Here is a 57,671-nt window from a genome sequence, read left to right on the forward strand (position 1 = left end):
GGCGCGCAGCAGGGCCGAGGTGGCGGCGGGTGGACGGTGGGACATGATCCGGGCAGCGTAGGCGGTCAGGAGATGTCGCGGTGTCAGATCCCGGCGCGGGGAGCACGGATCGGTGCAAGACGTGACCGGGGGAGGGCAGGGACGATCACGCCATGACGACGACCCCCCATCCGGCAGCACCGACCGTGCCGCCGCAGCCCGAGCTGGTCGAGCGCGCGATCGAGCTCGCCGCCCGCTGGACCGCCGCCACCGAGGCCGATGCCACCCCCGCCGAGCGGCGCGCCACCGAACGACTGGCCGCCCTGGTCGCCGACCCGGCCGGCCTGGAGCTGGCCGTCCGGTTCGTGGACCGGGTGGCCCGGCCCGAGGACGTCCGGGTGGCCGCGCAGGAGCTGGTGGAGCTCGGCGACCGGGCCGCGGACGCCCGCGGGTTCCTCGGCACCGCCGACCGCGGGCTGCTCGCCCTGGGCTCCCGGATGGCGCCGCTGCTGCCCCAGGTCGTGGTGCCCGCCGCCCGGATCCGGCTGCGGCAGCTGGTCGGGCACCTGGTCGCCGACGCCGGACCCGGCCTGACCGGTCACATCGCCCGCGCCCGCCGGGACGGCTTCCGGCTCAACCTCAACCTGCTCGGCGAGGCGGTGCTGGGCGAGGACGAGGCACAGCGCCGGCTGCGCCGGGTGCAGGACCTGGTGGTGCGCGAGGATGTCGACTACGTGTCGGTCAAGGTGTCCGCGGTGGCCAGCCAGCTGTCGACCTGGGACACCGCCGGGTCGGTGCACCGGGTGGTCGAGCGGTTGCGCCCGCTGTACCGGGTGGCCGCCGCCCACGGCACCTTCCTCAACCTGGACATGGAGGAGTACCGCGACCTGGAGATGACGATCCGGGTCTTCGACGAGCTGCTGTCCGACCCCGAACTGCGGGACTACCGGGCCGGCATCGTGCTGCAGGCCTACCTGCCGGACACCTCGGCCGCCCTGGAGGAGCTGACCGAGATCGCCCGGCGCCGCACCGCCGACGGCGGTGCTCCGCTCAAGGTCCGCCTGGTCAAGGGCGCGAACCTGGCGATGGAGCGGGTCGAGGCCGAGCTGCACGACTGGCCGCAGGCGCCGTACACCGGCAAGCCCGCGGTGGACGCGCACTACCTGCGCCTGGTGCACACCGCCCTGGACCCGGCCCGGATCGGCGCGCTGCGGGTCGGCATCGCCAGCCACAACCTGTTCCACGTCGCCTACGCCCACCTGCTCGCCGAGCAGCGCGGCGTCACCGACGGGGTCGACATCGAGATGTTGCAGGGCATGGCCCCGGCCCAGTCCCGGGCGGTGCAGCGGGACACCGGGCAGGTGCTGCTCTACACCCCGGTGGTGGCCAAGGACGACTTCGACGTGGCGATCTCCTACCTGGTGCGCCGGCTGGAGGAGAACGCCGCGCCGGAGAACTTCCTGCACGCCCTGTTCGCGGGGGAGGACGCCACGCCCGCGGCCCCCACCGGCACCGGCCTGGACGCCCAGCTCGCCGCCTTCCGCGCCGCGGTCGCCGAGGCCGCCACCGTGAGCACCGAGCCGCGCCGGATCCCGCGCCCGCCGGTCGACCTCACCGCCGACCCGGGGCCGTTCCACAACGCCTCGGACACCGACCCCGCGGTCGCCGCCTCCCGGGACTGGGCCGCCGCCCTGGTCGCCCGGGACGTGCCCGCGCCTGACGGCGCGCAGGAGCTGACCAGCCCGGAGCAGGTGGACCGGGTGATCGACCGGGCCCGGGCCGCCGCCCCCGCCTGGTCCGCCCGCACCCCCGCCGAGCGCGCCGCGGTGCTGCGCCGGGCCGCCGCCGAGCTGGAGGCGGTCCGCGGCGACCTGGTCGCCACCATGGTGCACGAGGGCGGCAAGACCGTCGCCGAGGCCGACCCGGAGGTCAGCGAGGCGATCGACTTCGCCCGGTACTACGCCGACCGGGCGCTGGACCTGGCCGACGGTGCGGTGCCGGGCGCCCGGTTCCGGCCGGAGGGCGTCACCCTGGTCACACCGCCGTGGAACTTCCCGGTGGCGATCCCGACCGGCTCGGTGCTGGCGGCGCTCGCGGCCGGGTCGCCGGTGGTGATCAAGCCCGCGCCGCAGACCCCGCGCTGTGTCCGGGTGGCGATGGCCGCGGTGCAGCGCGCGCTGGACGCCCACCAGGTCACCGAGGACGCGGTGCAGGTGGTGCTCACCGACGAGGGCGAGACCGGCCGGCACCTGATCACCCACTCCGGGGTGGACCGGCTGCTGCTCACCGGCGCCCTGGAGACCGCCCGGCTGTTCACCGGGTGGCGCCCCGAGCTGGAGGTGATGGCCGAGACCTCCGGCAAGAACGCGCTGGTCATCACGCCGTCGGCGGATGTCGACCTGGCGGTGGCCGACCTGGTGCGCTCCGCCTTCGGCCACGCCGGTCAGAAGTGCTCGGCCGCCTCGCTGGCGATCCTGGTCGGGTCGGCCGGCCGCTCGGACCGGCTGCGCCGCCAGCTCGCCGACGCGGTGACCTCGCTGCGGGTCGGTCCGGCCGACGACCTCGGCACCACGATGGGCCCGCTGATCGAGCCGGCCCAGGGCAAGCTGCTGCGGGCGCTCACCACGCTGGACGAGGGGGAGAGCTGGCTGGTCCGGCCCCGGCAGCTGGATCAGGCGGGCCGGTCCTGGACTCCGGGCGTCAAGCTCACCCACCCCGGCTCGTGGTTCCACCAGACCGAGTGCTTCGGCCCGGTGCTCGGGATCATCCGGGTGGACACCCTGGACGAGGCGCTCGCGGTGCAGAACGACGTCGCACTCGGCCTGACCGGCGGCCTGCACTCCCTCGACCCGGCGGAGATCGACTACTGGCTGGACCGGGTGCAGGTCGGCAACGCCTACCTCAACCGGCACATCACCGGCGCGGTGGTGCAGCGCCAGCCCTTCGGCGGCTGGAAGGCGTCCGTGGTCGGACCCGGCGCCAAGGCCGGTGGCCCGCACTACGTGGCCCAGCTCGGCCGCTGGCAGGACGACCCGGAGGTCGCCGGGCTGGACGACGACGCCTGGTTGGCCTGGGCGGTGCGGGACGACGCCCGGGTGTGGGCCGAGCAGTACGGCATCGACCAGGACCCGACCGGCCTGGCCGCGGAGGAGAACACCCTCCGGCACCGCCCGGTGCCGCAGCTGACCGTCCGGGTCGGCGCCGACGCCCGGGAGCGGGACCTGCGCCGGGTGCTGGCCGCCGCCCGCACCGCCGGGGTGCCGGTGATCGTGTCCCGGGTCGACCAGGACGGCGACTTCGACCGCCGGGTCGCCGAGGGCGCGGTCTCCGGCCGGATCCGGGTGGTCGGCACCGCCCCCGGGCTGCGCGCCGCCGCGGCCGCCCGGGCCGGTGAGGTCACGATCCTGGACGGCCCGGTGCTGGCCTCGGGTGAGCGCGAGCTGCTCACCGTGCTGCGCGAGCAGGCGGTTAGCCGGACCCGGCACCGGTTCGGGCACATCGACCCCACCCGCTGAGCCGCACGACGAAGGGCCGGACCCCACGCGCGGGGTCCGGCCCTTCGTCACGGGCGGGGCAGCTCAGGCCGAGTCGCGCACCACCAGCTCCGGCTCGAAGATCATCGGCACCGTACGGGCCGGCTCGCCACGCAGCTGGGCGATCAGTTCGGCGCCCGCCGCCCGGGCCATCGCCACCACCGGCTGGGTGATCGTGGTCAGCGTCGGCTTGGTGGTGACCGCCATCCCGCTGTTGTCGTAGCCGACCACCCCCAGGTCGTCCGGGATGCTGCGCCCGGCGGCGGTCAGCACCGGCACCGCACCGGCGGCCATCAGGTCCGAGGCGATGAACACCCCGTCGGCGTCCGGGAACCGCTCCACCAGCTCGCGGGCGGCGGTGGCACCCCCATCCAGCGTGAAGTCGCCGATCACCACCGCGTCGTCCGCCAGCCCGGCGGCGTGCAGTGCCTGCCGCCAGCCCTCCAGCCGGTCGATGCCCGCGCTCATGTCGGCCGGGCCGGTGATGGTGGCGATCCGGCGGCGACCGGTGCGGACCAGGTGCTCGGTGGCCAGCCGCGCGCCGCCGACGTTGTCGGTGTCGATCAGCGAGAGCTGGCGGCGGGTGGTGAACGGGCGGCCCATGAACACGGTCGGCAGGCCGGAGTCCTCCAGTGCCCGGTCGATGGCGTCGTCCCGGTGGTGGGAGACGATGATCGCGCCGTCCACGTGCCCGGCCCGCAGGTAGCGCACCGTGCGGGCGGCGTCGTCCGGCCGCGCGATCAGCAGCAGCAGCTGCAGGTCGGAGTCGGACAGCGCCAGGCTCACACCGTTGAGCACCCCGGCGAAGAACGGGTCGGAGAGCACCCGCTCGTCCGGCTCGGGCACCACGAGCGCCACCGAGTCGGTGCGCCGGGTGACCAGCGACCGGGCGGCCCGGTTCGGGGTGTAGCCCAGCGCGGCCACCGCGTCCGCCACCGAGGCCATCGCCTCGGGCGAGACCCGGTCGCCGCCGTTGATCGCGCGGGACGCGGTGGACCGGGACACCCCGGCACGCTCGGCGACCTGTTCCAGCGTCGGCGCGGTGTGCAGCGGCGTCATTGCCTGGTCGACCACAGTGGTCCCCCTCTGCTGGTGGTGCTCACGTCGTCGACGGCGACGCAGCAGTGGAATACGCGGGCCCCCGCGCGGGGCCGGGGAGGTACATCCGGCCCCGCGCGAAGCCTAGCGTCAGCCCTTGACGGCCCCCGCCATGATTCCGGCGACCAGCTGGCGGCCGGCGATCACGAACAGCACCAGCAGCGGGATCACCGAGATCACGACACCGGCCATGATCAGCGACATGTCCTTGAAGAAGGACGCCTGCAGCAGCTGCAACGCCACCGGCAGGGTCGGGTTCTGGGTGCCCAGCACGATGGACGGCCAGAAGAAGTTGGTCCAGGACCCGATGAAGGTGAACAGCGCCAGCATCGCGGCGGCCGGGCGCGCGGCGGGCAGGGCCACGTGCCAGAACGTCCGGATCATCGACGCGCCGTCCACCCGGGCGGCCTCGATCAGCTCGTAGGGCAGCGCCGACTCCAGATACTGGGTCATCCAGAACACTCCGAAGGCGGTCACCAGGCCCGGCAGGATCACCGCGAGCAGGTTCCCGACCAGGCCGAGTTCGCGCATCACGATGAACAGCGGGACCACACCGAGCTGGGTCGGCACCGCCATGGTGGCGATCACGAACACCAGCAGCGGGCCCCGGCCGCGGAACCGCAGCTTGGCGAAGGAGAACCCTGCCAGGGTGGAGAACAGCACCACCGAGGCGGAGGTGACCACGGCGACGATCACCGAGTTCACGAACGCCTTGGGCAGGTTGATGTTGGCGTCCATCACCCGCTGCAGGTTCTCCAGCAGGTTGCCGCCCAGGCCGATGCCCGGGATCGGGTTCTGCGCGATCTCGCTGGCGGTGGAGCTGGCCAGCTGCAGGGCGTAGTACAGCGGGTATGCCGAACCCAGCACCACGATGGTGAGGATCGCGTAGGTCACCCAACCGGCGCGGCGGCCCTCGGAGGTCTGGGTCTGCTTGCGCTTGCGGGCCGCGGCCCGGGCGGCGCCCCGCCCGGCGCTCTGCTCGAGCATGGGGATCGAGGTGCTCATCGCGCGGTCCTTCCGCTGGTGCCGTCGGTGTCGGAGCCGGACCCGGGTTCGAGCACGGGGTCGGCCACCGGGGTGGTCGCCGGGCTCGGTGCCGCGGGGATCGCGGCGGGCGTGCCGCCGGCCGGGACCTTCGGCTTCTTCTTCTTGTTCGTCCCGCTGGACGAAATCAACCGGGTCAGCGTGAAGTTGAGGATCGCGAACACGATGATCACCAGGAACAGCAGCCAGGCGACCGCGGCCGCGCGGCCCAGGTTGTTGGTCCGCCAGCCCAGGTCACGCAGGTAGAGGGTCAGGGTCAGCCACTGGCCGCTGGATCCGCCCTTGCCGGCCTGGTCGAACATCCGGGGCTCGTCGTAGATCTGCAGGCCACCGATGGTCGAGGTGATCACCACGAAGATGACCGTGGGGCGCAGCATCGGGATCGTGATCGACCGGAACTGACGCCAGCGGGCGGCACCGTCGATGGTGGCCGCCTCGTAGAGGTCGCGCGGGACGGCCTGCATCGCAGCCAGGAAGATCAGCGCGTTGTAGCCGGTCCAGCGGAAGTTGACCATGGTCGCGATCGCGATGTGCGAGGGCAGCGACTGCGAGTGCCAGCCGATCGGGTCGATGCCGATCTGGCCGAGCAGGGTGTTGATCACGCCGGAGCCGTCCGCGAACAGCTTGGAGAAGATCAGCGCGACGGCCACCGGGGCCACCACGTAGGGGAGCAGAACGCCCATCCGCCAGAACGTCTTGGCGCGCAGGTTCGCGTCCAGCATCGCCGCGATGATCAGGGCCGCGATCATCTGGGGCACGGTCGACAGCACGAAGATGCTGAAGGTGTTGCCCAGGGCCTTCCAGAAGTTGGGCTGGCCCAGGATGAACTGGAAGTTCTCCAGCCCGATGAACTCGCCCTGGCCGCCCAGCAGGCTCCACTCGTGCACCGACACCCACGCGGTATACAGCAGCGGGAACAGGCCGACGACGGCGAACAGGATGAAGAACGGGGAGATGTACAGGTAGGGGGAGAGCTTGACGTCCCACTTGCCGAGCTGCTGCCGGAAGCCGATCTTCCGCGGCGGGCGGGGGTCGTCGACGCTGCCGGGTGTCACCGGCTGCGCAGCGGTCGAGGTGGCCATGAAGGGTCCTTCGCGGAACGAGTGGGAACGACGGGGAGGAGGAGTGGCCCGCCGGCGGTCGGCCGGCGGGCCACTCCGATCGGGCCGGATCAGCCCAGAGCGTTCACCGCGTCCTCGAACTGCTTCCAGGAGGAGGCAGCGTCGTCGGTCTTGTCGACGGTCACGCGGTTGATCGCGTCGGCCATCGCGGAGTTGATCGCGAAGTAGTTCGGGCCCTTGTAGGGGTTCACCGAGATGCGGTCGGCCTGCTCGGCGAAGATCTCACCGATCGGGGCGTCGTTGAAGAACTCGTTGGTGGTGTTCTTCAGCTCGTCGGAGTTCTGCGCCTCGACCTGGCTCGGGTAGTTACCGGTGGTCTGGAACGCCTTGATCTGCTGCTCCGGGGCGGTCAGCCAGTCGGCCAGCGCCTTGGCCTCCTCCGGGTGCTCCGACTGCGCCGGGACGGTCAGGAAGGACCCGCCCCAGTTGCCGCCGCCGCCGGGGAAGACGTTGGCGATGTCCCAGCCCTCGACACCGGCGGCGTTGCCCTCGATCACACCGAGCATCCAGGACGGCGCCAGCATCACGGCGAAGCCGTCGTTCTGGAACGCGGCGACCCAGTCCTCGGACCACTGGCTCAGGCCGGCGGACAGGTCGGAGTGCGCCAGGACGCCCTCGTAGATGTCCTTCACCTCGGGGTTGTCCAGGGCGATGATGTCGTTGGTCTCGGGGTCCTCGTAGGACTCCTCGACCTGGTTGATCTGGCCCTGGTAGATGGTGGACGACGCGTCGTAGAACGGCACGCCCGTGCCCGCGGCGGTGAACTGCTCACCCACGGAGTAGAAGTCGTCCCAGCTGGAGTCCTCGCCGCCGAACAGCTCGGCCACCGACTCCGGGTCGCTGGGCAGGCCGGCCGCCTCGAACAGGTCGGCGCGGTAGGCGATGGCCTCCGGGCCGATGTCGGTGCCGTAGCCGAGCAGCTTGCCGTCCTGGGTGGTGGCCTGGGCGACCTTCCAGTCCTGCCAGCGGCCCTCGACCGAGTCGGAGGTCAGGTCGGTGAACTGGTCCGCGTACTGCATGATCTCGGGCATCCAGTCGACCTCGACGCCGGCGACGTCGGCCAGACCGGAGCCGGAGGCCATCCCGGTGTTGAACTTCTCCCGGGCCTCGTCCGAGGTCGCGGCCTTGTCGTGCACGACCGTGATGTCGGGGTTGAGCTCCATGTACTCGTCGAGCAGGTCGTCGTAACCCCACTCGTTGAAGGTGGAGACGGTCAGCGTGATCTTGCCATCGCTGCTCTCGCCGTCGCCGGACCCGCCGGAGGAGCAGGCGGTGGCGAGCAGGGCGACGGAGGTGGCTCCGGCGATGGCCATCCAGGTGGTTCTCGTGCTTCGGCGCACTGGGACTCCCTTGTCGGTCGAACGGCGTCATCGCCGTTGAAGTACGACGCCCGAGGAGGCGTCGATGCCCGGTCGTGGAAGCGTTCCCAAGAAACTGCGGGAGCGTTCCCACGGCGTGTCGCCGACTCTCGTCCGAACGGCGGGACAGTGTCAAGCCGCGCGGGTGGCAACGGGGTGATGGAAGCGGTCCCACCGCGTAGAAGTGCTGGTCAGAGAGTTGTGAATCGATGTCGTGTTACGGAATCGTTATGGGTGGCTGACCGGTCAGGCGCCGGCCTGGCGGACCCACTCGGCGGCCACGGCCTCCTCGGCCTGCAGCGCACTGCGGACCGCCTTCGCGGCGGCCTCCTCGACCATCGCGCCGAACAGCGGGACGCTCGCCTTGAGGTCGCCGTCGTAGACCACCCGGGAGCGCTCGCCCTCCGGGATCAGCGCCACCGTGCCGGTCAGCCGCACCGGCGCTCCGGCGATCTCCACCGCCACCGTGCCGCGGCGGCCACCGTCGTCGTCCGGGCCCTCCCAGGCCTCCGCCTGGCGGACCTCCAGCCGGTCGCCGATGAACGCGCGGGCCTGGCTCGGGATCAGGTCGGTGGGCAGTGCCCGGCGGGTGGTGACCGTGAACGCGCCGTTCTCCCCGGGGGTGACATCCACGTGCAGCACCTCGCCGCCACCGGCCAGCACCTTGGCACGGACGTACACCGGGTCGGCCAGCATCCGGCCGGCGGTGACGGCGTCGGTGTCGAGCGCGAGCGGGACCTGCAGGTGCACGGCAAAGGCTCCTCATGACGGCGGTGCGCGATGTGACCGACTCTAGCCCGGGGGACGGACAGCACGCCCGGCACCGGCCGCGCGCCGCCTACCCTGGTGCGGTGTCCACCCTCAGCGAGATCGTCCAGCGGCACAGCGACCTCGAGGCCGCCGACCTGGAGTGGCTGCACCTGCTGGTCGGCGACTGGCAGGTCATCTCCGACCTGGCCTTCGCCGACCTGGTGCTGTGGCTGCCGACCCGGGACGGCGACTTCGTCGCGATCGCCCAGTGCCGGCCCAGCACCGGCGCCACCGTGCACTACGACGACGTGGTGGGCTCCCACCCGCCGGAGGGCCAGCGCGGCCAGCTGCACCGCTCGCTGACCGAGATGCGCGCCCAGCGCTCCCGCGAGCCGCGCTGGTTCGGCTCCTACGCCGTGCGCGAGGAGGCGGTGCCGGTGGTCCGGGACGGCCGGGCGATCGCCGTAATCGCGCGCCAGACCAACCTCGGCGGCGTGCGCACCCCCAGCCGGCTGGAGCTGAACTACGTCGAGGCCGCCGACGACCTGATGGGCATGATCGTGCGGGGCGAATTCCCGCTGCCGGACGCCGCCACCGGTCCGCGCCGCGGCGCCCCCCGGGTCGGCGACGGACTGATCCGGCTCAACTCCGAGGGCGAGGTGCTCTACGCCAGCCCGAACGCCCTGAGCTGCTTCCACCGGCTCGGCGCGATGGACGACCTGGTCGGCCGGGCGCTGGTCGAGGTGGTCGCCGACCTGGTCGAACAGCAACACTCCCAGGTTGACGAGTCCATGCCGCTGGTGCTCACCGGCCGCGCGCCCTGGCGCACCGACATCGAGGCGCACGGCGTGGCCCTCTCGCTGCGGGCGGTGCCGCTGTCCGAGGGCAAGGAGCGGATCGGTGCGGTGCTGCTCTGCCGCGACGTCTCCGAACTGCGCCGCCGCGAGCGGGAGCTGATCACCAAGGACGCGACCATCCGGGAGATCCACCACCGGGTGAAGAACAACCTGCAGACCGTCGCCGCGCTGCTCCGGCTGCAGGCCCGCCGGATGGACGTCCCCGAGGCGCGCGCCGCCCTGGAGGAGGCCATGCGCCGGGTCGCCACGATCGCCCTGGTGCACGAGACGCTGTCCCAGACCCTGGACGAGACCGTGCAGTTCGACGACCTGGTCGGCCGGAGCCTGCGCCTGGCCGCCGACGTCGCCTCCGCCGGGGCCAGTGTCCGCACCGTGGTGCAGGGCTCGTTCGGCGCGGTCTCCGCCGAGGATGCGACCGCGCTGGCCCTGGTCCTCACCGAGCTGGTCACCAACGCCGTCGAACACGGACTGGCCGGCCGGGAGTCCGGCACGGTCGAGATCAGCGCCGACCGCCGGGCCGACGAGCTGGTGGTCACGGTCGCCGACGACGGTGCCGGCATCCCCGCCGGAGCCGGGGCGGGCACCGGACTGGGCACCACCATCGTGTCCACCCTGGTCACCAACGAGCTGCGCGGCGCCATCGACTGGGCCCCGCGCGAGGGCGGCGGCACCGAGGTGACCCTCCGCGCGGTGCTCCGCGCCCCCGGCCGCGAGGCGAACACGGTCGCCTGATCCCGCGCGGGCGGTCGCCTGCGGGCCTCGAGCCCGCCCGCCGCCTGCCCGCCGCGCGCCCGGCGCCCAGCCACGCGCTCGGCGCCCGTCCGCTGCCCGCCCGGCGCCCGTGTTCGCCGGTCCTCGGCGGATTCCCGGCCCTCGGAACGCCCGGCCCTCGGAGCGCCCCGGCCCTCCGCCCGTCGTCCCTCCCTTGGCGAGTTCGTCAGTCCTGCGCCGAGTTCGTCGGCCCGGTAGCCGCAGTCGCAGCGGGAGTGCCGAACTGGCGCGGCGGGCGCGGGGATGGGCCCAAGGGCACCGCCGCTCCGGGTGCCAGCGCTGACTCCGCGCGAGATCGGCGCCTCTGCGCCGAGTTCGTCGGCAGTGCGCCCGTGCCACCGCGCGCGGGTCTCACGGCGAGTTCGTCAGTTCCGCGCCGAGTTCGTGAGCCCGGCTGCCGCAGTCGGTGCCGGAGTGTCGAGTTCGGCGGCGGGTAGTCGTCCGGGGCGGGCGCGGACGGCCCAACTCTCTCCTCGAGGTTGCACGAATGCACGCTTCCGGGGCCGGGAGGCGTGCATACGTGCACTCTCGGCGCGACGGGGACGGGTGGCGGGCCGGGGCGGAGGCCTGGCCGGGTGGGGAAGGCTCGGCCGGGCACGGCACGGGGCGGTCCGTCCGGGCGTGGCCCGGCGGCCCGGGGGGACAGCGACGCCTGCCGCCCGGGAGGAGGCCGGATGGCGCGGTGCCTGCCACCCGGGAGGGGCCTGGTCGGCGCGATGCCTGCCACCCGGGAGGGGCCTGGTCGGCGCGGTGCCTGCCACCCGGGAGGGGTCTGGACAGTGCGATGCCTGCCACCCGGGAGGCGCCCGGACAGCGCGATGCCCGCCACCCCGGGGGGATGGCGGGCATCGGATCCGCGTGAGCGGGGAAGTCAGCTGGCGCGGCGCTGGCGGGCGGTGCGGCGCTTCAGCGCACGGCGCTCGTCCTCGGACAGCCCGCCCCAGACACCGGCGTCCTGGCCGGACTCCAGCGCCCACTTCAGGCAGGTGTCGACCACGTCGCAACGGCGGCAGACGGCCTTCGCCTCCTCGATCTGCAGCAGGGCGGGGCCGGTGTTACCGATCGGGAAGAACAGCTCCGGGTCCTCGGTCAGACACGCGGCACGGTGGCGCCAATCCATCTTCGAACTCTCCTCAGGACAGGGGGAGCCGCCTCTAGGGGGCGGGCGGCTGGCACCAACGAACACGACCGACTCACGACTCGAATGCGTGGGGGGCGTGAGCGTCGGTGCTCGGGATTACTGCTGCAACAAGAGTCACATGGGAGATATGCAGCGCACAAGGGGTTACGCGGATGTTTCTGGCGCGTAACCATTGAGGCGTCGGTCACAGCTGTGTGACTCAACAACGCCTTGACAGGAACGCTACCCCGCGATGACCGGTCGACACCAATCCGGATCCGTGATGTCCGAGGGGTGGGACTTTGGTCCTGATTGGCCGACGGCTGCGGCATCCCGGGCGGGCACTCACCCGGGACCCCGGTCCCGGTCGCGGCGTAGGGTCGCCCCCGTGACCGATCAGCCCGCGGCCGCTCCCGCCACCCGCCCCACCGCCGTCGTCGTGCTCTGCGCCCTGCTGCTGGTGGAGGTGGCCGCTCTCGCGGTGGCCGCGGTCGCCTCGGTGGTGTTCCTGGTGCGGGGCAGTGAGCTGCCGGGGCCGCTGGCGTTCATGGCGGTGATGGCCGCGCTGGTCGCCGTGGTGCTGGTTGCCGCCGCCCGGAGTCTGTGGCGCGGGGGAGCGCGGTGGGCCCGCTCGCCGGTGATGTTCTGGCAGATCCTGCTGATCGTGCTCGCGCTGGGCTGGATGGGGGTGGAGGCCAGCGGCTGGACCGTGCTGGTGCTGCTGCTCGCCGCCGGTTCCGCGGTGGCCCTGCTGCTCAAGCCCGTGGTCGCCTGGACGCTGCCCGCCACGTCCTGACGGTCCGGGGCGCCGGACAGCCGGACGCCCCGGCCGGACGGGTGTCCGACCGGGGCGTCCGGTGTGCGATCAGGCCTCGGCCAGCGCCGCCACCGGGGGCGTGCGGGCGGCGGACCGGGACGGCACCACCGAGGCGAGCACCCCGGCGGCCAGGGCGATCCCGAGCACCAGGCCCAGATCGGACCACGGCACCGCGAGGTTGACCGTCCCGACCACCGACAGCACCGAGGCGACCCCGGCCCAGCCGTAGACCAGGCCGAGCAGCGTGCCGACCACCGCACCGACCCCGGCGATCAAGGCACCCTCGATCGCGAGCGAGGCCCGCAGCTGGCGCCGGGTCAGCCCCAGGGCCCGCAGGGTGGCGGACTCCCGCCGGCGCTCGATCACCGACAGCGACAGCGTGTTCGTCACGCCGACCAGGGCGATCACCACCGCCACCGCCAGTAGGCCGATCACCACCGCGAGCACGGTGTCGATCGCACGCTGGTACGTCGCCCGCTCCACCGCCGCACCGGTGACCGGCAGGGCGCTGTCGGGGTACAGGCTCTGGATGTCCTGCACGGCGTCGCCGGAGTTGTAGACGTCGTCCAGTCCGATCCAGGCCACCGCGGGCTCGGTGCTGAAGCCGAGCTCTCCGGCGGTCGAGGGCGTGATCAGCATGGTCCAGTCGTCCAGCGGCAGGACCTTGGCGGTGCGCTGCACGCTGGTGCCGCCGGAGCCGAGGGTGACCGTGTCGCCGTCCTCGACCATGTTCTGGGCCAGCGCCTGCGGGATCACGACCGTGTCGTCGGCGATCGCCGCGGCGAGGTCCGGGTCGCGGACCAGGTCGGCGGCCTGCTCGGTGGACAGGGCCAGCGTCTGGTACATCAGCTCGTCGGTGCTGCCGGACGGGGTGAGGGTCAGATCCTGCGAGGGCAGCCCGGCGACGGTGCGCACGCCGTCGACCGCCGCGATCCGGTCCACCGCGCCGGCGGGCAGGGCGGTGTACTCGGTCTCGCCCTGCTCCGTGAAGGACACCGCGCCACCGACCGTCAGGTCCACCGGGTACCGGTTGTCCAGCTCGTGATCCAGGGTGGTCCGGGCGGTGACCGCTCCGGTGCTCATCATCGCCACCAGGGTGACGCCGATCAGCAGGGCGGTGCTGGTCGCCGCGGTCCGGGCCGGGTTGCGGCCGGTGTTGGCGGCGGCGAGCCGGGCGGGCATCCCCAGGCGCCCGACCAGGTTGCCCACTCCGGCGACCACCTTCGGCATCCAGAACGTGGCGCTGACCAGCAGTCCGATGAAGGACACCGCACCGCCCAGGATCGACAGCCCCAGGCCGGCCAGCTGTTGGGTGATCACCACGATCGCCACGCCACCGCCCAGCATCGCCACGCCGCCGATGATCAGCAGCAAGGCCAGTACCAGGCGGACCCGCCCGGCCCGGCTGCGCACCGCCGGGGCGTCCACCGGGCGCAGGGCCGCGATCGGCGCCACCCGGGTCGCCACCCGGGCCGGGGTGAGCGCGGCCAGCACGGTGACCAGTACCCCGACCACCAGCGGCACCAGCAGGCTGAGTGCGGTCAGGTGCACCGAGGAGGGCACCGGGAACGGCAGGTCGGTCCGGCCGAGCACCCAGAGCGTGATCTGGACCAGGCCGGTGCCGACCAGCAGGCCGGCCACCGACGACACCAGCCCGAGGATTGCCGCCTCCAGCAGCACCGAGCGCCGGATCTGGCTCCGGACCGCGCCGACGCAGCGCAGCAGGGCGAGGGTGCGGGTGCGCTGGGCGACCAGCACCTGGAAGGTGTTCGCGATCACCAGTCCGGCGACCACCAGGGCGATCGCGGCGAAGGACAGCACCACCGCCATGATCGGGCCCACCCCGCCGTCACTGCCCAGGCTGAGCTCGGCGGCCTCCTCGCGGGTGTACACCCCGGAGTTCGGCGAGGTGCCCGCGGCCAGATCGCCCTCCTCCAGGATGCGGAGCACGTCCTCGCGGACCTGGGCCTGGTCGGCGTCGTCCCGCAGCGCGAGGGTCAGCCAGGTGGTCGAGGACTCGGCCAGTACCGGCGCACCGTCCTCGGCGTACTCGGTGGAGCTGCCCCAGACCAGGGTGTCGTGCAGGGTCGCCTCGGCGGCGCCACCCACCGAGGCCCAGGCGGAGTTCGGGTCGTCGGTCAGGGCGACCACGGTGGCCTCGGCCTCCCGGGGCACGCTCAGCACCTCCGGGACGGAGCTCGCGTCGTCATCCTCGGTCGCGCCGTCGCCGGCGCCGGCGGTGGCCTCGGTCCCCGCGGCGGGGTCCGTTCCCTCGGTCGCGTCCGCGGCGGCGGTGCTCCACCCCCAGTAGTGCACGGTGACCGTGTCGCCCACGCCGACCCCGAGCCGGTCCGCGGTCTCCTCGGGCAGCGAGATCTGGCCGTCCGTGGTCGGCAGCGCGCCGTCGGTGACCACCTGGGACTGCAGCTGGGTCGAGCTCGGCACCGGGATGACCACCTGGCTGACGCCGGTGTCGCCCTTGCGGAGCTCGATGCCGTACGCCTGGACCATCGGGTCGACCGCCGCGACGCCGGGCACCGCGCGCAGGTCGTGCAGTTGGTCGTCGGTCAGCGGGACACCGGCCTTCGCGACCAGGTCCGCCTGCCCGAAGGACGCGGTGATCGAGTCGGTGCTGATCGCCCGGATCGCGTCGCCGGCCAGCAGGGTGGCGGCCACGAACGCGGTGCCGATCAGCACCGCGATACCGGCCGCGGTCAGGCGGCCGATGCTGCGGCGCATCTGCGCCAGGGTGAGCCGGAACATCAGGCACCCGCCCCGGGGGTCGTGGTCTCCAGCTGGCGCAGGGCGTCCAGGCCGGTCAGCACCGCCTCGGGGGTCGGGTCCTGGATGTCCCCGGCGATCCGGCCGTCGGCCAGCAGCACCACCCGGTCGGCGTAGGCCGCGGCGGCCGGGTCGTGGGTGACCATGATGATCGTGCGGCCGAGCTCGCGGACCGAGCGGCGCAGGAAGGACAGCACCTCGGCGCCGGACCGGGAGTCCAGGTTGCCGGTCGGCTCGTCGGCGAAGATCACCTCGGGCTTGGCGATCAGGGCGCGGGCGATCGCGACCCGCTGCTGCTGCCCGCCCGACAGCTCGGAGGGCCGGTGGCTGAGCCGCTCACCGAGTCCGAGGGTCTGCACCAGGGTGTCGAACCACTGCCGGTCGGCTTTGGCACCGGCCAGTTCCAGCGGCAGCAGGATGTTCTGCTCGGCGGTGAACATCGGCAGCAGGTTGAAGGACTGGAAGACGAAGCCGACCCGGTCGCGGCGCAGCCGGGTGAGCGCGTCGTCGTCGAGCGTGGTGACGTCGGTCTCGCCGAGGTAGGCGGCACCCGAGCTCGCGGCGTCCAGCCCGGCCAGCACGTGCATCAGGGTCGACTTGCCCGACCCCGACGGGCCCATGATCGCCGTGAACTCTCCGGCGGCGAAGTCGACGTCCACCCCGGCCAGCGCGTGCACCTGGGCGGCGCCGGTGCCGTAGACCTTGGTGAGCGCACGGGCCCGCACGGCGGGACGCGGGTCGGTCTGCGGGACCGGTGGGGCGATGGCGGTGGTGTCCACGGAAGTGCTCCTGGTGACGAAGGTCGAACTGTCGTCACCGACGCTACGGAGCGGCCGGCCCCGCGGTCGTCAGCCCCCGGTCCGGAACCGATGTCATCCCGGGGTCTGACCCGGCCCTCGTCGCGGCCCGACCGGGGTGGGGGATCAGCTGCCGGGGACGATCAGGCCGGTCTCGTAGGCGACCACCACCGCCTGGACCCGGTCCCGGGCACCGAGCTTGGCCAGCACCCGGCCGACGTGGGTCTTCACGGTGGCCTCGGCGACGTACAGCTCGGCGCCGATCTCGGTGTTGGACCGGCCCCGGGCCATCAGCACCAGGACCTCGCGCTCGCGGTCGGTCAGCGTCGCCAGGGCCTCGTGGGCGGCGCCCGCCTCGGGCTGCTCGGGCGGCAGGGCGGTCACCAGGTGCTCCAGCAGCCGGCGGGTGGAGCTGGGCGCGATCACCGCGTCCCCGGAGTGCACGGTGCGGATCGCCTGCAGCATGTCCTCCGGCGGGGCGTCCTTCAGCAGGAACCCGCTGGCCCCGGCCCGGATCGCGCTCATCACGTACTCGTCCAGGTCGAAGGTGGTCAGCACGATGATCTTGGGCGCGGGCTGCTCGGGGGTGGCGGACTCGATGATCCGGGCGGTGGCGCTCAGCCCGTCCAACTGCGGCATCCGGACATCCATCAGGACCACGTCCACCGGGCCGATGCTGCGCGACTGGGGGGTGCCGGGCACCAGGGCGCGCACCGCCTGGTCGCCGTCGCCGGCCTCCAGCACCACCTCCAGGTCGGGCTGGGAGTCGATCACCAGCCGGAACCCGGCGCGCACCAGCTGCTGGTCGTCCACCAGACCGACCCGGATCGTCTCGCTCATGTCGCCCAGCCTAGGCGGCGGGCTCGCTGGTCACCGCGCCGCCGGTGCCGCCGGGCAGCGGAAGTTCCGCGCGGACCCGGAAACCGCCACCCGGACGCGGCCCGGTGCTGACCGTGCCGCCGAACATCGCCGCCCGCTCCCGCATCCCGAGCAGCCCGTGGCCCAGGCCGTCGGAGTCGGCGGCCGCACCCCGCCCGTCGTCGGCGATCTCCACCACCAGCGACCGCGGCCCCCACTGCACCAGCACGGTGACGGTGGGGGAGGGGCCGGCGTGCTTGAGCACGTTGGTCAACGCCTCCTGGCAGATCCGGTACACCGTCAGGCCCATCCCGGGCGGCAGCCGCCGGGCGGTGCCCATCCGGACCATCGAGGCCCGGACGCCGCTGGCGCGCACCTGCTCGACCAGGTGTTCCAGGTCGTGTTCGGCCGGCTGCGGGGTGGACGGCGCCAGGGTCGGGGTCTCCGCGGACGCGCCGACCACCGGGACGGCGCCGGTGCGGGGCTCCGGGGGCTCGCGCAGCACCCCGAGCAGCCGGCGCATGTCGGCCAGGGCGGCCCGGCCGGTCTCGGCGATGGTGGTCAGCGACCGTACGGCGGCGTCCGGGTCCGCGGCGGCGGCGTAGCGGCCCCCGTCGGCCTGGGCGACCACCACGGACAGCGAGTGGGCGACGATGTCGTGCATCTCCCGGGCGATCCGGGTGCGCTCGGCGGCCGCGGCGATGGTGGCCTGCTGGTCGCGTTCGATCTCCAGCCGCTCGGCCCGGTCGCGCAGGGTGGCGATCAACTCCCGCCGGGACCGCCGGGTCAGGGCGAACGCCCAGGTGGCGACGCACAGCGCACCACTGAAGCCGGCCATCAGCACCACGACGCCGGCCGCCTGTTCCAGGCTGCCCCAGCCGGCACCCAGCACGCTGACGCCATTGCCCAGGCCGAACAGCACGCAGCCGACCACGCTGGAGATGATCGCGGTGCGGTGCGCCCACACCGGCCCGAAGACGGTGACCGAGTACAGCGCGATCAGCACCGCGGGGGTTCCGGGGAAGAACACCGGTCCGTTCAGCGGCAGGCAGAGCAGGCCGGCGGTGAACACCAGCACCACCGAGATCACCGGGGCGCGGCGCCGCCAGCCCAGTGGCAGCCACAGCCCGGCGGCCAGCGCGGCGTCGGCCCAGCTCCCCCGGAACGCCCCGCCCAGCGCGATCACCATGGGCGCGGTCACGCCCACCAGCACCAGGTCGATGGCGAATCCGTGGCGCTCCTGCCACTGCGTCACGCGCTCCCACCAGCTCACGCCGACCAGCCTAGGCAGCGGCCGCCGACCGGCGCGTGCACCCGTGGTCGGACCCCTGCTGCGACCGCCGTCGGACCGCGATCGGAGCCGTTCACCGGGATTCGACCGAATCCATGCCCGATCCCGCCGTGTCCTCGACCCTTCCGTGACCTAACATGGCGGAATGACCCAGGTGCTGCTGGCTGAGGACGATCCCGCGATTGCCGAGCCTTTGGCGCGTGCGCTGACCCGCGAGGGCTACGACGTGCGCGTCCAGGGCACCGGACAGGGTGCCATCGACCGGGCGTCCGAGGCCGATCTGGTCGTGCTGGACCTCGGCCTGCCCGACATGGACGGCCTGGACGTGGCCCGCGCGATCCGGAACCAGGGGCTGACCACCCCGGTGCTGGTGCTCACCGCCCGGGCGGACGAGGTCGACCTGGTGGTCGGCCTGGACGCGGGCGCCGACGACTACGTGACCAAGCCGTTCCGGCTGGCCGAGCTGCTGGCCCGGGTCCGGGCGCTGCTGCGGCGCACCGGGCAGGACCCGGCCGAGGAGGAGGAACTCCGCGGCCAGGACGTCCGGGTGGATGTCGCCGCGCACCGGGCCTTCCAGGGCGAGCGCGAGCTGCACCTGACCGCCAAGGAGTTCGACCTGCTCCGGGTGCTGGTCGGCTCGGTGGGCACCGTGGTGGCCCGCGAGACCCTGATGCGCGAGGTGTGGGGCTCCGACCCGACCGGGTCGACCAAGACCCTGGACATGCACGTGTCCTGGCTGCGCCGCAAGCTCGGCGACGACGCCAGCTCGCCGCGCTACATCAGCACCGTGCGCGGGATGGGCTTCCGGTTCGAGACCGGAGAGGGCCAGCGGGGCTGACCCGTGCGTCGCCGCGTCCTCCAGGCCACCATCGCGGCCGTGACCGTGGCGGTGGTGCTGCTCGGCTTCCCGCTGGCGTTCATCGGCGCGCAGTACATCCGGGAGACCGAGGTCTCGCAGCTGCAGACCCGGGCCAGTGATGTCGCGCGGATGATCGACAGCCGGCTCGCGGAGGGCACCCCGCTGTCCGACGCGATGCTGGAGCCCTACGTCGAACGCGACGGCACCGCCGTGTCCATCTACGTGGTCACCGAGGAGGGCGCGCGGTTCCAGGCCGGCCCGGAGGTGCCCTCACGCCCGGAGACGGTGACCGAGACCTCGGCCAGCGGGGCCCGGGTCACCCTGTACGCCGAGTGGTGGGACCTGTTCCTGCTCAGCGGCCGGGTGGTCGGGCTGGTGGTGGCGGCCGCCCTGGTGGCCTTCGCCGCCGGGATCGCGATGGCGATCTGGCAGGCGAACCGGCTGGCCGCGCCGCTGGTGTACCTGGCCGCCTCCGCCGAGCAACTGGGCTCCGGCCAGGTCCGGCCCCAGCTCAAGCCCTCAGGCGTGGAGGAGATCGACCTGGTCGCCGCCGAGCTCGCCCGCTCGGCGGACCGGATGGCCGGCCGGCTGGCCGCGGAACGGCAGTTCGCCTCCGATGCGTCCCACCAGCTGCGCACCCCGCTGACCGCGCTGTCCATGCGGTTGGAGGAGATCATGCTCGCCACCGACGACGAGGCGGTGCGTGAGGAGGCCCGGATCTCGCTGGAGCAGGTCGAGCGCCTGGTCACCGTGGTGGACGACCTGCTGACCAACTCCCGGCGGGCGCAGGGCGGCACCACCGAGGCGATCCGGCTGCTGGACGTGGTGCACCAGCAGGAGGAGGAGTGGCGGCCCACCTTCGAGGCGGAGGGCCGGGAGCTGGTGATCGAGGTCGATCCGAGCGCCCAGGTGCTTGCCACCCCCGGTGGGCTGGCGCAGGTACTGGCCACCCTGATCGAGAACTCGCTCCGGCACGGCGGCGGTACCACCACGGTGCGGTCCCGGGAGGGCGCGTCCCGGGCGGTGGTGCTGGAGGTCGCCGACCAGGGCGAGGGCGTGGACGACGAGCTGGCGCCGCGGATCTTCGAGCGGGAGGTCACCAGTGGCCGCGGCACCGGGCTGGGCCTGGCCCTGGCCCGGGATCTGGCGGCCGGGGACGGGGCGCGGCTGGAACTGGCCCAGCGCCGTCCGGCGGTGTTCGCGCTGTTCCTGACCGGGGTGCCGAAGGCGATGGACCCGGATGTGGTGCTGCCCCGCGGGGCCGCCATCTCGCCCCGGGCCGAACGGCCGCGCCGCCGGCGCTGAGCCCTCAGCGCTCCCGGCCGGGCTCCGGCTCCTGGGCCTGGTGCCCGAGCTCCGCGAGCTGGGTCGGCAGCGTGGCGGTGCCGGTGAAGACGAAGGCCTTGTAGCCCAGGTAGCGCACGATCGTGCCCAGGGCGATGCCGATCACGTTGGCGATGTTGTCCGACAGCGGTCCGGACAGCCCCAGCACGTAGTGCGAGAACGCCAGCGCGCCGACCGTGATCGCGATGCCGACCACGTTGATCGCGCCGAACAGCGCGAACTCCCGGCCGTGCCGGGTCGAGCGCCGGTCGGCGAAGGTCCAGTACCGGCTGCCCAGCCAGGACACCACGGTCGAGATCAGCACCGCGACCACCCGGGCGGTGATCGGCTTCTCGCTGAACAGGGCGACCGGCCCGAACCGGAGCAGGTTGTAGGTGCCCATGTCCACCACGAAGGCGACCGACCCCACCGAACCGAACCGGATCAGCTCGACCGCCCGGGACCGCAGCGAGGTGTTCCACCGGTCCCGGAGCGTCCGCGGCCCGGAGGCGCGGTCGAGCACTGTCGGTGAACCGGAGGTCATCGGGCCACGGTAGCGCCGGAACCTGAAAACACGCTCAGCGATGGACGGGTGCTCGCCCGTGCGGACCATCGATTAAGGTGCTGCGACGTGGCAGCTCCCGTGGTGGCAGTGGTCGGTGGTGGGCAACTCGCCCGGATGATGGCGCCCGCGGCGACCGCGCTGGGCCTGCATCTGCGGGTGCTGGTCGAGGACGCGGTGTCCTCCGCGGCGCAGGTGGTGGTCGACGCCCCGGTGGGCGAGGCCGGCGACCCGGTAGCGGTGGAACGGCTGGTCTCCGGTGCCGCGGTCCTGACCTTCGAGCACGAGCACGTGCCGAACGCCCTGCTGACCGAACTCGGCCGGCGTGGGGTGCCGGTGCACCCCGGACCCGACGCCCTGGTGCACGCCCAGGACAAGATCGTGATGCGCACCCGGCTGACCGCCCTCGGCGTGCCCTGCCCGCGCTGGGCCGCCCTGGACTCGGCCGCCGACCTGGACCGGTTCCTGGACGCCGCGCCCGGCGAACGTGCCGCGGTGGTCAAGACGGCCCGCGGCGGCTACGACGGCAAGGGGGTCCGGGTGGTCCGGGACGCCGCCGAGGCCGCCGACTGGTTCTCCGCCGCGGCGGCCGGCACCGGTGCCCCGCTGCTGGCCGAGGAGCTGGTGCCGTTCACCCGCGAGCTGGCCGTGCTGGTGGCCCGCACGCCCTCCGGCGAGGTCCGCACCTGGCCGGTGGTGGAGTCGGTGCAGCGTGACGGGGTGTGCGCCGAGGTGACCGCCCCCGCCCCGGGCCTGGACCCGGCGACCGCCGCGGAGGCGGACCGGATCGGCCGCACGGTCGCCGAGGGCCTCGGCGTGACCGGGGTGTTGGCGGTGGAGCTGTTCGAGCTGCCGGACGGCGGCCTGCTGGTGAACGAGCTGGCGATGCGGCCGCACAACTCCGGGCACTGGACCATCGACGGCGCGGTCACCAGCCAGTTCGAGCAGCACCTGCGCGCCGTACTCGACCTGCCGCTGGGCGCCACCGAGGCCCGGGCGCCCTGGACCGTGATGGTGAACGTGCTCGGCAGCGCCCGGGAGTCGCTGACCGACGCCCTGCCGCTGATCGACCCGCAGGTGAAGGTGCACCTGTACGGCAAGGCGGTCCGCCCGGGCCGCAAGCTCGGCCACGTGACCGTGACCGGGGACGACCTGACCGCGGTGCGCGAGCGCGCCCGGGTGGCCGCGGCGCTGATCCGCGGCGAGGAGGAGACGGCATGAACCAGCCCCTGGTCGGCATCGTGATGGGCTCGGACTCGGACTGGCCGGTGATGGCCGACGCGGCCCAGGCGCTGGCCGAGTTCGACCTGCCGGTGGAGGTGGACGTGGTCTCCGCGCACCGGCAGCCGGACAAGATGGTCGACTACGGCCGCACCGCCGCCGCCCGCGGGCTGCGGGTGATCGTGGCCGGGGCCGGGGGAGCGGCACACTTGCCCGGGATGCTGGCCGCGGTGACCCCGCTGCCGGTGATCGGGGTGCCGGTGCCGCTGGCCCGGCTGGACGGCCTGGACTCGCTGCTGTCCATCGTGCAGATGCCGGCCGGGGTGCCGGTGGCGACGGTGTCGATCGGTGGCGCGCGCAACGCGGGGCTGCTGGCCGCCCGGATCATCGGCTCCGGCACCGATGAGGACGCCGAGCGGGTCGCCGCCGCGATGGCCCGGTTCCAGGAGGACCTGAGGGCCCAGGCGGACGCCAAGGGGGAGAAGCTGCGCGCCCGGCACGGTGGTGGCGGCACCGGTCCGTCGATCGGCTTCGGCGCGTTGTGAAGGTCCGGTTCTGATCCACCGGAGCCCGGTCTCTCGACGAGCCGGATCGCGGGAGTCGACTTAGCGTCGAGACGGTGAGTGCACCGTCGACGACCCTTGCCCCTACCCGGGACGCCGCCGCCCTGACCGGCTCGCTGTCCCGGGTCCCGGCCCCCGCGACCGCCGGGGCGCCGCGCCGTCCCGGCCGGTTGGCCGCACTGGACGGGCTGCGCTTCCTGGCCGCCGCCGGGGTGCTGCTGTACCACTTCGTGGCCCGGGACACCGCCGCCTGGGGACGCGATCTGGCCGAGGTGGCACCCGCCCTGGCACCGACGGCGACCTACCTGTCGCTCGGGCCGGAGCTGTTCTTCGTGATCAGCGGGTTCGTGATCCTGATGACCGCCTGGGGCCGGTCGGTGCCGGACATCATCGGCTCCCGGGTCGGGCGGCTGTACCCCGGCTACTGGGTGGCGGTGCTGGCCACCGGCTTCCTGCTGCTGGCGATCTGGCCGGGCAAGGAGATCACCGGCGGGCAGGTGCTGGTGAACCTGACCCTGCTGCAGTCGCTGGTGGATGTCGGCCACGTGGACGGGGTGTACTGGACGCTCTGGGTGGAGCTGCGGTTCTACCTGCTGATCGCGGTGTTCGCCGCGATCGGGATCACCCGGCGCCGGGTGCTCGCCTTCGCCGCGCTGTGGCCGCTGGCCGCCCTGGCCGCCCGGGTCCTGGGCTGGCAGCACGGGGTGATCTGGCTGGTGGCGCCGTACGCGCCGCTGTTCGCCGCCGGGATGGCGCTGTACGTGATCCACCGCACCGGCCACGCGGTGCTGCCCTGGCTGATCGTCGCCGGGAACGCCGCGCTGGTGGTGTGGGCGCTGGTGCCGTCCCGGATGCACTCCCTGGGCCGGAACTCGGTCGATCCGCCCACGGCACTGGGCCTGACCCTGGCGCTGCTGGCCTGCGTCGCCCTGGTGGCGGTGGTCGCGCTGACCCCGCTGAACCGGTGGACCTGGTCCGGGCTGACCACCGCCGGGGCGCTGACCTACCCGCTGTACCTGCTGCACGAGTACTGGGGGCTGTGGACGATCCACCTGCTGCACGACCGGCTGCCGGTGTGGGCGGTGCTCACCGCCGCGATCGCGCTGTCCCTGGCGCTTGCCTGGCTGGTGCACCGGTTCATTGAGCGCCCGTTCGGGCCGCGGCTGCGACGGGCCACCACCCGCGGGTGCACCCGGCTGCAGGACGAGGTGGCGGCCGCCTGGCGCGGGGCGCGGCAGTGGTCCGGGGCCGGTCTGGTCCGCTGAGCCGCGGCCGGTGCGCCGGCGCAGGTCAGGAGGTGGGCACGCCGCCGTACACGCCGGGTTCCAGCTCCCCGTCCCGGATCTGTGCGAAGAAGGTCGGCGTCTGGTCCGGGTCCAGCAGCACAGTCGACCCGACACCGCCCGGGCGGTAGTCCAGGTCCGCGATCGGCGGGGTGCCGGTGATGCCGCCCTCGCCACCCGCCGATCGGAACGCCAGCGCGAGCTTGGCCATGTCGACGATGTCGGTGCCCTCGCTGGTGGTGAGCGCGGCGGTCCCGGCGTTGACCAGCGAGACCTGGCGACCGGGGTTGAGCACGGTCGCCGGGGTGGCGACCGCGTGGGTCACCGCACTGATCAGCTGGCGCTGGCGCTGGCCACGGCCGATGTCACCGGTCGGGTCGGAGTAGCGCATCCGGGCGAAGGCCAGGGCGGTCACCCCGTCCACGGTCTTGCAGCCCGGGGCGTCCCAGAACAGGCCGGAGTTGGTGTCCTGCACCGGGAAGGTCAGCACCGAGTCGTCCAGGCAGAGTTCGACGCCGCCGACCGCGTCCACCACGCCCTCGACCCCGGCGAAGCCGATCTCCACGTAGTGGTCCACCGTCAGCCCGGTCAGCTCCTCGACGGTCTCGACCAGCAGCGGCGCACCGCCCCAGGAGAACGCCGCGTTCAGCTTCCCGGCTTGGAACCCGGGGATGTCGACGTAGGTGTCGCGGGGGAGCGAGATCAGCGCCGACGGGCCGGACTCGGGCACGTGCAGCAACAGGATCGTGTCGGTACGGGCGCCCACGGTGTCCGGGTCCTCGATCGCCCCGTCCTCCCGGGAGTCCGACCCGGTCAGCAGGTAGGTCTCGCCCGGGGTGTTCGCCGCACCGGACAGCGCGTCGACGTGCTGGATCTTCCCGTTCGCCCAGACCGCCAGGCCCACCGGCCAGGCGATCACCAGGATGAGCAGCAGCACCAGGGTCAGCGCGATCCGGCGGCCGGTCCGGCGGCGGGGAGCGCGCGGGGCGACGTCGGCGGGCTCCGGGCGGGCCGGGGTGCCGGTGGTGGTGCGGCCCTGGCCCGGGCGGCCCGGACCGGCCGGGGTGCTGCGGCGGCCGGCGGCGGCGGGCATCACCCGGGTGCCACCGTCGGCCGGGTCATCGGCGGCAGAGCCGGAGGAACCGGAGGTGCGCCCGGGAGCCGCGGCGACCGGCACCGCGGAGCCACCGGCCCGGGCGGAGGTGCGGGCGCCGGGGCGGCCGGGGTCGCGGGTGGCGCCGGAGCGCGGCGGGATCGCGGCGGGTTCGCCGGGTGCGGGCCGGCGCGGGGTCCGGGCCTCGGCGGAGTCGGACGAGGGCCTGGCCTGCCCGGCGCCGGTGCGTCGTGCGCCGTCGGCCGGGGGCATCGCCGGACGCCGCCCGCTCACCCGCGAGGGCGTGGCCGGGCGCGCGGGGCGGGCAGCACCCGCACCGCCGGACCCCACCGGGGTGGCGCCGTCGGTGGTCGGCCGCCGGCCGCTGTCGGACGGGGAGAAGCTGGGCGGGACGCTGCGGTCCTGCGCGGAGGGTTCGTCGGGTCGGCGTGCCACGATCAGCCGCAGACCGCGGTGACGTCGTTCGCGGTGAACGTCTCCTTGCCGGCCTCGCGGGTCTGCTGCGGCGCCGGGGTGCTCGGGTCGGCGGTCGGCGTGTCGGCCGGGGCAGCGGGGTCGGTGGTCCCGGCGTCGCCGGTGGTGTCGCCGGTGTCCGCGGTCGCGTCGTCCGCCTCCAGGCCGGTGGTCATCGGCCGGTCGTTGGCGATGTTGTCCCAGATGGTGTCCGCGTCACTGGTCCACACCACGCGGTTGGGGTCGCTCGGCGCCGCAGCGAACGGAATCGTCATGAAGGAGATGTTGTCACTGCTGATGCCGCGCAGGCTGTAGGCGAGGGCGGCCATGTCGGAGATCGAGGAGAATCCGCTGTCCACCGACAGGGAGGCGGTCGCCTGGTCCAGGAACCGGATCAGCTGGGTCACGTCGGTGAGCAGGTTCTTGGTCAGCAGCTCACGCATCACCGCGGCCAGCAGTTCCTGCTGGCGGCCGAGCCGGTTGGTGTCCGAACCGTCGCCGACCCCGACGCCGGTGCGGGCCCGGGCGAAGGCGAGTGCCTGGGTGCCGTCCAGCCGCTGGTTGCCGGCGCTCAGGTACAGGCCAGCCTTCGGGGCGGACATGTCGTTCGGGATGCACATCTCCACGCCACCGATGGCGTCGATCATGTTCGTGAACCCGGCGAAGTCCACCACCACGAAGTGGTTGATCGGCACCCCGGTGTTGGTCTGCACGGTGTTCCAGGTGCAGGCCGCCGCGGAGGCGATGTCGCCACCGTTGTCCGCGCCGATCGAGAACGCGGAGTTGAACATCGCGTTCGACTGGGCGCGGGTGGTGCTGCCGTCGCTCATCGTGCAGGACGGGATGTCGACCAGGGAGTCGCGGGGGATCGAGATCAGCTCCACCCGGGTCCGGTCGGCGGAGATGTGCGCCACGATCGAGGTGTCCGAGCGCATGCCGTCGGCGAACCCACCGATCGCCTCGTTCTCCCCGTCGCGCTCGTCCGAGCCCAGCAGCAGGAGGTTCACCGGCTGGCCGGCATTCGGGTCCGCCGGGCTGTCATCGGTCTTCGTGGGCTGCGGCAGCGTGGTGACCAGGTCGCCCACGTCCGAGCTGGCGATGTTCCCGTTGAACTGCTGGTAGAGCGCGGCCGCGCCGGAGATCCCGAAGGCCATCAGCCCGACCGCGGTCAGTGCGACGCCGCGCAGCACGTGGTGGCTGCGCCGGAACCGGCCGTGGCGGACGGCGCGCGGGCGTGCGGGCAGGGCGTGGCGATTTGTCACGCGGATGAGCATAGAAGGCCCGGCGGGTCCGGCGCGGGGACCGCCCGGGCGAAGGTCGTGAAGGGCGTGTGCAGACCAGGGCCGCTGCTCAGCAGGAGAACGTGGTGGTGTCCCCGGCGGTGAACGGCTCGGCGCCAGCGTCCCGGGTGGCCGGCCCGGACGGTGTGCCGGCGTCCGGATCGCCGCCGGCCGGGTCGCTGGGAGCGGTGCTCGGGGTACCGGTGTCGTCGGCGGTGCCCGCCAGCATCGGCCGGTCGGCGGCGAGGTTGGCCCACAGGATGTCGGCCTTCTCGGTCCACACCACCCGGGCCTTGTTCTGCGGGGCCAGCGTCCACGGCACGGTGGTGAACGTGACGTCCTCGGCGCCCAGCCCGCGCAGACTGGTGGCGAGGCCGGCCAGGTTCGGCAGCGAGGTCAGCCGCTCGGACATGCTGAGCGCGGAGGTCGCCGCCCGGCCGAAGGACAGCAGCTGACCGGCGTCGGAGAGCACGTCCTTGCCGAGCAGCTCGTCGAAGACCGCCGCCAGCATCTGCTGCTGCCGGCCCACCCGGGAGGTGTCCGATCCGTCGCCCACGTTGTACCGCGCCCGGGCGAAGGCGAGCGCGGTGCGACCGTCCAGGGTCTGGTCGCCGGCCGCCAGCGACAGTCCGGCCTTCGGGGAGTCCACCGGCTCGGACAGGCACATCCGCACCCCGCCGAGCGCGTCGATCATCTGGACGAAGCCGTTCATGTCCACCACCACCGAATCGGTGACCCGCAGCCCGGTGTTCTGCTGGACCGTGTTGATCGTGCAGGCCACCGCGGACTCCAGGTCGCCACCCTGGTCGGCGCCGATGGCGTAGGCCTCGTTGAACATCGTCTGGGACCGGGCCGCCGAGGTGCTGCCGTCGGTCATGGTGCAGGACGGGATCTCGACCAGGGAGTCACGGGGGATCGACACCAGCTCCGCGCGGCTCCGGTCGGCCGCGATGTGCAGCAGGATCGCGGTGTCCGATCGCATGCCCTCCGCCTCGCCGCCCAGGTCCCGGTTCGCCCCGCTCCGGTCGTCGGACCCCAGCACCAGGATGTTCAGCGCGCTGCCCGCCATCGCGTCCACCGGCTCGTCGTCGCCCTCGATCGGCTGCACCAGGGCGTCGACGTCCCCGATCCGGTCGATCCCGGAGTCCAGCACCCCGACATACGCCGCCGCCGCGCTGACCGTGGCGAGCAGCACCGTGGTCACCCCCAGCGCGACGCCACGCAGCACCCGGCGGCGGGTGGGGCGGGCGTGCCGGATGGCCGGGCTGGGACGACGACGGTGCTGGGCGATCACCTCTCGACCGTAGAGCCGGTGCGTCGCCCGCCGGGTGGGGAACCGTCGAGACCTGGTGAAGGGATGTTCACATGCCACAGGGCCGCCCCCGCCGGAGCGGGAACGGCCCTGTGCGAGCGGGTCAGCGACCCAGCTGGCTGTACTTCGCCTCGGTGGCGTCCTTCTGCGGCCGCCACCAGGCCTCGTTCGCCCGGTACCAGTCCACCGTGGCCGCCAGGCCGTCCCGGAACGTGGTGTAGCGCGGCTCCCAGCCCAGCTCGGTGCGCAGCTTGGTGGCGTCGATCGCGTAGCGCAGGTCGTGGCCCGGCCGGTCCGAGACCAGGTCGTAGGCGCTCGGGTCCTGGCCCATCAGCTCCAGGATCAGCTCGATGACGGTCTTGTTGTTCTCCTCGCCGTCGGCGCCGATCAGGTAGGTCTCACCCAGGCGGCCCTGGGTGATGATGTCCCAGACCGCGGAGTTGTGGTCCTCCACGTGGATCCAGTCCCGGACGTTCTCCCCGGTGCCGTACAGCTTCGGCCGGACACCGTCGATCACGTTGGTGATCTGCCGCGGGATGAACTTCTCCACGTGCTGGTACGGGCCGTAGTTGTTCGAGCAGTTCGACAGCGTCGCCCGCACCCCGAAGGACCGTGCCCAGGCCCGGACCAGCAGGTCGGAGGACGCCTTGGTCGAGGAGTAGGGGCTGGACGGGTTGTACGGGGTGTCCGGGGTGAACTTGGCCGGGTCGTCCAGCTCCAGGTCGCCGTACACCTCGTCGGTGGAGATGTGGTGGTAGCGCACGTCGTGCCGGCGCACCGCCTCCAGCAGGGTGTACGTACCGATCACGTTGGTGTGCACGAACGGCCACGGGTCGTGCAGCGAGTTGTCGTTGTGCGACTCGGCGGCGAAGTGGACCACAACGTCCGCGTTCTTCACCAGGTCGTCCACGATGTCGTGGTCGGTGATCGACCCCTTCGCGAAGGTGATCCGGTCCCACACCGGCGCCAGGCTCTTCTCGTCGCCGGCGTAGGTCAGGGCATCGAGGACCGTGACCTCGACCTCGGGGTGCTCGCGCACCACCTGGTGCACGAAGTTGGAACCGATGAAGCCGGCTCCGCCGGTGACGAGCATGCGCACGGGTGTGTCCTCCTGTAGCGATGGGCACCTCAGCCTAGCGCGAGGAGGATCGGACGTCCGGCGTGTCACGGCCGGTAGCATCGGGGCGCACCGCTGCCAGCTCAGCCGCGATCCGAGGAGAGCGATTCGTGTCCAACTACCAGACGACACTGGACACCAGCGTCCCCAACAACAGTCACACGATCATCGTCGGCCTGGTGCCGGAGGGCGCCACCGTGCTGGATGTGGGATGCGCGTCGGGGTACCTGGGGCGGGGGCTGCAGCAGCTGCGCGGTTGCCGGGTGAGTGGGGTCGAGATCGATCCCGAGGATGCGGAGAAGGCGCGCGCCGACCTCGACCGGGTCGAGGTCGCGAACCTCAACGACACGCTGCTGGACGACCTCTTCGATCCCGGTAGCTTCGACGTGGTGGTCTTCGGCGACGTGCTGGAGCACGTGCTGGACCCGGCGCGGGCGGTGCGCTCCGCGACGCGCCTGCTGCGCCCCGGCGGCCGGATCGTCATCTCGGTGCCGAACGTCGCGCACGGTTCGGTCCGGCTGGCGCTGCTGCAGGGCCGCTGGGACTACCGCGACACCGGCCTGCTCGACCGCACCCACGTGTCCTTCTTCACCTACGAGTCACTGATCGCGATGCTGCACGGTGCGGGCCTGGCGATCACCGAGCTGCGGGCCACCGTCTTCGACGCGCTGAGCACCGAGGTGGAGGTGGACGCGCAGGCGCTGCCGGTGCCGGTGGTGGACTGGGTGCGCTCGCAGCCGTACTCCGAGGTGTACCAGTTCGTGCTTTCCGCCTCGCCCGCCGCCGAGGTGGACGGCCCCGAGGTCACCGAGGTGGTCCCGGCAGAGCTGCTGGCCCCGGCCGATGACGAGCACACCGCCCGGGCCCAGGAGCAGCGGATTGCCCTGGAGGCCGTGGCCGACCCGCAGTCCGCGGCCGCGACCATCCTGCGGATGCGGCACGAAGCGCTGATCGCCCGCGACCACGCCAAGGGCCAGGAGGCCGAGCTCGGGGTGCTGCGGGCACAAGTCGCCCAGGAGAAGGCGATCGCCGGGTTCCTGCACGTCGAACTGCGCAAGTCGCACGAGGACTCCCAGCACGCCCACGCGGAGCTGGCCAAGAGCATCGCGCATGGCCAGCGCCTGCAGCACTCGCTGGACGGGGGCATCCCGTCCCGGGTCCGCGCGGTGGCGGCGCCCTTCGCACGCAGCGCCCGCAACGTGGTCCGCCGGGCTCGGGAGCGCTGAGGTGACCGACTCCGCCGCTCCGTTCTTCTCCATCGTCACCCCGGTCTACGAACCGCCGCTGGACGTCCTGGAGGAGATGATCGACTCGGTGCTCGGGCAGACCGACGCCGACCTCGAACTGATCATGGTCGACGACCTCTCGCCCTCGCAGGGAGTACGCGACGTGCTGCGCCGTGCCGCCGCGCGCGACGGCCGGGTGGTGGTGGTCGAGCGCGAGAAGAACGGCGGGATCGTCGCCGCCTCGAACGACGGCATCGACCGTGCGCGGGGCGAGTTCATCGTCCTTGTTGACCACGACGACCTCATCACGCCCGACGCCCTGGCGGAGATGCGCACCGCGATCGCCGAGCACCCGGACGCCGACTACCTCTACTCGGACGAGGACAAGGTCGACGACCAGGGCCGGCACTACGACGCCTTCCGCAAGCCGGATTGGTCGCCGGAGCGGCTGCGCAGCCAGATGTACACCAGCCACCTGTCCGTCATGCGCACCTCGGTGGTGCGCGAGGTCGGCGGGTTCCGGGACGGCTACGACGGCTCACAGGACCACGACCTGGCGTTGCGGGTGAGCGAGAAGGCCCGGCAGGTCCACCACATCCGCAAGATCCTGTACCACTGGCGGGTGGTGCCCGGCTCCGCCGCCGGCGACCCCGACGCCAAGCCCTACGCTCGGGAGGCCGGCCGCCGCGCGGTGGACGACCACCTCAAGCGGCTCGGCCTGGACGCTGAGGCGGTGCAGGGTCCGTGGCCCGGCACCTACAAGGTGATCCGGCGCCCCGACCCCGACACCACCGTCAGCTTCGTCATCCCGACCCGGGGGGGTTCCGGCCTGGTCTGGGGCGAGCGGCGGGTGTTCGTGGTCGAGGCGGTCCGGTCGGTGCTGGCGAAGGCGAAGCACCCGCACCTGGAGATCGTCGTCGTCTACGACACTCCCACCCCGCCGGAGGTGCTGGAGGAACTGCGCCGGATCGCCGGGGACCGGCTGGTCCTGATCGAGTACGACCGGCCTTTCAACTTCTCGGCCAAGTGCAACGTGGGCTTCCTGCACGCCACGGGCGACGTGATCGTCTTCCTCAACGACGACATCGAGGTGCGCTCGGACGACTTCCTGCGACCGCTGATCGCGCCGCTGGTCGAGGAGGACGTCGCGGCGGTCGGCGCCCACCTGTCCTACGAGGACGACACGCTGCAGCACGCCGGGCACATCTACCACGACGGCCAGGCCGAGCACGTGTTCAAGGGGAGCCGTCCCGGCGATGTCGGGCCGTTCACCGCGCTGGTGGTCGCCCACGAGGTCTCCGGGCTGACCGCCGCGTGCGTGGCGGTGCGGCGCGAGGTGGTGGAGGAGGTCGGCGGCTTCGCGGAGTCGCTGCCGGTGAACTTCAACGACGTCGACTTCTCGCTCAAGCTCCGGGCCACCGGCCGCCGGCTGGTCTGGTTGCCGGAGGTGAAGATGTACCACTTCGAGTCCCGAACCCGGGTGGCCGTGGTGCATCACTGGGAGTACGAGAAGCTGACCGCCCGCTGGTCGCTCGACGGGGACGACCCCTACCTGCCGGGCATCGGATGACCGGGACGGGGCCAGAACACCGATGACGCATCTGCAGCCACAGCTCCGCCCTGCCCCGGGGCGGAGCCGGGTTGCGCACGCCCTGGGGGGGCGCTGGACGACCGGCATCCTGCTCGCGTTCTTCGCGCTCCAGGCCTCCTTCCTCGCCGTGCTGTTCCGGCAGTCGATCTACGACGAGAGCTACCACCTGCGGGCGATCGACTTCTTCTCCCGGCAGTGGACGCCCTTCGTCGACCAGAGCGCCGACGTGGGGGGCGTGGGGGACCTCGAGCGCTACGGGTCCTACCTCTACCACTATCTGATGGCCGTTCCCTGGCGGCTGACCTCCGGGCTCGCCGATGACCACCGCCTGATCGTGCTCCGGCTGATCACGGTCGGCATCGTGGTGGGCGCGCTCGCGGTAGCGCACGGCCTGGCCCGGGACCTGGGCCTGTCCCCGGTGGCCGCCAACGTCGTGCTGTTCCTGCTGGCCGCGACGCCGTTGCTGGTGTTCGTCGGCGCCACTGTCAACTACGACAACCTGCTGCTGCTGTTCGTCCTGCTGATGATGCGGGCCGCGGTCCGGCTGCTCACGGCACCGCGCCTCGACCCCGGGGGCTGGCTCCGGCTGCTGACCTGGGCCTCGCTGGCCGCGGTCACCAAGTACGTGGCACTGCCGCTGATCGCGGTGATCGGGCTGGCGGTGCTGCTGCGGCAGTTCCTCGTCTTCCGGCGGACCCGGGGGATCCCAGGTCCGGGGCAGACCACGCCCTGGTACCGGCGGCCACGACGGGTGCTAGCCGTGGCCGCGACGGTGGTGTCGGTCGGGCTCTTTGCCGAGCGCTATCTGGTGAACGTGCTCCGGTTCCGGTCGTTGCAGCCCGACTGCGCGGTGATCCACTCCGCGAGCAGTTGTGCCACCTTCGCCCCCTGGCAGCGGAACGCCGAACTGGACGCGGCCTTCGCCGACCTGCCGATCGGGATCGGCACCCTGACCGACTACATCGGGCACAGCTGGATCCCGCTGATGCTCCGGTACACCACCCTCTACGGCGTGATCGGCACCGACGGCGAGCCGCTGAACAGCCTCGGCCCGAACATCGGCGGGTCGGTGGTGGTGGTGCTGACCATCGCCGTTCTGGTGCTGCTGGTGCTGGGCGCGGCCCGGATCCTGCGGGACTGGCGTGCGGCCACCCTGCTGCTGGCCTGCGCCGGCTACCTCGGTGCGCTCTTCGCCGAGAACTACACCGCGTACCTCGCCCTCGGACAGCCGCTGGGCATCCAGGGCCGGTACCTGTTGCCGGTGCTCCCGGTGGTCTTCGCGCTGGCCGTCGGCACCGCCCACCGGATCCTGGTGGCCGACGGTGCGGCCGGACGCCGGGTCGGCTGGGCCGCGCTGGCCGCCCTGCTGCTGGCGACGACCCAGGGGGGCGGCGTGATCGGCCCGGTGGCCGGCAGTGACCGCACATGGCTGCGCGAGACCGGCGGTGCCGGCGTCTACGACGTACTGCACGACCTGACCCAGGGGATCGTCGTCCCCGACCACCTCGTGCCCGATCCCCGGAGGCCCGGAACGTGACCGACAGCAACGACCTTCCCGTCCAGGACCGCACCGGGCGGGGGCGCCGCCTGCTGACCGTGCTGGGCTGGATCGGGGCGGTGCTGGGCCTGGGCTCGCTCGGCGCCGCATGGTCCTTCGCCTCGCCGGTGGGCGCCAGCGCGGACGAGCCTGCCCACCTGGTCTACGCGTACGGGGTGGCGACCGGGCAGGTGCTCCCGGGACAGGAGACGATGTGGTCCGAGGCCGACGCCAGCGGTGAGCAGGGCGCCGGCCCGGCCCGGCTCCGGGTGACCGTGCCCGAGGCGCTGATGGACCTCGAGTTCGTCGACTGCTACATCACCAACTCGGCGGACACCCCGTCCTGTGGGCCGCGGGAGTTCCCGCCCGACTGGTACGACGCGGACGGCAATATCAGCACCCGGACGTACATGACCCGCTACTCGCCGGTGTACTACTGGCCGGTCGGGATGACCATGCGGGCGGCGCTGGAGTTCGGGGCCTCCGGCGAGTGGGCGCTCGGCCTGGCCCGGCTGGTGTCGACGGCCTGGAGCGTGGGCCTGCTCAGCATCGCCTTCGCGGTGCTGCGCCGCCGGTTCCGCGCCGCGGGGCTGGTCGCGGTGGGCGCTGCGGTCCTGATCCCCTCCGCGTGGTCGCTGATGACCTCGATCAACCCCAACGGCTTCGAGATCGCGTCGGCGATCCTGCTCGCGGCCTGCGTCGCAGCGGTTCGCCATGACCGCCAGGCCCGGGACCGGGTCGGCGTCTGGCTGCAGGTCCTCCTGGTGCTGGCCGCGTTCATGCTGGCCTGGTCCCGACCGCTGAGTTTCGTCTGGGCAGGGGCGCTGCTGCTGATCCTGCTTCTCCCGGTCCGCGGGCGGCGGTGGAGCGTGTCCGGTCTGTCCTGGTGGACGGTCGGTGGTGCCGCGGCGGTGGTGCTCGGCGGCTTCGGCTGGATGCTGTGGTCCATCCAACTGCGCAGTGACACCCAGGCCGACGCCGACGTCTGGGCGGCCAGTTCGCCCGGCCTGCGGATCGTCGCGATCCTGCTGCGGTTCGGAGACATGGCCACGGATTCGCTGGCCGCGATGGGCTGGCGGGAGTACAACCTGCCGATGCTCACGGTGGTGCTCTCCCTGGTGGTGCCCGCCGCCGTGCTCGGTGCCCTGGCCGCCGGTGCCCGGCGGCCCGCGGTGCGCCCCTGGGCGGCGGCGGGCTTCCTCACCCTGACCCTGCTGGCCATCGTCCTGCACACCTTCGTCACCGGTTTCGGATGGCAGGGGCGCTACATCCTGGCGCTGTTCGCGGCGGCGGTGGTGTTGCTGACGCCGGCCCTCCAGGGACAGGCGCTCAGCGCCCGGCAGCGGCGACGGGCGGGTCTGGTCGCGTTGGCCTCGGCGACGCTGGTGATGGCTGTGTCCCTGACCCTGGTGCTCTGGCGCTACATCTACGGCACCGCTCCGGTTTTCATGCGCTTCCCGGATCTGCCGTACCCACACCGGGCCGAGCAGTGGACGCCGCTGGTCGGTCAGGCCGGGGTGTTCGTGCTGGCGGGGATCGGATTGGTGCTGGTCGCCGTCGCCGCGGTCGGGTCGCTGGTGCGGGACGGCGGGGCACCGGTCCCGGGCACCGGCGAGCCGGCCCTGGTGGGGCCCGCTCCCGGCCCGAACCCGCCGGAGGACGACGGGGCGGAGCAGGTGCCGGCAGCGGACCCTGCCGTCGTCGCGGCCTCCGTTCCGGGGGCGACACAGCGGCCCAGCCGCCGCGACCTGCGCGAGAGCTGACCCGGCGAACGGGCCCCCTCCGCGGAATGGGGCCCGTTCGCGCGCGGATCAGCGGGTGGAGAAGTCGGCCTCCATGGCCAGCGGCCCAAGGGACTGCGGCGTCCCCTCGACCAGGAAGTGCGCCGCCTCGGGCACGCTGTGCACCTCGGAGCCCTCGGCGGTGAGCAGCGAGGCCTGCACGGTGTACTCGCCCTCGCCCAGCTTCAGGTCGGAGAGCCGGAACTGGTACCGGCCGGTGCCGGTCAGCGCCGACATGGTGCGGCCGAGCATCCGGGTGCTGGTCCGGGACAGCACCGTGCCCAGCGGGGTGGCGACGCCGACGCCGATCTCCCAGTCGTCGGGCAGTGTCGAGTCGGCCTGGATCTCCATCGCCACGTTCAGGCCCTCACCGTCACGCAGGGTGGGGTTGCCGACCTCCCCGGAGTCCGAGTGCAGGGCGATCCCGGTGAACCGCGCGCGGGGGAGCCGCGCAGAGGCGTCGAGGGCGGCCTGCTTCTTCTCGATCTCCTCCTGGCGGGTGGCCTCGAAGTCGGCACGCAGCGCCTTGAGCGCCTCACGCGGCGTCCCGTCCGCGACCAGGTTGCCCTTCTCCAGCACCAGCGCGCGGTCGCAGAACTCGGCGACCTGATCCAGCCCGTGGGTGACCAGCACGATCGTGCGTCCCTCACGCTGGAACTCCCGGATCCGCTCCAGGCACTTGCGCTGGAAGGGCTCGTCGCCGACGGCGAGCACCTCGTCCACCAGCAGGATGTCCGGGTCCACGTGCACCGCCACCGCGAAGGCGAGTCGGACGTACATGCCCGAGGAGTAGAACTTCACCTGGGTGTCGATGAAGGGCTCGATGCCGGAGAAGTCCACGATCGCGTCGAAGTGGCGATCGGTCTCCTCCCTCGACAGCCCGAGGATGGACGCGTTCAGGTAGACGTTCTCCCGGCCGGTCAGATCCGGGTGGAAGCCGGCGCCGAGCTCGAGCAGGGCCGCCAGCCGCCCCCGCAACCGGACCTGGCCGCTGGTCGGCTGGATGATGCCGCCGATGGTCTTGAGCAGCGTGCTCTTGCCGGAGCCGTTCGGCCCGATCAGGCCGACAGTGGTCCCCGACTCGATCTGGGCGCTGACGTCGCGCAGCGCCCAGAAGTCCTCCTTGTGCAGGTTGGACCGGCCGAAGTTGACGAGGCGCTCCTTGAGGGACTTCTCCTTGCGGATGACGAATCGCTTCGAGACCTGCTCGATGTCGATGACGGTGGTGGCCATCACAGCTCCTGGGCGAAGTTGCTCTGGAGCCGCGCGAAGGTGCGCTGGCACAGCCAGAGGAGGATCAGTCCGATCGCGAGGGCGATGCCGAGCCGGCCGGCCAGGTTGCCCGGCACCAGCTCTCCGTCGCCGGACACCCAGAATGCGCGCTGGAAGCCCATCACGGCCAGGGTCATCGGATTGGCAAGGTAGACGTCCGCCAGGGTGCCGCTGACGTGGTCGGCGACCTGCTTCCAGGCGTAGACGATCGGCGAGGCCCAGAACAGGATCATGATGATGACGTCGACCAGGTACTGCACGTCGCGCAGGTAGACGTTGACCGCCGAGAGCAGCAGGGCCAGCGCCGTGGCGTAGACCAGGATCACCGCCAGCGAGAGCGGGAAGTACAGCCAGCGCTCACCGGTGGGGAACCTGCCCACCGCGATCGTCGCCGACAGCAGGATCACCATCTGGATCGCGAAGTTGAACAGCGAGGAGCCGACCACGCTGAGCGGGAAGACCTCCCGTGGCAGGTAGACCTTCTTGATCAGCCCGGAGTTCGCCACGATGGACCCGGTGCCGCTGAGCACGGTCTCGCTGAACAGGCCCCAGGCGGTGAGCCCGGTGTAGATGAAGATCGCGAAGTCCGGGACGTCGCGGGCTGCGCCAAGGAACTTGCCGAGGGCGATGTAGTAGATCAGCAGCATCGCCAGGGGCCGGGCCAGGCTCCAGACGAAGCCGAGGGCGCTGTCCTTGTACCGTGCCTTCAGCTCGCGGCGTACCAGCGAACCGAGCAGTTCGCGGTGGGCGGCGATGTCCTTGAGCGACGACAGCGTGCCCCGGGCGAAGCCGGGACGAGGTCCTGCGATGCGCAGCGGCTCCTGGGCGAGCGCGGCTGCGCGCGCCGTAGCGGTGTCCGTCATGAGGCCTCTCGTCTGATCCAGCCCGGGGTGCCGGGCATCGCGCGGGTCCCCACAGTACTCGCGGGATGTGGAGGGCCCGTGCAGGTCCACCCAGGGACCTCCGCGCTGCACCGGTGGTGCCCGTCGGGTGCGGGTAAGGTGACGCGTTGCCCGGGCCCCGCCGCAAGCCCGGTAGTGCCGCCGGACAGCTGGAGGAATTCGTGAGCCCGAGCGAGACGCGCCCCGGCGTTGTGTCGGTCATTCTGGTCAACTACCGCGGAGCGGACGACACGATCGTCTGCCTGCAGGAGTTCGACAAGGTCGACTGGCCGTCGGACCGACTCGAACTCATCGTGGTGGAGAACGACTCCGGTGACGGCAGCGCCGAGCGGATCCGCGCCGCCGTCCCCCGGGCGAAGGTGATCGAGGCCGGAGCGAACCTGGGCTTCGCGGGCGGCTGCAACGCCGGGGTGGCGGCCGCCACCGGCGAGTGGGTGGCCTTCCTCAACAATGATGCTCGCCCCGGCTCTCAGTGGATCTCCGCCGCGGTGGAGGCGATGCAGTCCGACCTGACGATCGGCGCGGTGGCCAGCAAGGTCCTGGACTGGGACGGCAAGCTGGTCGACTTCGTCGACGGTTCGCTGACCTGGTACGGCGCCGGCTACAAGCGCGAGGCGGAGAAGCCGGACAGCGCCGAGTACGACGTGCCCAAGGATGTGCTCTTCGGCACCGGGGCCGCGATGTTCGTCCCGACGGCGCTCTACCGCGAGGTGGGCGGCTTCGACGAGCGCTTCTTCATGTTCTACGAGGACGTCGACCTCGGCTGGCGGCTGAACCTGCTCGGCTACCGGGTCCGCTACGTGCCGGAGTCCGTGGCGTTCCACAAGCACCACGTGACGATGAAGAAGTTCGGCAATTTCCGCGAGACCTACCTGCTCGAGCGGAACGCGCTGCTGTCCATGTACAAGAACCTGGACGACGAGTCGCTGGCCAAGGCGCTGCCGGCGGCGATGGCGCTGGCCGTGCGCCGTTCGCTGGCCCGGGCCGGGGTGGACGCGTCGACCCTTGACCTGCAGCGCTCGCCGGGCCAGGACGACGTCGGCACGCTGGAGCTGCCGAAGATGGCGCTGACCGGCGTCTACGCCCTCGACTACTTCGTCGACCAATTCCCGGAGATCGCGCAGGACCGTGCGGCGCTGCAGGCCGCGCGCCGTCGCAGCGACCGCGAGCTGTTCCCGCTGTTCCGGCACGCGGTCGAGGCCGCCTACGCCATCGAGGGTTACAACGACGCACACGACGCCCTGGTCGAGGCCTTCGGGATCGACCGGCACTTCGTCTCCCGGCACCGGGTGCTGGTGGTGACCGGTGAGCCCCTGCTGGAGCGGATGGCCGGCCCGGCGATCCGAGCCTGGGAGATCGCGACCGCGCTGGCACCGGAACACGACGTGCGTCTGGTGTCCACCGCCGGGGCCAAGGTGAGCTCGCCGGACTTCGAGGTGCACCACGCCACCGGGCGCGAGCTGCGGGTGCAGACCGACTGGGCGGACGTCATCGTCTTCCAGGGCTTCCTGCTGGAGGGTGCGCCCTGGCTCAAGGACAGCAGCAAGATCCTGGTGGCCGACGTCTACGACCCGATGCATCTTGAGCAACTGGAGCAGGCCAAGGACCTCGGGGTGGACGGGCGGGCCCGGTCCATCCGGGAGACCACGCGGGTGCTCAACGAGCAGCTCCGCCGGGCGGACTACGTCTTGTGCGCCTCGGAAAAGCAGCGCGACTTCTGGCTCGGGCAGCTGGCCGGCCAGGGCCGGGTGAACGCCGCGGTCTACGACGAGGACGGCTCTCTGGACTCGCTGATCGGCGTGGTGCCCTTCGGCATCGCCGACGAGGCGCCGGTGCAGCGCCGGCACGCGATCAAGGGCGAGGTCCCGGGAATCGGCGCCAGCGACAAGGTGATCATCTGGGGCGGAGGCGTCTACAACTGGTTCGACCCGCTGACCCTGGTGCACGCGGTGGACCGCCTCAAGGACCGTCACCCCGACGTCCGGCTCTACTTCATGGGCCTCAAGCACCCCAACCCCGGTGTGCCGGACATGAAGATCGCCTGGGAGCTGCGCCAGCTCTCCGACCGGCTCGGCCTGACCGACCGGCACGTGTTCTTCAACTCCGGCTGGGTGCCCTACGCCGAGCGTGCGGACTACCTGCTGGACGCGGACCTGGGGGTGTCGACCCACTTCCACCACGTCGAGACCGCGTTCAGTTTCCGGACCCGGATCCTGGACTACCTGTGGGCCTCGCTGCCGATCGTCGCCACCGCCGGCGACACCTTCGGCACGCTGATCGGCGAACGTGGCCTGGGCGCGGCGGTTCCGCCGGAGGACGTCGGCGCGTTGGAGGCGGCGCTGGAGACCTACCTCTACGACGACGCGGCTATCGCCGCCGCCCGGGAGAACGTCCGGGCCTTCGCCGAGGACTACCGGTGGTCGCGGGTGCTGCGCCCGCTGGTCGACTTCTGCCGGTTCCCGCGCCGGGCGGCCGACCTGGAGTACGACCTGGAGGAGCCCGCCGCCACCGCCCATCCCTTCGAGCGGCCGCGGGGGCTGCGCGCCGACCTCGCGCTGGCCAAGGACTACCTCGCCGCCGGGGGCGTGCGCGAGGTCGTGCGCCGGGCCGAGGGCCGGGTGCGGCGAATCGCCGGGCGGCCGGCGAAGGCCTGAGCAGCGCAGTGTCCGTCCGGTGAACGGGGGACCGGTAGGCTACCGAGCCGCCGGCACCCTCCAGCCGGGCAGCCGTAGAGGAGCGTCATGAAGGTCTTCGTCCAGATCCCCTGCCTCAACGAGGAGGAGACCCTGCCGTCGGTGCTGGAGAGCATCCCCCGGCAGATCGAGGGGGTCGACGAGCTGGAGATCCTGGTGATCGACGACGGCTCCACCGACCGCACCATCGAGGTCGCCCGCGAGCTCGGGGTCACGCACTTCGTCCGGCACGCCCGGAACATGGGGCTGGCCCGGTCGTTCCGGGACGGGATCGACTACGCGCTCGCGCACGGCGCGGACATCGTGGTGAACACCGACGGCGACAACCAATACCCGCAGAACCGAATCCCGGACCTCGTGCAGCCGATCATCGAACGGACCGCGGACATCGTGATCGCCGACCGGCAGACCGCGACCATCGCGCACTTCAGCCCGTTCAAGAAGATGATGCAGCGGGTCGGCAGTGCGGTGGTGAACAAGGCGGCGGACACCCGGCTGCCGGATGCGGCCAGCGGGTTCCGGGCCTACTCCCGGGCCGCGCTCTACCGGCTGAACGTGGTGACCGAGTTCTCCTACTGCATGGAGACGATCATCCAGGCCGGCCACAAGCGGTTGCGTATCGCCTCAGTGCCGGTGACCACCAACGCCAAGACCCGCGAGTCGCGGCTGTTCACCAACATCTTCCAGCACATGCGCAAGTCCGGTTCGGCGATCATCCGGTCCTACCTGATGTTCAAGCCGACGGTGATCTTCGCCTGGCTGGCCGCGATCTTCGGCGTGCTGGCCCTGATCCCGGCGGTGCGGTTCCTGGTGATCTGGCTGGGCCGCGGGGACAACTCGGGGAACATCCAGTCCCTGATCTTCGCCGCGATCATGGCGGTGGCCGCGTTGTTGTCGGTGGCGCTCGGCGTGATCTCCGACCTGCTGCGCACCAACCGGGTGCTGCTGGAGGAGCAGCTCGAGCGGATCAAGGAAGTGCAGTACCAGCGGTCCGTACGGGACTGAGCGCGGCCCGGCGGTCGCGGCGGGCGCCGGACCAGATCCGGCGCCGCTCGCCGAGGGTGCGGGGCAGCCGGAGCAGGGCGTCCCGCAGTCCCCGGGCCCGCGGGGCCAGTTCGGCCCGGGGACCGCGCACTGCGCATCGGGCGAGTCCGGCGAGCTGGCGCAGCCACGAGGTCAGCACCATGCCTGCCGGGGCGTGCCGGGTGACCACGGTGAGCGAGTTGCGGGTGTTCTGGTACCGGAACAGCGGCGAGGCCGTCCCGGAGCTCGCCGAGTGCAGGTGCTCCACCTCGGCGGCGCGCACGTAGCGGATGTCGTAGCCCGCGGCGCGCAGCTTCCAGGACAGGTCGGTGTCCTCGTAGTAGAGGAACAGGCCGGCGTCGATCCCGCCCACCGACCGGACCGCCGGCCAGGACAGTGCCGCCGCACCGCCGCAGAAGCCGAAGACCTCCGGGTCGGCGTGCTCGGCGTCGTCCGGGGTGAGCCAGTCCCGGTCCCGGCCGGAGCCGTCGGCGGCGACCAGGTTGCCGGTGGAGTTGACCAGCCGGATGCCGTCGGTGGCGGGCTGCCAGGGGGAGCGGCCGTCCGGGGAGTCCGGCACCGGGTGGGCGGTGCGGCGGTAGCGTCCGGCCAGCATGATCCGAGCGGTGGTGGCGGCCAGACTCCCGGGGTCGCGGAGCGGGTCGACCAGGGCGGCCAGCGCGCCGGGCAGCATCCGGGCATCGTTGTTCAGCAGCACCGCGACGTCGCCGTCGAAGTCCCGCAGCCCGCGCTCGACCCCGCCCGCGAAGCCGAGATTGGTCCCGGCCTCGATCACCCGCACCCCCGGGTAGTCGCGGGCCAGCAGCTCCAGGGTGCCGTCGGTGGAGCCGTTGTCCAGCACCACGACCTCGACCTCGGCCTCCGGGACCTCCTGGGACAGCAGCGAGTCCAGGCAGGGTGGCAGCAGTGCCGCGGCCTGCCAGGTGACCACCAGGGCGCGGACCCGGATCACAGCAGCTCCCGGTAGGCCGCCAGGTGCTGTTCGGCGGTCACCGCCCAGCTCGACCCGGCGGCGCGTTCGGTGGCCAGGGCGGACCAGCGGTCGTGTTCGGGTCCGGCCGCGCGGAGCAGGGCGGCGGCCAGCGCCTCGGGATCGCGGGGGTCGACCAGCAGCCCGGCGCCCTCGGTGAACTCGGCCATCGAGGTCCCGGCGGAGGTCACCACGGGCGTGCCGTGTGCCATCGCCTCCAGCACCGGCATCCCGAAGCCCTCCCACAGCGACGGGAAGGCGAACACCCGCGCGGCGGCGTAGGCCACATGCAGCTCGTCCAGCTCCAGCCGGCCCGGCCGGTGCACCCGGTCGCGCAGCGGCCCGGCCAGCCAGCGGTCCAGCTCGGCGCCGGACTCGCCCCAACCGGCCGGCCCGGCCAGCACCAGGTCCAGGTCGCTGTCCGCCGCGACCCGCTCGAAGGCGGCCAGCAGCACCGGCAGGTTCTTCCGGGGCTCGACGGTGCCGCACCAGAACACGTACGGCCGGTCCAGGCCGAGCCGGTCCCGGATCGCGGCGGCGCGCTCCGGGGCGATCTCCGGCACCCGCACCCCGTGCGGGATCACCCGGATCCGGCCGGGGTCGAAGCCCTCGGCCACGCAGTCCTCGGCGGTGGTGCGGGAGGGCACGATCACCAGGTCCGCCTCCCGCCGGGTCAGATCCATCGCGCGGCGGAAGTAGCGGTTGCCGCGCGGGGTGAAGTGCTCCGGCGTGCGCAGGAACGCCAGGTCGTGCACGGTGACCACCAGCGGGCCTCGGCTCGGCGGGACCGCCCAGGTGGTGGCGTGCACCAGGTCCGGGCGGCCGGGCACGTGCGGGCGGCGCAGCCGGTTCCAGGACTCGTACAGCGCCGGGCGGGGGAGAGCCGAGGTCAGGACGGGGATGCCGAGGTCCTGCTCCGGCACCGTGCGATGCCCGCGCGCCGCGACGCCGACCAGCGGGGTCAGTCCGCGCAGTTCGGCGACCAGCTCTCGGATGTAGGTCCCGGAACCGCCCGGGGCCGGCTGCCAGAGCTGCTCGACGGTGAGCGCGACCCGCGGACTCACCCCAGCAGCTCCAGGTCGTGGTCGACCATCGCGGCCACCACCGCGTCGAAGTCCCGGGTGGGCGCCCAGCCGAGCAGCGTCCGGGCCCGGGTCGCGTCACCGACCATCAGGCCGGCATCGGCCGGGCGGACGAAAGCGGGGTCGGTGGCCAGCCGCGACTCTGGGTCGGCGACCCCGGCGCGCCGCAGCGCGCTCAACGCGAAGTCCCGCACCGTGTGCGTGACCCCGGTGGCGACGACGGCGTCGATCGGCTCGTCGTGCCGGGCCAGCCGGATCAAGGCGTCCACGTAGTCCGGAGCCCAGCCCCAGTCGCGCCGGGCCTCCAGATTGCCCAGGGTGAGCATCCCGTCCCCCTCGCGCGCGATCTGCGCGGCCCGCTGGGTGATCTTGCGGGTGACGAAGGTCGGCGGGCGTCGCGGGGACTCGTGGTTGAACAGGATGCCCGCGGAGGCGTGCAGCCCGCGGGCTCGGTAGATCGCGACCATATGGTGGGCGTAAGCCTTCGCCGCGCCGTAGGGATTCACCGGGGCGATCGGGGCGGACTCGTCCTGCGGGGCGGTCGGCGCGTCGCCGAAGATCTCCGCCGAGGAGGCCTGGACGAAGCGGACCGTGTCGCCGTGCGCCTGCTGCACCTGCCAGGCGGCTTCCAACAGGCTGGTCACCGCCACGCCGGACAGCAGCGCGGTCAGCTCCGGCTCCTGCCAGGACACCGCCACCGAGCTGATGCCGGCCAGGTGGTACAGCTCGGTGGGGGCCAGGTCCAGCACCAGCCGACGCAGGGCATCCCGGTCGGCCAGATCGCCGGCGTGCGCATGCACTCCGGCGGGGACGGTGGCTTCGTCGCCGGGGCGCACCAGGCCGTGCACGGTGACGCCCTCGGCGACCAGGCGCTCGGCCAGGTAGGAGCCGTCCTGTCCGGTGACCCCGGTGATCAGGGCGACCGTCATGACATCCGGGCGCGCTGTTCGGCCAGGTCGTTGTCCACCATCATGTCCACCAGCTGGGTGAACCCGACCTGCGGCTCCCAGCCGAGCTGGGTGCGGGCCTTGGTGGAGTCGCCGATCAGCAGGTCGACCTCCGCCGGGCGCATGAACCGCGGGTCCTGGGCGACGTACGGCGACCAGTCGGTGATCCCGACCCGGGCGAAGGCGACATCCAGCAGCTCGCGGATCGAGTGCGTCTCACCGGTGGAGACCACATAGTCGTCCGGGGTGTCCTGCTGCAGCATCCGCCACATCGCGTCGACGTAGTCCCCGGCGAAGCCCCAGTCCCGGCGGGCGTCCAGGTTGCCCAGGGTCAGCGAGTCCTGCAGGCCGAGCGAGATCCGGGCCACCGCCTGGGAGACCTTGCGGGTCACGAACTCCGGGCCCCGGCGGGGCGACTCGTGGTTGAACAGGATCCCGGACGAGGCGTGCATCCCGTAGGACTCGCGGTAGTTGATCGTCATGTAGTGGCCGAAGACCTTGGCCACGCCGTAGGGCGAGCGCGGCCACAACAGCGTGGACTCGCTCTGCGGCACCTGCTGCACCTTGCCGAACATCTCCGAGGAGGACGCCTGGTAGAACCGCACCCGCGACGGGTCGTCACTGGCGTGCAGGCGCACCGCCTCCAGCATGTTCAGCACGCCCTTGCCGGTGACATCCGTGGTGAGCTGCGCGTTCTCCCACGAGTATGCCACGAAGCTGATCGCGCCCAGGTTGTAGACCTCGTCCGGCTCGGACTCGCCGAGCGCACGGAGCAGGCTCGACAGGTCGACCAGGTCCCCGGTGAGCAGCTTCACCTCGGGCACGACCTGGCGGACCAGGTCGATCTTCGGGTTGTTCTGTCCCCGCACCAGGCCGTAGACCTCGTAGCCCTTGCTCAGCAGCAGTTCGCTGAGGTAGAGGCCGTCCTGGCCGGTGATCCCGGTGATGAGTGCGCGTGCCATGGTGTCCTAACTCGGTCTGATCAGGCGGAGGGGGAGGTGTGCTCAGTCGAGCAGGTCGATCAGGTACTGGCCGTAGCCGGACTTCACCAGCTTCTCGGCCCGGACCCGCAGCTCGTCGTCGGTGAGGAAGCCGCGGCGCCAGGCGACCTCCTCCGGTGACCCGACCTTGAGGCCCTGCCGGGACTCGATCGTCCGCACGAAGTCGGAGGCCTCCAGCAGCGAGTCGAACGTGCCGGTGTCCAGCCACGCGGTGCCGCGGGGGAGCACCTCGACCTGCAGCCGGCCCTGCTCCAGGTAGGCCCGGTTCACGTCGGTGATCTCGTACTCGCCGCGGGCGGAGGGCTTGAGGTCCCTGGCGATCTGGATCACGTCGTTGTCATAGAAGTACAGCCCCGGGACCGCGTAGTTGCTGCGCGGCTCCTTCGGCTTCTCCTCCAGGGAGAGCGCCTTGAAGTCCTCGTCGAACTCGACCACGCCGTAGGCGGTCGGGTCGGCCACCCGGTAGGCGAAGACCGCGCCGCCGTCGATGTTCTCGAAGCGCTGCAGCCGGGTCCCCAGCCCCGGGCCGTAGAAGATGTTGTCCCCGAGCACCAGGGCGGCGGAGTCGTTCCCGACGAAGTCCGCCCCGATCACGAAGGCCTGCGCCAGCCCGTTCGGCTCCGGCTGGGTGGCGAAGCTGATCGAGATGCCGAACTGCGACCCGTCGCCGAGCAGCCGGTGGAAGGACTCGGCGTCGTGCGGGGTGGTGATGATCAGGACGTCCCGGATACCCGCCAGGATCAGCGTGGACAGCGGGTAGTAGATCATCGGCTTGTCGTACACCGGGACGAGCTGCTTGCTGACGCCCTGGGTGATCGGGTGCAGTCGGGTGCCGGATCCACCGGCCAGGATGATGCCGCGCATCCGGCCATTGTGTCGTATCCCGGCGGCCGGTGTGGTCATCGGTGGTCCCGGCGCCCGGTCACGGCACGGTCACCGAGGCGCAGCCGATCAGCGGGTTGGTGCCACCGGTGCTGTCGATCGCATAGGTGCAGACCTGGTGGGAGCCCGAGGACCAGCCACCGGAGGCCTGGTTCACCGGGCGTGCCAGGACCGTGTCGTAACCGTGCAGCGGGCCCATGTGGTGCTCGTTGTCCACATCCGGCCGGGACACGTTCGCCCGGACCTCGGCCTGCCAGGCGCCGTCGACCCAGATGTGGACCCGGATCGCCCCGGTGGTGTCCGGGTCGATCGCCCAGCCACGCACCTGGATGCCGGCCGAGGAGGCGGACAGCGGGTCGAGGGCGCCGAAGGCGGTGCCGTTGACCGTCACGGTCTTGCAGCCGATCCGCGGGTTCCCGCCGCCGGAGGAGTCGATGGCGTAGACGCAGACCTCGTGCTGGCCGCGGGTGGCGGCGATCACCGCGGAGTAGCCGTGGTTCGGGCCCATCCCGTAGGCGCGGTCGACGTCGTTGCGGACGCCGTCGGCGGTGAGCGCCTGGACGCTCTTGCCGTCGACGTAGACGTGCACCCGGATCGGGTCACGGGTGTCCGGGTCCAGCGCCCAGCCGGACACGGTGAACTGCTCCATGCCGCCGGTGACCGAGTCCAGGGCACCCCGCGGGGTCTGGTTCACCACCGTGACCGTCTTGCAGCCGAAGCGGGGGTTCCCGCCGCCGTTGCTGTCGATGGCGTAGGTGCAGACCTCGTGGGTGCCGGCCGCCACGGTGATGGTGGCGTCGAAGCCGTGGTTCGGACCCATCCCGTGCGCACGGTCGACATCATTGCGGACGCCGTCGGCGGTGAGCGCCTGGACGCTCTTGCCGTCGACGTAGACGTGCACCCGGATCGGGTCACGGGTGTCCGGGTCCAGCGCCCAGCCACGGACCCGGATCGAGGACGGGCCGGTGGCGGTGACCGCGTCCAGGGAACCGATGGGGGTCTTGTTGTTCACCGTGACCGTCTTGCAGCCGAAGCGGGGGTTCCCGCCGCCGTTGCTGTCGATGGCGTAGGTGCACACCTCGTGCGTACCGGAGGCTACCGAGACCGTGGTGGAGAACCCGTGGTTCGGGCCCTTGCCGTAGGCGCGGTCGACGTCATTGCGGACGCCGTCGGCGGTGAGCGCCTGGACGCTCTTGCCGTCGACATAGACGTGCACCCGGATCGGGTCACGGGTGTCCGGATCCAGCGCCCAGCCACGGACCTGGACCGTTCCGGGGCCGGTGGCGGTGACCGCGTCCAGCGAACCGATCGGGGTCTGGTTCACCACGGCGACCGTCGAGCAGCCCAGCAGGGGGTTGGTGCCGCCGTTGGCGTCGATGGCGTAGACGCACACCTGATGGGAGCCCGCCGCCATCCCGATCGTGGCATCGAAGCCGTGCGCCGAGCCCCGGCCGTAGGCCGCCCCGACATCCGGGCGGGAGGTGTTCGCGGTGAGCGCCTGGGTGGCGCGGCCGTCGACGTAGACGTGTACCCGGATCGAGTCCGCGGTGTCCGGGTCGAAGGCCCAGCCGCGCACCCGCACCGTACCGGCGGAGACCGCGGAGACCTGGTCCAGAGAACCGATCGGCGCGCGCTGGTTCGTGCTGCCGAACCAATCGGTGAAGTAGTTCCAGAAGTTGCGGTTGCCGTAGGACGAACAGGAGTCGCCGGTGCCGTAGCCGGCGGCCAGGGCGGCCTTGTTCGGCTGGTACGGGGTGTAGTTGTACAGGCTCGCGGTGGCCTGGTTCTGGATGTAGACCGCCGACGATCCGCAGGCAGCGGAGGGGTGGTACAGCACGTTGTTCGTCATCCCTGCCCGGTGCGAGTACCGGGAGGGGTTCGCGGCGTACAGCTGGAACTGGCGGGCGGCCAGGTAGACCTGGTTGCCGAAGCCGAAGTACTGGGTGTCACACGCGGCGGTGTCCGGGCAGCCGAAGCCCAGCGCCTTCTGGTAGACAGCGGCGGACTTGCCGGCGGTCGCTGTGACCAGGCCCTGCTCCTTCTGCAGTGTCACCAGCAGCACCTGCGGGTTGATGCCGCAAGCGGTCGCGACCTTCGCGATGATCTGCGCTGCCGACTCCGAGCCGGAACCGGCGTAGGCCTTGCAGTAGGAGTCGGCGCTCCGGGTGGTGGTGGCCTGGCGGTAGTCCTTGAGGCAGGTGTTCCCGGAGGCCGGGGAGCAGTTCGCCCCCTTGGTGTCGAGGAAGGCCTGGATGTCGGCCGCGGACATCGAACCGGCATCGTAGAAGATGCTGTCGCTGATGATCATGCCCGGGTCGAACTGCCCGAGGTCGGCGGCCACGGCGTGGTCGGTGGGTGCCGACACGAGCATCGCCACCGCCATGGTCAGGGCGCCGAAGGCGGCGGCTGATCGGCGCAACAGGCGGCTCATCACGGCACCTCCACGGTGACGGCGGCACTGGTGCCGCGGGATCGGGGCGAGCTGTAGCCGACGACGGCCTGCCAGCTCCCGCTGCTCAGCTGGGTGCCGGGTACCGAGAGCTCCCCGCAGGAGGTGCTGGAGGCGTCCGCGAGTGCTGAACCCTGGGCGGTCACCGTGCCCCCGGGTCCGGTGAGGGTGAGGGTGCACACGCCGTCGGACTCGACGGTCGCCGCGTAGGCACCGACCTCGACCGCGGCCGAGGTCGTGTTCCAGCCGTAGTAGGTGGTCACGACATCCACCGTCGCGGTGCCACCGCCGGGGGCGGCCGGCGTGGACGGCTCGGGGTCGAGCGCGGGGTCCTCGGCCGCGGGCGGCTCCTCGGTGGGCTCCGGGCTCGTGGTCACGGAGGGAGCCGGGGCGGGGGCCGCCGTGCTCGCGGTGGGTGAGGGGGAGACGGCGGGTTCCGGTTCCGCGGAACGCGACAGCCACCACCAGACCGCGGCTCCTGCCGCGAGGAGGACGGCGATGGCCACGACGACGAGGGTCTGTTTGCGGGTCATGCGCACGGTGAACTCTCGGGGAGGGGGAGGATCGGCGCGGTCAGCCTAGGTCGACGGTGTCCGCCGGATGGTCAGCGGCACGCGCAATACCTCATTCTCGCCCGGTTTGCCCCGATTCGCCGCGGATCAGTCGGTGACGTCCACCGTCATGCAGCCGAGGCGGGTGTTCGGCCCGACCGGCTGATTGATCGCGTAGGCGCACAGTTCGTGTCTGCCGGCGGCGGCCTGCACCGTGGTGTCGAAGCCGTGCATCCCATCGGTGCCCCGGGCGCGGCCCACATCGGGGCGGGACTGCTCGGCGCTCACCCGCTGCACGATGCCGCCGTCCAGGTAGAGGTGGACCGACACCGGTGTGTCCACATCGGTGTCCAGCGCCCAGCCGCGGACCCGCATCTGCCCGCCGCCCGACGGCGTCACCGCGTCCAGTGCCCCCACCGGGGCGGCATTCGTGACCGTCACGTCGCGGCAGGTGAGCAGCGGGTTCGAGCCCGTGGGCGTGTTGATCAGGTACAGGCAGACCTGGTGTCGCCCGGTGGACAGCGGGACCGAGCCGCTGAACCCGTGGTCGTCACCTTGGCCGTAGGCGCGGCCCACGTCGGTCCGGGTCCGGTCGGCGGTCAGTGCCTGGACGCTCGTGCCGTCGACGTAGACGTGCAGCCGAATCGGGTCGGTGGTGTCCGGGTCCAGGGCCCAGCCGGAGAAGGTCACCCCCTGGGCCGTGGACGACATCGTGTCCAGACGCCCGAACGGCGCGGCGTTCCGCACGGTGACGGTGCGGCAGAGCTTGGTGTTCGGGCCGCTGGGGGTGTTGATCAGGAAGAGGCAGACCTCGTGGGTGCCGTCCGCCACCGGCAGCGTGATCGCGAAGCCGTGCGCGTCGCCCAGACCGTGGGCCCTTCCGACGTCCGGCCGGGAACGATCGGCGGTCACCGCGGTCGTGCCCTTGCCGTCGACGTAGGCGTGCACCCGGATCGAGTCGGTGGTGTCCGGGTCCAGCGCCCAACCGGACAACGACACCGACCCGGCCGAGGTGGCTACCGCGTCGATCACACCCATCGGCGGCTTGCCCACGTCGACCGTGCGGCAGGTGAGCCGGACGTTGGCGCCGGCGGGCTGGTTGATCAGGTAGAGGCAGACCTCGTGCCGGCCGCCGGTGGCGTCGATGGTCGCGTCGAAGCCGTGGTTCGGGCCCTTGCCGTAGGCGCGGTCGATGTCCGGGCGGGGCTGGTCGGCGGTGAGCGCCTGTACCGCGCGTCCGTCCACGTAGACGTGCACCCGGATCGGGTCCCGGGTGTCCGGGTCGAGCGCCCAGCCGCGCACGGAGATGCTGGTGGGAGTCGTCCCGATCGCGTCCAGGTTGCCGATCGGAGCCGCGTTCTGCACGGTCAGCCAGTCGCAGGCGATCACCACATCCTGTCCCGCGCCGACGTTCCCGATCGACACGCAGACCAGGTGCCGCCCATTCCCGGCGGTCACGGTGCCGGAGAACCCGTGGTTCGGGCCCACCCCGAAGGAGGAAGCCACATCCGGCCGGCTCTGGTTCGCGGTCAGGGTCTGGACCGCCCCGTCCACGCTGACCCGGACCGGCAGCGCCACATCGGAGTCGGGGTCGAAGGCCCAGCCGCGCAGGGCGATGCCGCCGGAGGTCGCCGACAGCGAGTCCAGACTCCACCGTGGTGAGGCCGCCACCGTGGCGTTCGCCAGCTGCGCCACCCGGTTCCGGATGTCGGGCAGCAGGTTGTACAGCGCCTGGCCGGGGCAGGAGGTCAGGGCCGCGTCCCGGTGGGCGTAGATCGTGGGGAAGGTGACCACGGTGCCGGCCGGGTACTTGGAGGCCCCGCCCCCGGAGGTCATGGTGACACTGGCGTTCGCCTGGATCCGGTGCACCGCGAACTTCCAGGCGATCAGCTGGCTGATGCTCTCGGCCAGGGCGCCGGACGGGCCGTAGCTGGAATAGTCGCCGATCGCGGCGACGCCGATGGTCCGGCTGTTGAAGCCACCGGTGTGCACGCCGACCACGGTGGAGGTGATGCCACCGGCCCGGCCCTCGAAGATCCGGCCGTACTGGTCGACCAGGAAGTTGTAGCCGATGTCGCACCAACCGCGGCCACCGGCCGCCTCCGGACGGGTGTGGTAGGCGTAGAAGCCGCGGATGATGCCCGGCACGGCGGCGGCGGTGTACCCGTTCGCGGAGGCGGTGTGGTGCACCGCGGCCGAGACCATCGAGCGCGAGTAGTCCGGGGTGCAGCCGCGCAGGCTCTCGTCGGCACCCCAGCCGGCCCGGCTGATGATCCCGGGCTGGGCGAGGGCGGCGGTGCGGACCGTGCCGGTGTCGGTGGCGGTGCCGAGGTTCTGGAACACCGCGGTGGTGTCCGACGCCGTGGTTGCGGTGGTGCTCCCGGTGCCGTCGACGGTGGCACCGACATCCGCAGGGTCGCTGCCCGGGTCGATCAGCACCGCCTTGAGGCCGGTGACGGTGCCGGAGGCCGCCTCGGCCCAGATCTGCACGCCGTCCGCGCCGACCGCGACGATCGGGTCAGTGCCGTCCCGGTCGCCGGAGGTCTCGGCGTCGTCGGTGCCGTCGTCCGGCCCGATGTCGGAGGACTCCAGGCCGGACCAGTCGGTCCATTCGCCGTCGATCCGGACCCGGTAGCGGATCTGCACGCCTTCCAGGCCCTCCGTGCGGTCCCAGGTCACGCCCAGGACGCTGAAGTCGGCGGTGTCGAGCTCGGTGGTCAGGACATCCGGGGCGGCCTCGGTGGTCTGCTCCGGTGCGGGCGCCTCGGTGGGGTCGGGTGACGGGCTCGGCGCGGCGGTGATCGTCGGGTCCGCGGTCGGCTCGCTGGTGGGGTCCGGCTCCGGTCCGGCGGCGCGCTGCACCGAGGCGGCCGGGTCCTGCGCGCCCTCCTCGGTGGGCACCGATTCCGGGTCGGGCAGCGCGGCCAGGTCGGCGGTCTCCACCCCGTCCAGGTCCAGCTCGGTGACCGACAGGTCGTCCGAGCCGGCAGCCTGGGCCGGTTCGGCGGTGCCGGGCACGGCCGCGAGCAGGGTGGCGATCAGCGCGGTGCTGAGCACGGTGGTGACGAGTCGGCGCGACCGCATGGTCTCCCCCTCAAGCAGCGGACAGTCGGTGCACAGCGCACCACCCTTGGGGCGATCTGTCGCGCCGACGCGCCGGGCTCAGCCCCGCCGTCCGGCCACGGTCCGGTAGACCTCCAGGTGGGTGCGGGCGGCCCGGGCCCAGGTGAACGAGGCGGCCCGCGCGGCCGCGGCGGCGCCCAGGGCGGCCCGCCGGTCCGGGTCGTCGAGCAGGGCGCGCAGCTCGGCGGCGATGTCGTCGACCCCGGTGCCGCAGTAGGCCACCGCGTCGCCACCGACCTCCGGCAGCGACAGCTCCCGGGTGGTCAGCACCGTGGCACCGCAGGCCATCGCCTCCAGCACCGGCAGGCCGAAGCCCTCGCCCAGGCTGGGGTAGGCCAGCACGGTGGCCCCGGCCAGGAAGCCCGGCAGGTCCGCCAGCGGCAGGTAGCCCGGCACCCGGACGGTCAGGTGGCCGGGCACCTCGGCCAGGGCGGCCTCGACCTGGTCGTCCCAGCCCTTGGCGCCGGCCAGCACCAGCGCCGGTGGCCGGTCCAGCCCGTCGCAGGCGCGCACCCAGGCCCGGATCAGGGCGGGCACGTTCTTGCGCGGCTCCAGCGTGCCGAGGAAGCCGACATAGGGCGCGTCGCCGATGTCCAGCGTGGCCCGCACCCGGTCCCGCTCGGCGGCATCGACGGCGTGGAACCGGCCGTGGTCGACGCCGTGGTAGGCCACCGTCATCCGCCGCTCCGGGCAGCCGGTGGCGCGGGCCACCTCGGACCGGGTGGCGGCCGACGGCACCACCATCGCCCCGGCCAGTCGTACCGCCAGCCGGATCCAGGTCCGGAAGAACGTCCCCTTCGACCGCAGGTGCAGCTCGGGGTCGGAGAAGAACGTGGCGTCGTGCAGGGTGTCCACCACCCGCCGGGCCACCAGCACCGGCAGGGTGTAGTGCGGGGAGTGGATCACGTCGGCGCGCACCCGGGCCGCGAGCAACGGCAGGCCGGTCTGCTCCCACACCATCCGCACCGGGCGCCGGGCCGCCACGCCCGGGGCAGCGATCACCCGCGCCGACGGTGCCAGCGCCCGGTAGTGCGCGACGTCGCGCTGCTGGACCGCCAGCACCAGGTCGGCACCGAGCCGGTCCAGCTCCGGGACCAGCTCGTCCACGTAGCGGCCGACGCCGCCCCGGTCGACCGGGACGGCAGTGGCGTCCAGCAGTACCCGCATCGGTGGCGTCCTCCTTCGTCGGCCGGGGCAGTGCCCGGTGTCACCCGGCTAAGGTAATGGCCCGTGAGCGACGAGCTGCGATCCAGGCTTCTGGTGATCGTCCCCGCCTGGAACGAGCGGGAGGCGCTGCCCGGCGTCCTGGCCGAATTGGCGCGGGAGCTGCCGGAGGCCGATGTCCTGGTGGTGAACGACGGCTCGACCGACGGCACGGCCGATGTCGCGCGGGCGGCCGGCACCGCGATGGTGCTGGATTTGCCCCTCAATCTCGGGGTGGGCGGCGCGATGCGGGCCGGCTACCGGTTCGCCGCCCGGGAGGGTTACGGCGCCGCGGTCCAGGTGGACGCGGACGGCCAGCACGACCCGGCGGACGTGCGCCGGGTGGTCGAGACGCTGGCCGCGGAGTCCGCAGACGTGGTGATCGGCGCCCGGTTCGCCGGGGTGGGCTCCTACAGCGTGCGCGGTCCCCGGCGCTGGGCGATGTCGGTGCTGTCCGGGGTGCTGTCCCGGATCGCCGGCACCAGGCTCACCGACACCACCTCCGGCTTCCGGGCCTCCAACCGGCGGGCGATCGCGCTATTCGCCAACGAGTACCCGGCCGAGTACCTGGGCGACACCGTCGAGTCCCTGGTGATCGCCTGCCGCTCCGGACTGGTGGTCCGCCAGGTGGGGGTGCAGATGCGGCCCCGGGCCGGCGGCACTCCGTCGCACAACCCGATCAAGGCGGCGATCTTCCTCGGCCGCGCGGTCTTCGCGCTGCTGATCGCCCTCACCCGCCCGCTGGGCCAGGCTCCGGCAGGGGTGCACCGATGATGACCGGTTACTGGTTCGCCCTGGGCGCCTGCCTGCTGCTGCTGGTGTTCCTGGTGGTGCTGATGCGCACCCGCCGGATCCGGGAGAAGTACGCGCTGATCTGGGTGGCGCTGACCGCCGGGGTCTGCATCGTCGGGGCCTTTCCATCCGCGGTGGCGTGGCTGGCGCGACTGGTCGGGGTGCAGACGCCGAGCAACCTGCTGTTCGCCTTTGCCCTGGTCCTGCTGCTGCTGGTCTGCATTCAGCTCTCGGTGGAGATGACCACGATGGAGGAGGAGGCCCGCACCCTCACCGAGGAGGTCGCCCTGCTCCGCTTCGACCTGGAACGGCTCGCGGCCGGCAGCCCGCGCCAGGGCCGGGGGTCGCACCCGCCGGTGACCGGCCCGACGCCGGTGGTGCCCGCCCAGGCCCAGGACGGCACCGAGTGATCGACCTGCTAGTCCCGTACTACGGCGACCCCGACTACTTCCGCGCCACCGTGCGCAGCGTCCTGGCGCAGACCAGCGACCAGTGGCGGCTGATCGTCGTCGACGACGCCAACCCCGACCCGTGGGCCGGACCCTGGCTGGCGTCGTTGGGCGAGGACCGGATCGTCTACCACCGCAATGCGGAGAACCGGGGGATCGCCGAGGTCTTCCGGCAGTGCGTGGCGCTGGCCGAGGCCGACCTGCTGGCCGTGCCCGGCTCGGACGACCTGCTCGACCCCGGCTACGTCGAGGTGGTGCTGGCCGCGCACCGGCGGTTCCCGCACGCCGACATCATCCAGCCCGGGGTCCGGGTGATCGACGAGCACGGTGAGCCGTCCGCGCCGCTGGCCGACCGGGTCAAGCAGCAGCTGATCCGGCCCCGGGGCAGCGGCACCCGGGTGCTGTCCGGCGAGCCGCTGGCGGTCAGCCTGCTGCACGGCGACTGGCTGTACTGGCCGTCGCTGGTGTTCCGCCGCGAGGCGGTGCAGGCGGTGCCGTTCCGGCCCGGGCTGCCGATCATCCTCGACCTGGCACTGGTGCTGGACATGCTGGTCGCCGGCAGTGAGCTGGTGGTGGAGCCCACCGAGTGCTTCGCGTACCGGCGGCACAGCGAGAGCGCCTCCTCGGTGAAGCTGCTGGACGGCAGCCGGTTCGCCGGTGAACGCGAGTACTTCGAGCTCGCGGCCACGCTGATGACCGGCCACGGCTGGCACCGGGCGGCGCGGGCGGCCCGGTTGCGCGTGACCTCGCGGCTGTACGCGGTGACGCTGCTGCCGACGGCACTGCGGCGGCGGCCCTCCGCGCTGCCGACCCTGCTGCGCCACGCGCTCGGGCGCTGACGATGATCACACCGACCCACGCACACCTGCCCGGCGCGGGCGGAGAGGACGGCACCACCGTGAGCACCGAGGCCGCCCCGGCGTCGCACCGCGCCACCCACCGACGCGACTGGCTACGACGCCTGCCCTCGCCCTGGATCGGGGTGCCGGTGCTGGTGTACCTACTCCTGACCGTCTGCGGCGTGACGATGTCGTCGATCGGGATCGACTCACTGCGCGAGGACCCCACCGGGGCGACCTCGGATCAACTGGGCGACGCCACGCTGATCCGCACCGACGAGTACCTGACCTCGAGCCCGATGGCGATCGGCGTGATGGCCACCGGGCAGGGAGAGGATCTCAACCCGCTCACCGCACCGCAGGGCTTTACCAGCATGCTGCCCACCTCCCCGGTGTCCAGCGTGGTGCTGGCCGAGAACGCCGTGCTGCGGCTCGGCAGTGTGCTGCCGGACCAGATGCTGTTCGCCGCGCGCTGGTGGTTGCCCACACTGCTGCTGTTCCTGGGCATGCCGGCCCTGCTGCGCCCGCTGGTCGGCAGCCGGTGGCCCGGACTGTTCGCCGCCGTGCTGATCGCGTTCTCCCCGGCCACCGCCTGGTGGTCGCTGTCGCCGCTGAGCCTGTGGGGCTTCACGGTCGCGGGCACCGCCGCGCTGTACCGTGCCGCGACCGGAGCCGCGGAGCGGCGGCCGTGGTGGCGGAACCTGCTCTGGGCCGCGGCGGCTGCGCTGTTGCTGGCCCGGACACCGCTGCACTACCAGCCGTGGGCGATCACCGCGGCACCGGCCATCCTCGCGGTGGGCATCGTGCCACTGCTGGTCCGGCGGGAGGGCCGCCGTGCCCGGATCCTGACCGTGGCCGTGGTGGGTGCCGCCTCGTTGCTGCTGGCCGCCGGGGTGTTCTGGGAGAACCGCGCGTCGATCGCGGCCACCTCGGCCACCGTCTACCCGGGTGCTCGGAGCACCAGCGGGCACGCGGTGCCGATGGAACTGCTGTTCGGCGCGACCTCCCTTGGTGGGCTCAAGGACGCACCGCTCAGCCAGCTCAACCCGTCCGAGATCTCCTCCAGCTTCCTGATCGCCGGGGTGGTGGCGCTGCTGCTACTCCTGGTCGGGGTGCAGTTCCGCTCCGCCGAGCACCGGGCTGCAGTCTGGGCGCTGCTGGTGTGTGCGGCGCCCTGGGCCGCCTGGTCGGCGCTCAGCTTCGGCGGGATCGGCCATCGCATCCCGCTGGCGAACCTGGTTACCCCGGAACGTGCGGCCACCATGCTCGGCTTCCTCGCCGTCCTGCTGCTGGCGCTCGTGCTGCCCGGCTGGCGGGAACGCGGCGGCTGGCGGGTGACCACCGGAACCGTGATCGCGGTGGTGTTGGTCGCGGGCTACGCCGCCTCCCGGCTGATGATGTCCACGATGCCCGCCCTGACCACCCGGGAGGTGACGCTTTCGCTCGTGGTGCTCGGGCTGCTGGTCGGTCTGCTTGTCGCGCGGCCCCGATGGTGGGTGGGCTATGTCGCGAGCGGTGCCGCCGCCCTCCTGTTGGTCTGGCAGGTCAACCCGATCCTGATCGGTCTCGGCGATCTGCGCGGTTCCGCCGTCGCCCAGGAGATGCTCACGCTGGGCGAGGAGTCGCGGGCCGACGGCGTGCTGTGGGCCAGCAACGACACCGGGGTGGACGCGCTGTTCGCCGCCACCGGGGTGCCGTCGCTGAGCAGCCGGCAGATGGCCGGACCGGATCAGGACGCGTGGCAGGCGCTCGACCCGGGCGGCGCCGCCGAGGGGGTCTGGAACCGGGGCGGCTCGTTCATCCAGTTCGCGTGGACCGACGACCCGACGCTGAGCTTCAGCAACCCGGCGCCGGACCGGATCCAGATCAGCGGCTCGGCATGCACCGTGCACGACCGGATCCCGGAACTGGAGCGGGTGGTGTCGACCACCCCGCTGGACGCCGACTGTCTGACCGAGGTCGACACCTTCACCTGGGGTGGCGTCGAGCAGCGGGTGTACGAGGTCACCGGCGCCTGAGCCCGGGTCGGCCCCGCCGCAGCAGCAGCTCCACGCAGGCCCGGACCAGCATCCAGC

The 57,671-nt window shown here is 72.4% G+C and carries 46 protein-coding genes (2 of these 46 only partly in view); 18 read left to right on the plus strand and 28 right to left on the minus strand.

Features of this window, described 5'->3' with window-relative positions; genetic code table 11:
- Positions 1–45 carry the beginning of an AraC family transcriptional regulator gene (locus tag HGA03_RS07350; protein ID WP_168629612.1) on the minus strand. 771 nt of this gene lie to the left of the window's left edge, so only the first 45 of its 816 coding nucleotides appear in the window; it begins with the start codon at positions 43–45; the stop codon falls past the left edge of the window.
- A gap of 107 nt (positions 46–152) precedes the next feature.
- On the opposite strand from HGA03_RS07350, the gene HGA03_RS07355 reads away from it, so the two are divergent.
- The gene (locus HGA03_RS07355) at positions 153–3,494 is read left to right on the plus strand and encodes a bifunctional proline dehydrogenase/L-glutamate gamma-semialdehyde dehydrogenase (protein ID WP_168629613.1); all 3,342 of its coding nucleotides are present in this window, start codon (positions 153–155) and stop codon (positions 3,492–3,494) included.
- Positions 3,495–3,557: 63 nt separating this feature from the next.
- On the opposite strand, the gene HGA03_RS07360 is transcribed toward HGA03_RS07355, so the two are convergent.
- The 5 genes from HGA03_RS07360 to HGA03_RS07380 all read right to left on the minus strand — a co-directional run bounded on the left by HGA03_RS07360 (position 3,558) and on the right by HGA03_RS07380 (position 8,883).
- Positions 3,558–4,571 (minus strand): LacI family DNA-binding transcriptional regulator, encoded by a 1,014-nt coding sequence (locus HGA03_RS07360; protein ID WP_345719355.1) that lies wholly within the window; start codon positions 4,569–4,571, stop codon positions 3,558–3,560.
- Between the two features lie 129 nt (positions 4,572–4,700).
- Positions 4,701–5,615, minus strand: a complete 915-nt coding sequence (locus HGA03_RS07365; RefSeq protein ID WP_168629614.1) for a carbohydrate ABC transporter permease — start codon at positions 5,613–5,615, stop codon at positions 4,701–4,703.
- Positions 5,612–6,736, minus strand: coding sequence for a carbohydrate ABC transporter permease (locus HGA03_RS07370; RefSeq protein WP_168629615.1), 1,125 nt, complete (start codon positions 6,734–6,736; stop codon positions 5,612–5,614). The genes HGA03_RS07365 and HGA03_RS07370 overlap by 4 nt, the downstream gene beginning before the upstream one ends.
- Positions 6,737–6,825: 89 nt before the next feature.
- Positions 6,826–8,088, minus strand: coding sequence for an ABC transporter substrate-binding protein (locus tag HGA03_RS07375; RefSeq protein ID WP_168629616.1), 1,263 nt, complete (start codon positions 8,086–8,088; stop codon positions 6,826–6,828).
- Between the two features lie 291 nt (positions 8,089–8,379).
- Positions 8,380–8,883: a DUF2505 domain-containing protein gene (locus HGA03_RS07380; RefSeq protein WP_168629617.1), complete on the minus strand. Its 504-nt coding sequence runs from the start codon at positions 8,881–8,883 to the stop codon at positions 8,380–8,382.
- A 101-nt stretch (positions 8,884–8,984) separates the two neighbouring features.
- Here HGA03_RS07380 and HGA03_RS07385 point away from each other — a divergent pair, with 101 nt between their 5' ends.
- Positions 8,985–10,472: a sensor histidine kinase gene (locus HGA03_RS07385; RefSeq protein ID WP_239073621.1), complete on the plus strand. Its 1,488-nt coding sequence runs from the start codon at positions 8,985–8,987 to the stop codon at positions 10,470–10,472.
- Between the two features lie 910 nt (positions 10,473–11,382).
- On the opposite strand, the gene HGA03_RS07390 is transcribed toward HGA03_RS07385, so the two are convergent.
- Positions 11,383–11,631, minus strand: a complete 249-nt coding sequence (locus HGA03_RS07390) for a WhiB family transcriptional regulator (RefSeq protein WP_168629619.1) — start codon at positions 11,629–11,631, stop codon at positions 11,383–11,385.
- A gap of 388 nt (positions 11,632–12,019) precedes the next feature.
- On the opposite strand from HGA03_RS07390, the gene HGA03_RS07395 reads away from it, so the two are divergent.
- On the plus strand, positions 12,020–12,427 hold the full coding sequence (locus tag HGA03_RS07395; protein ID WP_239073622.1) for a hypothetical protein: 408 nt from the start codon (positions 12,020–12,022) through the stop codon (positions 12,425–12,427).
- Between the two features lie 69 nt (positions 12,428–12,496).
- Here HGA03_RS07395 and HGA03_RS07400 read toward each other — a convergent pair whose 3' ends face one another.
- The 4 genes from HGA03_RS07400 to HGA03_RS07415 all read right to left on the minus strand — a co-directional run bounded on the left by HGA03_RS07400 (position 12,497) and on the right by HGA03_RS07415 (position 18,157).
- Positions 12,497–15,211, minus strand: a complete 2,715-nt coding sequence (locus HGA03_RS07400) for an ABC transporter permease (protein ID WP_168629620.1) — start codon at positions 15,209–15,211, stop codon at positions 12,497–12,499.
- Entirely contained in the window at positions 15,211–16,008 is a 798-nt protein-coding gene (locus HGA03_RS07405) for an ABC transporter ATP-binding protein (protein ID WP_168629621.1), read from the minus strand. The genes HGA03_RS07400 and HGA03_RS07405 overlap by 1 nt, the downstream gene beginning before the upstream one ends.
- A gap of 144 nt (positions 16,009–16,152) precedes the next feature.
- The gene (locus HGA03_RS07410; protein ID WP_168629622.1) at positions 16,153–16,866 is read right to left on the minus strand and encodes a response regulator; all 714 of its coding nucleotides are present in this window, start codon (positions 16,864–16,866) and stop codon (positions 16,153–16,155) included.
- A gap of 10 nt (positions 16,867–16,876) precedes the next feature.
- Entirely contained in the window at positions 16,877–18,157 is a 1,281-nt protein-coding gene (locus HGA03_RS07415; protein WP_239073623.1) for a sensor histidine kinase, read from the minus strand.
- A 163-nt stretch (positions 18,158–18,320) separates the two neighbouring features.
- Between HGA03_RS07415 and HGA03_RS07420 the strand changes: the two genes are divergently transcribed.
- Both HGA03_RS07420 and HGA03_RS07425 read left to right on the plus strand, forming a co-directional pair.
- A complete protein-coding gene (locus tag HGA03_RS07420; RefSeq protein WP_168629623.1) occupies positions 18,321–19,013 on the plus strand; it encodes a response regulator transcription factor in 693 nt (230 codons plus the stop codon).
- A gap of 3 nt (positions 19,014–19,016) precedes the next feature.
- Positions 19,017–20,339 (plus strand): ATP-binding protein, encoded by a 1,323-nt coding sequence (locus HGA03_RS07425; RefSeq protein WP_168629624.1) that lies wholly within the window; start codon positions 19,017–19,019, stop codon positions 20,337–20,339.
- 4 nt (positions 20,340–20,343) lie between these two features.
- On the opposite strand, the gene HGA03_RS07430 is transcribed toward HGA03_RS07425, so the two are convergent.
- Positions 20,344–20,901, minus strand: a complete 558-nt coding sequence (locus HGA03_RS07430; protein ID WP_168629625.1) for a GtrA family protein — start codon at positions 20,899–20,901, stop codon at positions 20,344–20,346.
- Positions 20,902–20,988: 87 nt separating this feature from the next.
- Between HGA03_RS07430 and HGA03_RS07435 the strand changes: the two genes are divergently transcribed.
- From HGA03_RS07435 to HGA03_RS07445, 3 genes are all read left to right on the plus strand, one after another.
- On the plus strand, positions 20,989–22,140 hold the full coding sequence (locus HGA03_RS07435) for a 5-(carboxyamino)imidazole ribonucleotide synthase (protein WP_168629626.1): 1,152 nt from the start codon (positions 20,989–20,991) through the stop codon (positions 22,138–22,140).
- Positions 22,137–22,685 (plus strand): 5-(carboxyamino)imidazole ribonucleotide mutase, encoded by a 549-nt coding sequence (gene purE / locus HGA03_RS07440; RefSeq protein ID WP_168629627.1) that lies wholly within the window; start codon positions 22,137–22,139, stop codon positions 22,683–22,685. The genes HGA03_RS07435 and purE overlap by 4 nt, the downstream gene beginning before the upstream one ends.
- A gap of 74 nt (positions 22,686–22,759) precedes the next feature.
- A complete protein-coding gene (locus HGA03_RS07445) occupies positions 22,760–23,968 on the plus strand; it encodes an acyltransferase family protein (protein WP_168629628.1) in 1,209 nt (402 codons plus the stop codon).
- Positions 23,969–23,993: 25 nt separating this feature from the next.
- Here the strand turns inward: HGA03_RS07445 and HGA03_RS07450 are convergent, their stop codons facing one another.
- The 4 genes from HGA03_RS07450 to rfbB form a co-directional block, all read right to left on the minus strand.
- On the minus strand, positions 23,994–25,535 hold the full coding sequence (locus HGA03_RS07450; protein ID WP_345719352.1) for an LCP family protein: 1,542 nt from the start codon (positions 25,533–25,535) through the stop codon (positions 23,994–23,996).
- A 2-nt stretch (positions 25,536–25,537) separates the two neighbouring features.
- Positions 25,538–26,815: an LCP family protein gene (locus HGA03_RS07455; protein ID WP_239073624.1), complete on the minus strand. Its 1,278-nt coding sequence runs from the start codon at positions 26,813–26,815 to the stop codon at positions 25,538–25,540.
- A gap of 88 nt (positions 26,816–26,903) precedes the next feature.
- On the minus strand, positions 26,904–28,127 hold the full coding sequence (locus HGA03_RS07460) for an LCP family protein (RefSeq protein ID WP_239073625.1): 1,224 nt from the start codon (positions 28,125–28,127) through the stop codon (positions 26,904–26,906).
- A gap of 121 nt (positions 28,128–28,248) precedes the next feature.
- Positions 28,249–29,244, minus strand: a complete 996-nt coding sequence (gene rfbB, locus HGA03_RS07465; RefSeq protein ID WP_168629630.1) for a dTDP-glucose 4,6-dehydratase — start codon at positions 29,242–29,244, stop codon at positions 28,249–28,251.
- 128 nt (positions 29,245–29,372) lie between these two features.
- Here rfbB and HGA03_RS07470 point away from each other — a divergent pair, with 128 nt between their 5' ends.
- Genes HGA03_RS07470 through HGA03_RS07485 form a run of 4 tightly spaced genes read left to right on the plus strand, consistent with a single transcriptional unit; the run spans position 29,373 to position 35,379 of the window.
- Positions 29,373–30,488: a class I SAM-dependent methyltransferase gene (locus tag HGA03_RS07470; protein WP_168629631.1), complete on the plus strand. Its 1,116-nt coding sequence runs from the start codon at positions 29,373–29,375 to the stop codon at positions 30,486–30,488.
- 1 nt (position 30,489) lies between these two features.
- A complete protein-coding gene (locus HGA03_RS07475) occupies positions 30,490–32,058 on the plus strand; it encodes a glycosyltransferase family 2 protein (RefSeq protein ID WP_239073626.1) in 1,569 nt (522 codons plus the stop codon).
- A gap of 22 nt (positions 32,059–32,080) precedes the next feature.
- On the plus strand, positions 32,081–33,616 hold the full coding sequence (locus tag HGA03_RS19300) for a glycosyltransferase family protein (protein ID WP_168629633.1): 1,536 nt from the start codon (positions 32,081–32,083) through the stop codon (positions 33,614–33,616).
- Entirely contained in the window at positions 33,613–35,379 is a 1,767-nt protein-coding gene (locus tag HGA03_RS07485) for a DUF2142 domain-containing protein (protein WP_168629634.1), read from the plus strand. Before HGA03_RS19300 ends, HGA03_RS07485 begins: the two co-directional genes overlap by 4 nt.
- 48 nt (positions 35,380–35,427) lie before the next feature.
- On the opposite strand, the gene HGA03_RS07490 is transcribed toward HGA03_RS07485, so the two are convergent.
- The gene (locus HGA03_RS07490; RefSeq protein WP_168629635.1) at positions 35,428–36,630 is read right to left on the minus strand and encodes an ABC transporter ATP-binding protein; all 1,203 of its coding nucleotides are present in this window, start codon (positions 36,628–36,630) and stop codon (positions 35,428–35,430) included.
- Positions 36,630–37,532: an ABC transporter permease gene (locus HGA03_RS07495; protein WP_168629636.1), complete on the minus strand. Its 903-nt coding sequence runs from the start codon at positions 37,530–37,532 to the stop codon at positions 36,630–36,632. Before HGA03_RS07495 ends, HGA03_RS07490 begins: the two co-directional genes overlap by 1 nt.
- 200 nt (positions 37,533–37,732) lie before the next feature.
- Between HGA03_RS07495 and HGA03_RS07500 the strand changes: the two genes are divergently transcribed.
- Together HGA03_RS07500 and HGA03_RS07505 are read left to right on the plus strand one after the other, a co-directional pair.
- Positions 37,733–40,225, plus strand: a complete 2,493-nt coding sequence (locus HGA03_RS07500; protein WP_168629637.1) for a glycosyltransferase — start codon at positions 37,733–37,735, stop codon at positions 40,223–40,225.
- 87 nt (positions 40,226–40,312) lie between these two features.
- Positions 40,313–41,269: a glycosyltransferase family 2 protein gene (locus HGA03_RS07505; RefSeq protein WP_168629638.1), complete on the plus strand. Its 957-nt coding sequence runs from the start codon at positions 40,313–40,315 to the stop codon at positions 41,267–41,269.
- On the opposite strand, the gene HGA03_RS07510 is transcribed toward HGA03_RS07505, so the two are convergent.
- The 9 genes from HGA03_RS07510 to HGA03_RS07550 form a co-directional block, all read right to left on the minus strand.
- Positions 41,232–42,260 carry a glycosyltransferase family 2 protein gene (locus HGA03_RS07510; RefSeq protein WP_168629639.1) on the minus strand — a complete coding sequence of 343 codons (1,029 nt, stop codon included), beginning with the start codon at positions 42,258–42,260 and terminating at the stop codon, positions 41,232–41,234. The two genes, HGA03_RS07505 and HGA03_RS07510, sit on opposite strands and share 38 nt — an antisense overlap.
- Positions 42,257–43,342, minus strand: coding sequence for a glycosyltransferase family 4 protein (locus HGA03_RS07515; protein WP_168629640.1), 1,086 nt, complete (start codon positions 43,340–43,342; stop codon positions 42,257–42,259). Before HGA03_RS07515 ends, HGA03_RS07510 begins: the two co-directional genes overlap by 4 nt.
- On the minus strand, positions 43,339–44,289 hold the full coding sequence (locus tag HGA03_RS07520; protein WP_168629641.1) for a GDP-mannose 4,6-dehydratase: 951 nt from the start codon (positions 44,287–44,289) through the stop codon (positions 43,339–43,341). Before HGA03_RS07520 ends, HGA03_RS07515 begins: the two co-directional genes overlap by 4 nt.
- The gene (locus HGA03_RS07525; protein WP_168629642.1) at positions 44,286–45,269 is read right to left on the minus strand and encodes a GDP-mannose 4,6-dehydratase; all 984 of its coding nucleotides are present in this window, start codon (positions 45,267–45,269) and stop codon (positions 44,286–44,288) included. Before HGA03_RS07525 ends, HGA03_RS07520 begins: the two co-directional genes overlap by 4 nt.
- Before the next feature lie 42 nt (positions 45,270–45,311).
- Positions 45,312–46,172 carry a glucose-1-phosphate thymidylyltransferase RfbA gene (rfbA, locus tag HGA03_RS07530; RefSeq protein ID WP_168629643.1) on the minus strand — a complete coding sequence of 287 codons (861 nt, stop codon included), beginning with the start codon at positions 46,170–46,172 and terminating at the stop codon, positions 45,312–45,314.
- A 58-nt stretch (positions 46,173–46,230) separates the two neighbouring features.
- A complete protein-coding gene (locus HGA03_RS07535) occupies positions 46,231–48,621 on the minus strand; it encodes a hypothetical protein (RefSeq protein WP_168629644.1) in 2,391 nt (796 codons plus the stop codon).
- Positions 48,621–49,016, minus strand: a complete 396-nt coding sequence (locus HGA03_RS07540) for a hypothetical protein (protein ID WP_168629645.1) — start codon at positions 49,014–49,016, stop codon at positions 48,621–48,623. Before HGA03_RS07540 ends, HGA03_RS07535 begins: the two co-directional genes overlap by 1 nt.
- A gap of 282 nt (positions 49,017–49,298) precedes the next feature.
- Positions 49,299–52,274 (minus strand): N-acetylmuramoyl-L-alanine amidase, encoded by a 2,976-nt coding sequence (locus HGA03_RS07545; RefSeq protein WP_168629646.1) that lies wholly within the window; start codon positions 52,272–52,274, stop codon positions 49,299–49,301.
- 78 nt (positions 52,275–52,352) lie between these two features.
- On the minus strand, positions 52,353–53,480 hold the full coding sequence (locus tag HGA03_RS07550; protein WP_168629647.1) for a glycosyltransferase family 4 protein: 1,128 nt from the start codon (positions 53,478–53,480) through the stop codon (positions 52,353–52,355).
- 63 nt (positions 53,481–53,543) lie between these two features.
- On the opposite strand from HGA03_RS07550, the gene HGA03_RS07555 reads away from it, so the two are divergent.
- The 4 genes from HGA03_RS07555 to HGA03_RS07570 are packed head-to-tail and all read left to right on the plus strand — an operon-like array spanning position 53,544 to position 57,614.
- A complete protein-coding gene (locus HGA03_RS07555) occupies positions 53,544–54,290 on the plus strand; it encodes a glycosyltransferase family 2 protein (RefSeq protein ID WP_168629648.1) in 747 nt (248 codons plus the stop codon).
- Complete coding sequence (locus HGA03_RS07560; RefSeq protein WP_168629649.1) at positions 54,287–54,718, plus strand: DUF2304 domain-containing protein; 432 nt, start codon at positions 54,287–54,289, stop codon at positions 54,716–54,718. The genes HGA03_RS07555 and HGA03_RS07560 overlap by 4 nt, the downstream gene beginning before the upstream one ends.
- Entirely contained in the window at positions 54,715–55,596 is an 882-nt protein-coding gene (locus tag HGA03_RS07565) for a glycosyltransferase family 2 protein (protein ID WP_168629650.1), read from the plus strand. Before HGA03_RS07560 ends, HGA03_RS07565 begins: the two co-directional genes overlap by 4 nt.
- A 2-nt stretch (positions 55,597–55,598) precedes the next feature.
- Positions 55,599–57,614 (plus strand): DUF7657 domain-containing protein, encoded by a 2,016-nt coding sequence (locus tag HGA03_RS07570; RefSeq protein WP_168629651.1) that lies wholly within the window; start codon positions 55,599–55,601, stop codon positions 57,612–57,614.
- On the opposite strand, the gene HGA03_RS07575 is transcribed toward HGA03_RS07570, so the two are convergent.
- A protein-coding gene (locus HGA03_RS07575; RefSeq protein WP_168629652.1) for a glycosyltransferase crosses the window boundary here: on the minus strand, positions 57,601–57,671 show its 3' portion. 688 nt of this gene lie beyond the right edge of the window; only the last 71 of its 759 coding nucleotides appear in the window; its start codon lies off the right edge, out of view; it ends in the stop codon at positions 57,601–57,603. The genes HGA03_RS07570 and HGA03_RS07575 overlap by 14 nt on opposite strands.

The sequence above is a fragment of the Cellulomonas denverensis genome, assembly GCF_012396125.1.
GTDB classification, from domain to species: domain Bacteria; phylum Actinomycetota; class Actinomycetes; order Actinomycetales; family Cellulomonadaceae; genus Cellulomonas; species Cellulomonas denverensis.

Bases quoted from the DNA above. Each gene is read 5' to 3' on its own strand.
- HGA03_RS07355 (WP_168629613.1), top strand. From the start codon at position 153: ATGACGACGACCCCCCATCCGGCAGCACCGACCGTGCCGCCGCAGCCC.
- HGA03_RS07490 (WP_168629635.1), bottom strand. From the start codon at position 36,630: ATGGCCACCACCGTCATCGACATCGAGCAGGTCTCGAAGCGATTCGTC.
- HGA03_RS07525 (WP_168629642.1), bottom strand. From the start codon at position 45,269: ATGGCACGCGCACTCATCACCGGGATCACCGGCCAGGACGGCCTCTAC.
- HGA03_RS07560 (WP_168629649.1), top strand. From the start codon at position 54,287: ATGATGACCGGTTACTGGTTCGCCCTGGGCGCCTGCCTGCTGCTGCTG.
- HGA03_RS07570 (WP_168629651.1), top strand. From the start codon at position 55,599: ATGATCACACCGACCCACGCACACCTGCCCGGCGCGGGCGGAGAGGAC.
- HGA03_RS07550 (WP_168629647.1), bottom strand. From the start codon at position 53,480: ATGCGGGTACTGCTGGACGCCACTGCCGTCCCGGTCGACCGGGGCGGC.
- HGA03_RS07375 (WP_168629616.1), bottom strand. From the start codon at position 8,088: ATGGCCATCGCCGGAGCCACCTCCGTCGCCCTGCTCGCCACCGCCTGC.
- HGA03_RS07360 (WP_345719355.1), bottom strand. From the start codon at position 4,571: ATGACGCCGCTGCACACCGCGCCGACGCTGGAACAGGTCGCCGAGCGT.
- HGA03_RS07370 (WP_168629615.1), bottom strand. From the start codon at position 6,736: ATGGCCACCTCGACCGCTGCGCAGCCGGTGACACCCGGCAGCGTCGAC.
- HGA03_RS07365 (WP_168629614.1), bottom strand. From the start codon at position 5,615: ATGAGCACCTCGATCCCCATGCTCGAGCAGAGCGCCGGGCGGGGCGCC.
- HGA03_RS07400 (WP_168629620.1), bottom strand. From the start codon at position 15,211: ATGTTCCGGCTCACCCTGGCGCAGATGCGCCGCAGCATCGGCCGCCTG.
- HGA03_RS07545 (WP_168629646.1), bottom strand. From the start codon at position 52,274: ATGCGGTCGCGCCGACTCGTCACCACCGTGCTCAGCACCGCGCTGATC.
- HGA03_RS07495 (WP_168629636.1), bottom strand. From the start codon at position 37,532: ATGACGGACACCGCTACGGCGCGCGCAGCCGCGCTCGCCCAGGAGCCG.
- HGA03_RS19300 (WP_168629633.1), top strand. From the start codon at position 32,081: ATGACGCATCTGCAGCCACAGCTCCGCCCTGCCCCGGGGCGGAGCCGG.
- purE (WP_168629627.1), top strand. From the start codon at position 22,137: ATGAACCAGCCCCTGGTCGGCATCGTGATGGGCTCGGACTCGGACTGG.
- HGA03_RS07420 (WP_168629623.1), top strand. From the start codon at position 18,321: ATGACCCAGGTGCTGCTGGCTGAGGACGATCCCGCGATTGCCGAGCCT.
- HGA03_RS07505 (WP_168629638.1), top strand. From the start codon at position 40,313: ATGAAGGTCTTCGTCCAGATCCCCTGCCTCAACGAGGAGGAGACCCTG.
- HGA03_RS07535 (WP_168629644.1), bottom strand. From the start codon at position 48,621: ATGAGCCGCCTGTTGCGCCGATCAGCCGCCGCCTTCGGCGCCCTGACC.
- HGA03_RS07430 (WP_168629625.1), bottom strand. From the start codon at position 20,901: ATGACCTCCGGTTCACCGACAGTGCTCGACCGCGCCTCCGGGCCGCGG.
- rfbA (WP_168629643.1), bottom strand. From the start codon at position 46,172: ATGCGCGGCATCATCCTGGCCGGTGGATCCGGCACCCGACTGCACCCG.
- HGA03_RS07390 (WP_168629619.1), bottom strand. From the start codon at position 11,631: ATGGATTGGCGCCACCGTGCCGCGTGTCTGACCGAGGACCCGGAGCTG.
- HGA03_RS07410 (WP_168629622.1), bottom strand. From the start codon at position 16,866: ATGAGCGAGACGATCCGGGTCGGTCTGGTGGACGACCAGCAGCTGGTG.
- HGA03_RS07520 (WP_168629641.1), bottom strand. From the start codon at position 44,289: ATGACGGTCGCCCTGATCACCGGGGTCACCGGACAGGACGGCTCCTAC.